The 57671-nt window shown below is 72.6% G+C and carries 42 protein-coding genes, 1 tRNA gene and 1 pseudogene (1 of these 44 cut by a window edge); 9 read left to right on the top strand and 35 right to left on the bottom strand.

All coding sequences use genetic code 11. The features are described from left to right. The 6 genes from KSNIM_RS22220 to KSNIM_RS22195 all read right to left on the bottom strand — a co-directional run. Positions 1-1755: the 5' portion of a hypothetical protein gene (locus tag KSNIM_RS22220; RefSeq protein ID WP_263104939.1), read on the bottom strand. It extends 141 nt beyond the left edge of the window; 1755 of the gene's 1896 nt are visible here — the first part of the coding sequence; it begins with the start codon at positions 1753-1755; its stop codon lies off the left edge, out of view. Between the two features lie 581 nt (positions 1756-2336). Next, positions 2337-3530 (bottom strand): elongation factor Tu, encoded by a 1194-nt coding sequence (gene tuf / locus KSNIM_RS22215; protein ID WP_030263551.1) that lies wholly within the window; start codon positions 3528-3530, stop codon positions 2337-2339. A gap of 223 nt (positions 3531-3753) precedes the next feature. Further along, entirely contained in the window at positions 3754-5859 is a 2106-nt protein-coding gene (gene fusA / locus KSNIM_RS22210) for an elongation factor G (protein ID WP_263104938.1), read from the bottom strand. A 39-nt stretch (positions 5860-5898) separates the two neighbouring features. Then, the gene (gene rpsG / locus KSNIM_RS22205) at positions 5899-6369 is read right to left on the bottom strand and encodes a 30S ribosomal protein S7 (protein ID WP_030263556.1); all 471 of its coding nucleotides are present in this window, start codon (positions 6367-6369) and stop codon (positions 5899-5901) included. Between the two features lie 2 nt (positions 6370-6371). Continuing rightward, positions 6372-6743, bottom strand: a complete 372-nt coding sequence (gene rpsL, locus KSNIM_RS22200; RefSeq protein ID WP_014144289.1) for a 30S ribosomal protein S12 — start codon at positions 6741-6743, stop codon at positions 6372-6374. Positions 6744-7151: 408 nt separating this feature from the next. Further along, positions 7152-7712, bottom strand: coding sequence for a DUF1707 and DUF4190 domain-containing protein (locus KSNIM_RS22195; RefSeq protein ID WP_263104937.1), 561 nt, complete (start codon positions 7710-7712; stop codon positions 7152-7154). A gap of 268 nt (positions 7713-7980) precedes the next feature. On the opposite strand from KSNIM_RS22195, the gene KSNIM_RS22190 reads away from it, so the two are divergent. Genes KSNIM_RS22190 through KSNIM_RS22180 form a run of 3 tightly spaced genes read left to right on the top strand, consistent with a single transcriptional unit; the run spans position 7981 to position 11232 of the window. After that, a complete protein-coding gene (locus KSNIM_RS22190; RefSeq protein WP_411543881.1) occupies positions 7981-9291 on the top strand; it encodes a DUF2786 domain-containing protein in 1311 nt (436 codons plus the stop codon). 32 nt (positions 9292-9323) lie between these two features. Further along, positions 9324-10508 carry an ADP-ribosylglycohydrolase family protein gene (locus KSNIM_RS22185; RefSeq protein WP_263104935.1) on the top strand — a complete coding sequence of 395 codons (1185 nt, stop codon included), beginning with the start codon at positions 9324-9326 and terminating at the stop codon, positions 10506-10508. 4 nt (positions 10509-10512) lie between these two features. Next, positions 10513-11232 (top strand): VWA domain-containing protein, encoded by a 720-nt coding sequence (locus tag KSNIM_RS22180; RefSeq protein WP_263104934.1) that lies wholly within the window; start codon positions 10513-10515, stop codon positions 11230-11232. A gap of 7 nt (positions 11233-11239) precedes the next feature. Here KSNIM_RS22180 and KSNIM_RS22175 read toward each other — a convergent pair whose 3' ends face one another. Further along, positions 11240-12190: an ADP-ribosylglycohydrolase family protein gene (locus tag KSNIM_RS22175; protein WP_411543880.1), complete on the bottom strand. Its 951-nt coding sequence runs from the start codon at positions 12188-12190 to the stop codon at positions 11240-11242. Between the two features lie 68 nt (positions 12191-12258). Further along, positions 12259-13470 (bottom strand): cytochrome P450, encoded by a 1212-nt coding sequence (locus tag KSNIM_RS22170; RefSeq protein ID WP_263104932.1) that lies wholly within the window; start codon positions 13468-13470, stop codon positions 12259-12261. Between the two features lie 1040 nt (positions 13471-14510). Between KSNIM_RS22170 and KSNIM_RS22165 the strand changes: the two genes are divergently transcribed. Beyond that, positions 14511-14864: a hypothetical protein gene (locus KSNIM_RS22165; RefSeq protein ID WP_263104931.1), complete on the top strand. Its 354-nt coding sequence runs from the start codon at positions 14511-14513 to the stop codon at positions 14862-14864. A 10-nt stretch (positions 14865-14874) separates the two neighbouring features. On the opposite strand, the gene KSNIM_RS22160 is transcribed toward KSNIM_RS22165, so the two are convergent. From KSNIM_RS22160 to KSNIM_RS22135, 6 genes are all read right to left on the bottom strand, one after another. After that, positions 14875-15618 (bottom strand): SIR2 family NAD-dependent protein deacylase, encoded by a 744-nt coding sequence (locus tag KSNIM_RS22160; RefSeq protein WP_263104930.1) that lies wholly within the window; start codon positions 15616-15618, stop codon positions 14875-14877. An 86-nt stretch (positions 15619-15704) separates the two neighbouring features. After that, positions 15705-16682: a hypothetical protein gene (locus tag KSNIM_RS22155; RefSeq protein WP_263104929.1), complete on the bottom strand. Its 978-nt coding sequence runs from the start codon at positions 16680-16682 to the stop codon at positions 15705-15707. Then, on the bottom strand, positions 16679-17962 hold the full coding sequence (locus tag KSNIM_RS22150; protein ID WP_263104928.1) for a PP2C family serine/threonine-protein phosphatase: 1284 nt from the start codon (positions 17960-17962) through the stop codon (positions 16679-16681). Before KSNIM_RS22150 ends, KSNIM_RS22155 begins: the two co-directional genes overlap by 4 nt. A 14-nt stretch (positions 17963-17976) precedes the next feature. Beyond that, positions 17977-18633 carry a vWA domain-containing protein gene (locus tag KSNIM_RS22145; protein WP_263104927.1) on the bottom strand — a complete coding sequence of 219 codons (657 nt, stop codon included), beginning with the start codon at positions 18631-18633 and terminating at the stop codon, positions 17977-17979. A gap of 46 nt (positions 18634-18679) precedes the next feature. Further along, positions 18680-19189, bottom strand: a complete 510-nt coding sequence (locus KSNIM_RS22140) for a hypothetical protein (protein ID WP_263104926.1) — start codon at positions 19187-19189, stop codon at positions 18680-18682. After that, positions 19186-20442, bottom strand: coding sequence for a hypothetical protein (locus tag KSNIM_RS22135; RefSeq protein ID WP_263104925.1), 1257 nt, complete (start codon positions 20440-20442; stop codon positions 19186-19188). The genes KSNIM_RS22140 and KSNIM_RS22135 overlap by 4 nt, the downstream gene beginning before the upstream one ends. 548 nt (positions 20443-20990) lie before the next feature. Between KSNIM_RS22135 and KSNIM_RS22130 the strand changes: the two genes are divergently transcribed. Together KSNIM_RS22130 and KSNIM_RS22125 are read left to right on the top strand one after the other, a co-directional pair. Further along, on the top strand, positions 20991-22055 hold the full coding sequence (locus tag KSNIM_RS22130; RefSeq protein WP_263104924.1) for an ATP-binding protein: 1065 nt from the start codon (positions 20991-20993) through the stop codon (positions 22053-22055). Continuing rightward, complete coding sequence (locus KSNIM_RS22125) at positions 22052-23860, top strand: DUF2201 family putative metallopeptidase (RefSeq protein ID WP_263104923.1); 1809 nt, start codon at positions 22052-22054, stop codon at positions 23858-23860. Before KSNIM_RS22130 ends, KSNIM_RS22125 begins: the two co-directional genes overlap by 4 nt. A gap of 34 nt (positions 23861-23894) precedes the next feature. On the opposite strand, the gene KSNIM_RS22120 is transcribed toward KSNIM_RS22125, so the two are convergent. The 11 genes from KSNIM_RS22120 to KSNIM_RS22070 all read right to left on the bottom strand — a co-directional run bounded on the left by KSNIM_RS22120 (position 23895) and on the right by KSNIM_RS22070 (position 38315). Next, the gene (locus KSNIM_RS22120) at positions 23895-24365 is read right to left on the bottom strand and encodes a hypothetical protein (RefSeq protein WP_263104922.1); all 471 of its coding nucleotides are present in this window, start codon (positions 24363-24365) and stop codon (positions 23895-23897) included. Between the two features lie 191 nt (positions 24366-24556). After that, positions 24557-28459, bottom strand: coding sequence for a DNA-directed RNA polymerase subunit beta' (locus KSNIM_RS22115; RefSeq protein ID WP_263104921.1), 3903 nt, complete (start codon positions 28457-28459; stop codon positions 24557-24559). Between the two features lie 98 nt (positions 28460-28557). Then, positions 28558-32034, bottom strand: coding sequence for a DNA-directed RNA polymerase subunit beta (rpoB, locus tag KSNIM_RS22110; RefSeq protein WP_263104920.1), 3477 nt, complete (start codon positions 32032-32034; stop codon positions 28558-28560). An 825-nt stretch (positions 32035-32859) separates the two neighbouring features. Continuing rightward, the gene (gene rplL, locus KSNIM_RS22105) at positions 32860-33246 is read right to left on the bottom strand and encodes a 50S ribosomal protein L7/L12 (protein WP_263104919.1); all 387 of its coding nucleotides are present in this window, start codon (positions 33244-33246) and stop codon (positions 32860-32862) included. Between the two features lie 87 nt (positions 33247-33333). After that, the gene (gene rplJ, locus KSNIM_RS22100; protein WP_095874414.1) at positions 33334-33888 is read right to left on the bottom strand and encodes a 50S ribosomal protein L10; all 555 of its coding nucleotides are present in this window, start codon (positions 33886-33888) and stop codon (positions 33334-33336) included. 333 nt (positions 33889-34221) lie between these two features. After that, entirely contained in the window at positions 34222-35049 is an 828-nt protein-coding gene (locus KSNIM_RS22095) for a hypothetical protein (protein ID WP_263104918.1), read from the bottom strand. A gap of 221 nt (positions 35050-35270) precedes the next feature. After that, on the bottom strand, positions 35271-35993 hold the full coding sequence (gene rplA / locus KSNIM_RS22090; RefSeq protein WP_263104917.1) for a 50S ribosomal protein L1: 723 nt from the start codon (positions 35991-35993) through the stop codon (positions 35271-35273). A gap of 76 nt (positions 35994-36069) precedes the next feature. Next, positions 36070-36504 carry a 50S ribosomal protein L11 gene (gene rplK / locus KSNIM_RS22085; protein ID WP_263104916.1) on the bottom strand — a complete coding sequence of 145 codons (435 nt, stop codon included), beginning with the start codon at positions 36502-36504 and terminating at the stop codon, positions 36070-36072. A gap of 163 nt (positions 36505-36667) precedes the next feature. After that, a complete protein-coding gene (gene nusG, locus KSNIM_RS22080) occupies positions 36668-37519 on the bottom strand; it encodes a transcription termination/antitermination protein NusG (protein WP_263104915.1) in 852 nt (283 codons plus the stop codon). 228 nt (positions 37520-37747) lie between these two features. After that, positions 37748-38098: a preprotein translocase subunit SecE gene (gene secE / locus KSNIM_RS22075; RefSeq protein WP_263104914.1), complete on the bottom strand. Its 351-nt coding sequence runs from the start codon at positions 38096-38098 to the stop codon at positions 37748-37750. Between the two features lie 144 nt (positions 38099-38242). Next, positions 38243-38315: transfer RNA gene (locus KSNIM_RS22070), tRNA-Trp, on the bottom strand. 290 nt (positions 38316-38605) lie between these two features. On the opposite strand from KSNIM_RS22070, the gene KSNIM_RS22065 reads away from it, so the two are divergent. Together KSNIM_RS22065 and KSNIM_RS22060 are read left to right on the top strand one after the other, a co-directional pair. Beyond that, positions 38606-39844: a pyridoxal phosphate-dependent aminotransferase gene (locus tag KSNIM_RS22065; RefSeq protein WP_263104913.1), complete on the top strand. Its 1239-nt coding sequence runs from the start codon at positions 38606-38608 to the stop codon at positions 39842-39844. Positions 39845-39954: 110 nt separating this feature from the next. After that, a complete protein-coding gene (locus KSNIM_RS22060) occupies positions 39955-41094 on the top strand; it encodes an adenosine deaminase (protein ID WP_263104912.1) in 1140 nt (379 codons plus the stop codon). Here the strand turns inward: KSNIM_RS22060 and KSNIM_RS22055 are convergent. Beyond that, on the bottom strand, positions 40999-42039 hold the full coding sequence (locus KSNIM_RS22055; RefSeq protein WP_263104911.1) for a UDP-N-acetylmuramate dehydrogenase: 1041 nt from the start codon (positions 42037-42039) through the stop codon (positions 40999-41001). The two genes, KSNIM_RS22060 and KSNIM_RS22055, sit on opposite strands and share 96 nt — an antisense overlap. Positions 42040-42184: 145 nt before the next feature. Here KSNIM_RS22055 and KSNIM_RS22050 point away from each other — a divergent pair, with 145 nt between their 5' ends. Continuing rightward, complete coding sequence (locus tag KSNIM_RS22050) at positions 42185-42820, top strand: MerR family transcriptional regulator (protein WP_263104910.1); 636 nt, start codon at positions 42185-42187, stop codon at positions 42818-42820. Between the two features lie 67 nt (positions 42821-42887). On the opposite strand, the gene KSNIM_RS22045 is transcribed toward KSNIM_RS22050, so the two are convergent. From KSNIM_RS22045 to KSNIM_RS22005, 9 genes and pseudogenes are all read right to left on the bottom strand, one after another. Further along, positions 42888-44363, bottom strand: coding sequence for an MFS transporter (locus tag KSNIM_RS22045; protein WP_263104909.1), 1476 nt, complete (start codon positions 44361-44363; stop codon positions 42888-42890). Between the two features lie 157 nt (positions 44364-44520). Then, a complete protein-coding gene (locus tag KSNIM_RS22040; RefSeq protein WP_263104908.1) occupies positions 44521-44943 on the bottom strand; it encodes a DUF3291 domain-containing protein in 423 nt (140 codons plus the stop codon). A 331-nt stretch (positions 44944-45274) separates the two neighbouring features. Continuing rightward, positions 45275-46570 carry an NAD(P)/FAD-dependent oxidoreductase gene (locus KSNIM_RS22035; protein WP_263104907.1) on the bottom strand — a complete coding sequence of 432 codons (1296 nt, stop codon included), beginning with the start codon at positions 46568-46570 and terminating at the stop codon, positions 45275-45277. Positions 46571-46587: 17 nt separating this feature from the next. Continuing rightward, entirely contained in the window at positions 46588-47292 is a 705-nt protein-coding gene (locus KSNIM_RS22030) for a 4'-phosphopantetheinyl transferase family protein (protein WP_263104906.1), read from the bottom strand. Then, complete coding sequence (locus KSNIM_RS22025) at positions 47279-47497, bottom strand: hypothetical protein (RefSeq protein WP_263104905.1); 219 nt, start codon at positions 47495-47497, stop codon at positions 47279-47281. Before KSNIM_RS22025 ends, KSNIM_RS22030 begins: the two co-directional genes overlap by 14 nt. 32 nt (positions 47498-47529) lie before the next feature. After that, a complete protein-coding gene (locus tag KSNIM_RS22020; protein ID WP_263104904.1) occupies positions 47530-49320 on the bottom strand; it encodes an acyl-CoA dehydrogenase family protein in 1791 nt (596 codons plus the stop codon). Positions 49321-49356: 36 nt separating this feature from the next. Then, positions 49357-51057, bottom strand: a complete 1701-nt coding sequence (locus KSNIM_RS22015) for an acyl-CoA dehydrogenase (RefSeq protein WP_263104903.1) — start codon at positions 51055-51057, stop codon at positions 49357-49359. Continuing rightward, positions 51054-52685, bottom strand: coding sequence for a PfaD family polyunsaturated fatty acid/polyketide biosynthesis protein (locus tag KSNIM_RS22010; RefSeq protein ID WP_263104902.1), 1632 nt, complete (start codon positions 52683-52685; stop codon positions 51054-51056). Before KSNIM_RS22010 ends, KSNIM_RS22015 begins: the two co-directional genes overlap by 4 nt. A 29-nt stretch (positions 52686-52714) precedes the next feature. Further along, a pseudogene (locus KSNIM_RS22005) lies at positions 52715-57671 on the bottom strand (hypothetical protein); the annotation flags it as partial.

Genomic DNA, 57671 nt, shown 5'->3' with positions numbered 1-57671 from the left:
GTGTACGAGCGAGTCCCGGTACTTCTGCTCGTCCTCCGGCCGGCCGCCGATCTGTACCTTGAGCATCTCGTCGAACTGCGGCACCACGCCCGCACGGTGCAGCAGGGTCTGGGCGAAGAAGGTCATCCGCCAGTTCGAGTAGCCGTCGTTGGTGTACAGGGTGAGAACCGGCGCGCTGACCCGCTGGATGTCCCTGGTCGCGAAGGCCGCTGCGGCCGGGCCGAGCTTTCCGATGTGCTCGCCACGACCCCACCGCGCCAGCTCGGACTCGTGCCAGGCCGAGGGCTTTCCCGCCACGGAGGGCACACCCCACTGGACCCCGCCGAAGAGACTGAGTGCGGCGGCCGCTGCCGCAACGGCGGCCACGGGCTCGGTCCAGCGCTGCGCCCTGCGCGAGACGAAGCCCTTCCGGGCGATCGGACGCAGCAGGTAGCCGGCGCCGCCGAGCGCGACCAGCGCGAGCATCAACCCGCCGACGGCCATCTTCTCGAAGTAGTAGGAGAGCTTGCCGGTTTCGTAGATCTGGAACGCGGCGAAGGCCAGCAGCAGGCCCCAGCCGGAGACCACTGTCAGCAGGAGGCTCTGAACGGCTCCGATCCGCCGGTTGCGCGGCATCAGACCGGCCACGAGGCCGAGCAGTCCGAGACCCACCAGGGTGGACCGGTCCATCGGGATCATCGCGCCGCCGGTGACGGCCTGCTTCTTCACGTCGAAGTCGGACAGCACCATGATGACGCTGGGCACCAGGGCGACGGCGCCTCCGACCACAAGACTCAGCCAGATCGCCAGCCGGCGAGCACGGAAGCGGCGCCGGTTGACCACCAGGGCCGCCAGCAGGGCTGCGCCGATGAACACCGCGTAGATGTTGTAGGTGTACGCGACCGTCACCATGCCGGCGACACCGACCAGCACGAACTCCGTCCGGCCCATCGCCGATCGGACAAGAAGGGCCACGGCCACCACGAGGAAGAGCAGCCCGATCAGCTCGGAGTCGAAGCCCGCCGGAATCATGATCGCGGCCGGGGTTGCGATCATGACGGCAGCGACCGTGCTGCAGACCACCGCCGCCCGCCATCCGCGCAACCGGGGCCCGCCGACCCAGCGGGCGGCCCACACCACCGCGGCGCACAGCAGGGCGTACGCGGCGAGGACGTACGTGAAGTACCGGTTGTCGGCCGCGACCATCGAGCCGAGCTCGGTGCTCGAAGTCCGGAACACGTCCAGCCAGGCGAGGATCAGGTGCGATCCCTCGGGATACACCGCCTCGGTCGGCGGCTGCAACGAGACCCGGGCAGCCTCCTGGTGGAGGAAGGCGTAACCACCGACCCGGTGGATGGTGTCGAAGATCGAGAGATGGGTCAGGCGGTCCTCGGCGGTGACCAGCGCACCCAAGCGCTCGACGGGGCTCTTCCCCGCAATCGGGTGGTGGACGTAGTGCCAGACCACTGCAGCGGTGCCGAGCACCACGGCGTCGGTGCCGCGCACCCGCCAGGGCAGGTTGGGCTGCCGCCCGCTCCACCAGGCGGCACCGCCTACCGCGGTCAACAGCACACCGGAGACGGGAACCGGTGACAGCCCCCACGGCCACACCGAGGCGAGAAGGCCGAGGACCAGCAGGGCACCACAGAGCAGCAGACCGGAAGCCACCAGTCGATCGAGCAGCACGCCGCCGATCCGGACGGTGGATGCGATGGAGAGGAGGAGGATCGGGAGGAGGACGAGATCGAGTCCCGCGGCGTTCAGTGCGAACGGCACTGCCCACGACGCCGCCAGCACCGCCACCAGGACCTGCCATCGGCGATCGTGCGCACTGCGGCCGGGCCGGATCCCAGCGGGTGCGGGCTCCTTCCCCCGGACTCTCCAGGCCAACATCTGGCTTGCCATTCCGGCCTCTCCTTGAAATCGACCCAGTGCGATGCGTGTCCGAGGCAGGAGCCCGGGCGTCGTCCATGACACAGGCACCGTTGCTCACCGCCACGACCTCAGCGTCGACCGCGTCGCGGCCCGTCGGCTTTCAGACGTCGAACGCCGACCGCTCTCCCCGGGTCGGCGGGCGGATCCCCCCGCAGGATTATGCCAGCCGCCCTCGAACGGATTTCCCAGGGCCGCCCCTCGGCCGGCGGGGAGGGGCCACCGCCCGGTCCGCCGCTGTCCTCGCTCCGCGGCCCCCATGCACGGGCCGTTCCCACGGTCGCGGGCTCCACACGGACGGGCGGCGCGGAGCCCGCGGCGCAACGGCGGAAGGGCCCGCCCCTCCCCGTCCTCGCGGACGGAGGGGGCGGGCCCTTCCGTTTGCCTTGCGGCGAGCCTGGCTACGACAGGCCGGGGTCAGATCGTCACTTGACGATCTTGGTGACCTGGCCGGCGCCGACGGTGCGGCCACCCTCACGGATGGCGAACTTCAGGCCCTCCTCCATGGCGACGGGCTGGATCAGCGCGACGGTCATGGCGGTGTTGTCGCCCGGCATGACCATCTCGGTGCCCTCGGGGAGGGTCACGACGCCGGTCACGTCCGTGGTACGGAAGTAGAACTGCGGGCGGTAGTTGTTGAAGAACGGGGTGTGACGGCCACCCTCGTCCTTCGACAGGATGTAGGCCTGGGCCTCGAAGTCGGTGTGCGGGGTGACCGAACCCGGCTTGATGATGACCTGGCCGCGCTCGACGTCCTCGCGCTTGATGCCACGGAGGAGCAGACCGACGTTCTCGCCGGCCTGGCCCTCGTCGAGCAGCTTGCGGAACATCTCGATACCGGTGACCGTGGTGGTGGTCTTGGTGGTCTTGATGCCGATGATGTCGACGGTCTCGTTGACCTTGAGGACACCGCGCTCGATGCGGCCGGTGACGACGGTGCCACGACCGGTGATCGTGAAGACGTCCTCGATCGGCATCAGGAACGGCAGCTCGGTGGCACGGGCCGGGGTCGGGATCGACTCGTCGACGGCGTGCATGAGGCCGAGGAGCTTCTCGCCCCACTCCTTGTCGCCCTCGAGCGCCTTCAGCGCCGAGACGCGGACGACCGGCAGGTCGTCGCCCGGGAACTCGTACTCGGAGAGGAGCTCACGGACCTCGAGCTCGACGAGCTCCAGGATCTCCTCGTCGTCCACCATGTCGGCCTTGTTCAGGGCGACGACGATGTAGGGGACGCCGACCTGGCGGGCCAGGAGGACGTGCTCCTTGGTCTGCGGCATCGGGCCGTCGGTGGCGGCGACGACGAGGATCGCACCGTCCATCTGGGCCGCACCGGTGATCATGTTCTTGATGTAGTCAGCGTGACCCGGGCAGTCAACGTGGGCGTAGTGACGCGCCTCGGTCTGGTACTCGACGTGCGCGATCGAGATGGTGATACCGCGCTGCCGCTCCTCCGGCGCCTTGTCGATCTGGTCGAACGGCGTGAAGGGGTTGATGTCCGGGTACGCGTCGTGCAGCACCTTGGTGATCGCCGCGGTCAGCGTGGTCTTACCGTGGTCGATGTGACCGATGGTGCCGATGTTGACGTGGGGCTTCGTCCGCTCGAACTTCGCCTTCGCCACTGCAGTCCTCCTGAGGACAGTTCTGTACGCCGTACGACGTCAGTTGGTCTTTGATCGGGATTGGGAACGGGGCGCTGGTAGCGCTCCATGCCGTCCCGCGGGGTGGGGTGCCGGGAGGGCCCGGGGGAATCCGTGGGGATTCGCCCCGGGTTACCTCCTTCTAGCCTAAGGGGTCGGATTCGTCCCGAATAACGGGCCGAACCCTTGACCGGCGGAGCCGGCCTTACTCGCCCTTGGCCTTGGCGATGATGTCGTCCGCCACGTTCCGCGGAACCTCGGCGTACGAGTCGAACTGCATCGAGTAGCTTGCGCGACCAGAGGTCTTGCTGCGCAGGTCACCGACGTAGCCGAACATCTCGGAGAGCGGCACGAGCGCCTTGACGACGCGCGCACCGTGACGCTCCTCCATGGCCCGGATCTGGCCACGGCGGGAGTTGATGTCGCCGATCACGTCGCCCATGTAGTCCTCGGGCGTGGTGACCTCGACGGCCATCATCGGCTCCAGGAGGGCCGGACCGGCCTTCTTGGCGCCTTCCTTGAAGGCCATCGAACCGGCGATCTTGAACGCGAGCTCGGACGAGTCGACGTCGTGCGACGCACCGTCGAGCAGGGTCACGCGAACGCCCTGGAGCGGGTAGCCGGCGAGGACACCGAACTCCATGGCCTCCTGGCAACCGGCGTCGACCGAGGGGATGTACTCCTTCGGCACGCGGCCACCGGTGACCTTGTTGACGAACTCGTAGCCCTCGCCGGACTCCAGCGGCTCGATCGCGATCTGGATCTTCGCGAACTGACCCGAACCACCGGTCTGCTTCTTGTGCGTGTAGTCGATGCGCTCGACGGCCTTGCGGATCGTCTCGCGGTACGCGACCTGCGGCTTGCCGACGTTGGCCTCGACCTTGAACTCACGGCGCATACGGTCGACGAGCACCTCGAGGTGCAGCTCGCCCATACCCGCGATGATGGTCTGGCCGGTCTCCTCGTCCGTGTTGACCTGGAAGGACGGGTCCTCCTCGGCGAGACGCTGGATGGCGACACCCAGCTTCTCCTGGTCACCCTTGGACTTGGGCTCGATCGCGACGCGGATGACCGGGGCCGGGAAGTCCATGGACTCCAGGATGACCGGCTGCTTCTCGTCGGACAGCGTCTCACCGGTGGTGGTCTGCTTCAGGCCCATGACGGCGATGATGTCGCCGGCGCCCACCGAGTCGATCTCCTCACGCTTGTTCGCGTGCATGCGGTAGATCTTGCCGATGCGCTCCTTCTTGCCCTTGACGGAGTTCAGCACCGAGGTGCCGGACTCCAGGCGGCCGGAGTACACGCGGACGAAGGTGAGCTTGCCCAGGTGCGGGTCGGACATGATCTTGAACGCCAGGGCGGCCAGCGGCTCGTCGTCCGAGGCCTGGCGGACGATCTTCTCTTCGGGGTTGTTCGGCTTGGTGCCCTCGATGCCCTCGATGTCGAGGGGCGACGGCAGGTACTTCACAACCGCGTCGAGCAGGGGCTGAACGCCCTTGTTCTTGAACGCCGAGCCGCAGAAGATCGGAGTGAAGTCCGAGTTCAGCGTGCCCTTGCGGATCGCGGCGACCAGCAGCTCCTCGGGGATGTCCTCGCCCTCCAGGGCGAGCTCCATCACCTCGTCGCTGACGTTCGACACGGTGTCGAGCAGGGCCTCGCGGTACTCCTCGGCCTTGTCGGCGAGGTCGGCCGGGATGTCGACGACGTCGTACATCTCGCCCTTGGTGGCCTCGGGCGACCAGACCAGGGCCTTCATCTTCACCAGGTCGACGACGCCGACGAAGTCGGACTCCGCGCCGATCGGGAGCTGCATGACCAGCGGGGTGGCGCCGAGGCGGTCCACGATGGTCTGCACGCAGAAGTAGAAGTCGGCGCCCGTGCGGTCCAGCTTGTTGATGAAGCAGATGCGCGGGACGCCGTAGCGGTCAGCCTGCCGCCACACGGTCTCGGACTGGGGCTCGACGCCGGCGACGCCGTCGAACACCGTCACGCCACCGTCGAGCACGCGCAGCGAGCGCTCCACCTCGACGGTGAAGTCGACGTGGCCCGGGGTGTCGATGATGTTGATGGTGTTGTCGACGCCGTCGAGCGTCCAGTGACAGGTCGTCGCGGCCGACGTGATGGTGATGCCGCGCTCCTGCTCCTGCTCCATCCAGTCCATGGTGGCAGCGCCATCGTGGACCTCACCGATCTTGTACGAGACACCGGTGTAGAACAGGATCCGCTCGGTGGTGGTGGTCTTGCCCGCGTCGATGTGCGCCATGATCCCGATGTTGCGGACCTTGGCGAGGTCAAGGGAGGTTGCAGCCATGGTGGCTCGTTCTCTCTCTGTCTAGTGACGGGGTTCGGACTACCAGCGGTAGTGCGCGAAGGCCTTGTTGGACTCGGCCATCTTGTGGGTGTCCTCGCGACGCTTCACGGACGCGCCGAGGCCGTTGCTGGCGTCGAGGATCTCGTTGAGCAGACGCTCGGTCATGGTCTTCTCGCGACGGGCGCGGGAGTAGCCGACGAGCCAGCGCAGCGCCAGGGTGTTGGCACGGCCGGGCTTGACCTCGACCGGCACCTGGTAGGTCGCGCCACCGACACGGCGGGACTTGACCTCGAGGGTCGGCTTGACGTTCTCCAGGGCGCGCTTGAGCGCGACCACCGGGTCGGCGCCGGTCTTCTCGCGGACGCCCTCGAGGGCGCCGTACACGATCCGCTCGGCGGTGGAGCGCTTGCCGTGCAGCAGGATCTTGTTGACCAGCGAGGTGACCAGCGGGGAGCCGTAAACCGGGTCGATGATGACCGGGCGCTTCGGGGCGGGGCCCTTACGAGGCATTCTTACTTCTCCTTCTTGGCGCCGTAGCGGCTGCGAGCCTGCTTGCGGTTCTTGACACCCTGGGTGTCGAGGGAGCCGCGGATGATCTTGTAGCGGACACCAGGAAGGTCCTTCACACGGCCACCGCGGACCAGCACGATGGAGTGCTCCTGCAGGTTGTGGCCCTCGCCCGGGATGTAGGCGGTGACCTCGATCCCGCTGGTGAGGCGCACACGGGCGACCTTACGCAGAGCCGAGTTCGGCTTCTTCGGGGTGGTCGTGTACACACGCGTGCAGACGCCGCGACGCTGGGGCGAACCCTTCAGAGCGGGCGTCTTGTTCTTCTCGACCTTGTCCTGCCGGCCCTTTCGGACCAGCTGCTGGATCGTAGGCACCGTTTCTCCGTTTTCTGTGTGCCAAGGCTGCGTAAAACTAACCTGCGGCGCCCCTCGACCCACCGACCCACGCGGTCGGGTGTGTCGAGTCTCCCGGCGGAGGAATCGCGGAATCCCATGAGCTGATGGACAGCGACGGCGCTCGCACGGCGAGAGCGGGATCAGCGCTCTGCTACGGCTGCCGGTCAACTGGCACGCACAAGGACCCGGGGACACCCCAGGCACGAATCAGAGCGTACCTAGCGCATCGGCGGCGGTCAAAACAAATGCAACGCCGCTGCTCACCCGGGCGAGCCTGGGACAACCGGAACGGTGCGGGAACGTCCGGCCGTCCTACCACACATCCGGCGGGGCCGCCACCCCGCCCGGCCGCCGTCCCGACCGGCGGGACGGAACGGACACGCCGCGTCAGGCCGAGGACACCACGGCCAGCAGCATCATCAGCGCCCAGCCCGCCACCGACAGCCAGCCGATCACCAGGCCGGCGGTCGCCATGCCGTCGCCCTCCTCGCGGCCGGCGCGCAGCTGCGACTTCGCGATGTGCCCGGTCACCACGGCCGGGATGCCCAGCGCGCCGAAGGTCGGCAGGCAGAGCAGGCCCAGCACCATCGAGGCGATCGCCATGCCGTTGGTGCGCGGCGGCGCGTACGGCACCGGCGGCGGCATGAAGGTCGGCGGGACGACCGGCACGGCCGCGCCCATCGGCGCCACCATCGGCCCGGACGGCAGGTCGGCGACCAGCTGCGCGAGCTGACCGTACGTCTGTGCGCGGTGCGCGTGGTCGAAGCGCTGCGAGTACTCCTCCGCCGTCAGCCGGCCCTCGGCGTAGGCCGCCTTCAGCACGTCGACCGTCCGCTCGCGGTCCGCGTGGGCGGCGCGCATCGCGGACTGCGGGCTGGCCGCCGGCTGCCAGGGCTGCGGCGGCGGGCCGTACGGCTGCTGCGGATGCCTCCACGGCTCTACGGCCATGCGGCCACCTCCCTGACACCCCGTCGCGCGTCGGCTGCGCGTGCTGCCCCTACAGAATGCAGGACGAGCGAGGGCCCCGAGTAGTTGCCCGGCGCGAACACCGATTCACGTGGCGGCGGCGGGCGCCCGCCCGCGGCCCGCCCGCCGGCCGGAGCCGCTCAGGCATCATGGACGGGTCCGGCCGGGTCCTCGCAGGCACCCGGCGGACCGGTGGACCCGGTGGACCGCGTGGCCCCGGCAGGTACGGACGAATACGGACGGAAGAGGCATCGTGGGCAGGCGCAGCGGCAGGGGCGGAGCGGACTCCGCCGTCGAGGGGCTGCTGGCCTCGGCGGTGCAGCAGGTGGTGGCGGCGCCCGCGGAGACCCTGGAGTACGCGCTGGACGGCGGCGCCTCGCTGCTGGCCGCGTCGCCGGAGCAGTGGCCTCAGGTGGGCCGGGCGCTGCTGGCGTTCGCGGAGCGGGCGGTCGGCCGGTGCTGGACGGCCGGCTGGCGGCCCGCCGACCTGGTGCGGGTGGTGCGGCGCGAGCTGGGGCCGGTGCACCTGGCGCTGGCGGTCGACCTGATCGCGGCGGAGGGCCGGCGGCACCCCGCGGCCTCACTGGACCGGCGCTGGCAGGAGCAGCTGCGCGAGCTGGCGGCCGAGGTGTGGTGGGCGTCGGACGAGGCGTACCTGCCGGAGTTCGCCGCCCGGCACCGGCAGGACCGGTTCGCGCTGGCGACGGCGGCCCTGGAGCTGCTGCGGACCTGGTCGCTGCTGCCGCCGGTCTCACCGGTCGGGCCGGTGCCGGGGCAGCAGGGCGGCGGCCGGGCGTTCGCGCCGGCCGGGGTGCGGCCGGCGGCGGGCGAGCCGCGGATGCTCGGGCGGATCCGGGCGCTGCTGGCGAAGGCCGAGTCGACGGAGTACCCGGACGAGGCGGAGGCGCTGACCGCCAAGGCGCAGCAGCTGATGGCGCAGCACTCGATCGACGAGGCGCTGCTGTCGGCGGGCGGCCCGGCGAAGGACGCGCCGGCCGCGCTGCGGATCGGGGTCGACCAGCCGTACGAGAGCCCGAAGGCGATGCTGCTGGACGCGGTGGCGGCGGCGAACCGGTGCCGGGTGGTGTGGGCGAAGGAGTTCGGCTTCTGCACGGTGATCGGCTTCGACGCCGACCTCGACGCGGTGGAGCTGCTGTACACCTCGCTGCTGGTGCAGGGCACCGCGGCGATGCACCGGGCGGGCAGCCGCCGGCACCAGGACGGCGCGCCGCGGACGAAGGCGTTCCGGCAGTCCTTCCTGATCTCCTATGCTGCGCGGATCCGGGAGCGGCTCACCGAGGCGACCGAGCGCGCGACGGCGGACGCCGCGGCCGGCCGACACCTGCGCGAGGACGGCACCTCGGAGCAGCTGGCGCCGGACGAGCGGCTGCTGCCGGTGCTGGCGGCCCGCGAGCAGGCGGTGGACGACACCGTGGGGCGGATGTTCCCGAAGCTGGTCTCGCAGCGGGTGCGGGTCAGCGACGGCGAGGGGTGGGCGGCCGGACGGGCCGCCGCGGACCGGGCTGCGCTGCACGGGCGCGCGGGGGCGATCGAGGACTGACGGCCGAGGCGGCCGCGGAGGGGGAGAGCACGATGGTGGAGTACCGGGACCGGGTACGCGGCGCGCTGGTGGGCGGGGCGCTCGGCGACGCGCTGGGCTGGCCGGTGGAGTTCCAGCGGTTGGAGGACATCCGGGACCGCTTCGGCCCGGACGGGCTGCGCTCGCCGGCGGCGGGCGGCCGGCACGGCGAGGTGACCGACGACACCCAGATGACGCTGTTCACCGCCGAGGGCCTGCTGCGCGGCGGCTCCCGCGAGGACGTCCACCGGGCGTACCGGCGCTGGATGCTGACCCAAAGACTGCCCGGGCCGGAGCGCCACCCGGACGGCTGGCTGCTCGCCCAGGAGTTCCTGTACGCCTCGCGGGCGCCGGGGACGGCCTGCACCAGCGGGCTCGCCGGGTACGGCTACCTGCCGCCGGTCGCGTACGGGCTGCACGGCGAGGTGAACGCGCAGTCGAAGGGCTGCGGCACGGTGATGCGCTCGGCGCCGTTCGGCCTGGCGCGCCTGGGCGTCCGGCGGGCGTTCGAACTGGCGGCGGACTGCGCGCAGCTGACGCACGGGCACCCGACGGGGTACCTGGCGGCGGGCGCGTTCGCGGCGCTCGTCGAGCGGCTGGTGCACGGGGCGGAGCTGCGGCGGGCGGTCGAGGAGACGATCGATCAGACCGGGGCGTACCGCGGCAGCGAGGAGACGGTGGCGGCCCTGCGGCGCGCGGTGCGGGTGGCCGGGCTCGGCCCGGCGTGCCCCGAGCGGGTGGAGCAGGTGGGCCTCGGCTGGATCGCCGAGGAGTGCCTGGCGATCGCGGTGTACGCGGCGCTGGTGGGGGCGGACGCCCGGGAGGCACTGGTGCTGGCGGCGAACCACTCCGGGGACAGTGACTCCACCGGCGCGGTCTGCGGCAACCTGGTCGGCGCGCTGTACGGGACGGCCGGGCTGCCGGCGGACTGGGCGGCCGAAGTGGAGGGCCTGGACGTGGTGCTGCAGGTGGCGGACGACCTGGTGGCGGCCTTCGCGGACGGCGACCGGGCCGGGCTGGCGGACCGGTACCCGCTGCTGCCTCCGCCGGAGGAGCCGGCCGCTCCCGCTGCCCCGACTGCTCCGCCGGCGCCCGCTTCCCCGGTTCCGCCGGTTCCCGTGGCCCCCGCGGCTCCCCCGGTTCCCGTGGCTCCCGCGGCTCCCCCGGCGGGCCGGCAGCGGTTCCGGACCAGGGGCTGACACGGTGGGCCTGAGCCTGGAGAAGGTGGCGGCGGCCGCACCGGGGCTGGTCGGCCACTACGCGTCGGCACGGGTCAGCCTGGAGAAGTCCGGGCTGCGCGGGGTGCGGGTCGCGGTCTACCTGGTGCTGGACCGGTCCGGGTCGATGCGGCCGTTCTACCGGTCCGGTGTCGTCCAGCGCTTCGCCGAGCAGGTGCTGGCGCTCTCCGCGCACCTGGACGACGACGGGCGGGTGCCGGTGGTCTTCTTCTCCACCGAGGTGGACGGGGTGGCCGAGCTCGCGCTCGACGACCACCGCGACCGGATCGCCGCCCTGCACGCGGAGCTCGGGCACATGGGCCGCACCAACTACCACCTGGCGATGAAGGCGGTGATCCGGCACCACCAGCTGTCCGGGGCGGACGCGCCGGCGCTGGTGGTGTTCCAGACCGACGGCGGCCCGACCTCCCGCGGCGCGGCCCGGGAACTGCTCTGCCTGGCCGCCGAACTGCCGTTCTACTGGCAGTTCGTGGGCTTCGGCGACCCGGCCGACCAGGAGTTCGCCTTCCTGCACCGGCTGGACGAGCTCCCGGTGCCGGCGGCCCGGCCGGTCGACAACGCGGGCTTCTTCCCGGCCGGCCGTGACCCGGGGGCGCTCTCCGACGCCGAGCTGTACGACCGGCTGCTGGACGGCTTCCCCGAGTGGCTGGCGGCGGCCCGGGCCGCGGGCGTCCTGCCGGACTGAGCGGGCGTCAGTCCCAGAGCGCGCCGAGCGCGAGGAGCTCGTCGCGGTACTCGATGCGCTCGGCCCACTCGGCGGGCCAGGCGGACTCGCCGTACCGGGCGCCGGCGAAGGCGCCGGTGAGGCAGGCGATGGAGTCGGAGTCGCCGGAGGAGAAGGCGGCTCGCCGGACGGCGGCGACCGGGTCGTCGGGCAGCAGCAGGAAGCACAGCAGGCCGGTGGCGAAGGCCTCTTCGGCGATCCAGCCGGCGCCGGTGACCTCGCACGGGTCGGTGTCGACGGAGGGCCGGGCCAGTGCCGCGTCGAGGCGGTCGAGGACGAAGAGGCACTCGTCCCAGCCGCGGGTGGCGAAGGTCTCCGGCGACGGGTCCTGCGCGTGCGCGGCGAGGTCGCCGAGCCAGAACGCGTCGTAGCGGCCGCGCTGCCCGGTGGCGAACGCGCGGAGCAGTCGCGGGAGTTCGGCGGGCGCGGCGCCGTCGGCGAGCAGCCGCACGGTGTACGCGGTGAGCACGCTGGCGGCGAGCGCGGTGGGGTGGCCGTGGGTGAGGCCGGACTGCAGCTGGGCGGCGCCGGAGAGCTGGGCCGGCGTCAGCTCGCGGACGAGGCCGAGCGGGGCCACCCGCATGTTGGCGCCGCAGCCCTTGGAGCCGACGTCGCTCGCCTCCTGCCAGCGCTTGCCGTCCTGGCTGAGCCGCCAGCAGGAGCGCATGCAGGTGCGGCCGGGGGCGCGGTTGTTCTCCGGGGAGCGCCACCAGTCGACGAACTCCTCGCGCAGCGGCCGCTCCAGGCGCAGCGGGGTGAGCGGGCCGCGTTCCAGGGCGGTGCGCAGGGCGCGGCCGAGGGCGAGGGTCATCTGGGTGTCGTCGGTGACCTTGGCCGGGTCGGGCAGCGGGAGCCGGCGCCAGTCGGGGCAGCCGGCGGTGATGCCCGCCATGGTGTCGAACTCGGTGGGGCGTCCCATGGCGTCGCCGATCGCCAGACCCAGCAGTGCCCCCGTTGCCGCTCCCACGGCTGCCTCCAGTGGTGTTGTCAGACCTCGACCAGCAGTTCTTCGAGTCCGCGGATCACGTAGCCGGCGCGCCAGGCCGGCTCGCGGACGAGGCGCAGGCCGGGTGCCCGGCGGAGGAGTGCGCCGAAGGACTCGTTGAGCTCCAGTCTGGCGAGCGGGGCGCCGAGACAGAAATGGATTCCGGCGCCGAAGGTGATGTGCGGGTTGTCGATGCGGCCGAGGTCGAGCCGGTCGGGGTCGGCGAAGCGCTCGGGGTCGCGGTTCGCGGAGCCGAAGAGCAGGGCGACCTCGGAGCCGCGCGGGATCCGCACCCCGCCGACCTCGATGTCCTCCAGCACCCAGCGCTCGAACATCTGCAGCGGGGTGTCCCAGCGCATCAGTTCCTCGACGGCGGTGGGCAGCAGTTCGTCCACCGAGGCGCGGAGCCGGGCGAGTTCGCCGGGGTTGCGGAAGAGTGCCCACCAGCCGTTGCCGGTGGTGTTGACGGTGGCCTCGTGCCCGGCGTTGAGCAGCAGCACGCAGGTGGAGACGACCTCCTGTTCGCTGAGCACCTCGCCCTCGTCGGCGACCAGGGCGAGGGCGCTGATCAGGTCCTCGCCGGGGTCGGTGCGGCGCCGCCGGATCAGGGCGCGCAGGTAGTCGGAGAACTCGGTGCTGGCGCGGACGGCGCGCCGCGCGGTCTCCTCGCCCGGGTTGAGCTCGAACATGCCGGTGATGTCGGCGGACCACGGCCGCAGCAGGTGCCGGTCGCTCTCCGGCACGCCGAGCATCTCGGCGATGACCGCGACCGGCAGCGGCTCGGCGACCTCGGCGATCAGGTCGCCGCCGCCGTCGGCGAGCAGGCCGGTGACGAGGTCGTCGGCCAGCCGGGCGACGGTCGGGCGCAGCGACTCGACCCGGCGCGGGGTGAAGGCCTTGGAGACCAGGCGGCGGATGCGGGTGTGGTCGGGGGCCTCCAGGTCGAGCAGGCCGTTGTCGTTGAGGGTGTGGAAGGGCTCGTGCGCGGGGTCGGGCTCGGGCCGGCCGAATTCGGCGTGGGTGTAGCGGTGGGTGTAGGTGCGGCCGAGCCGGCGGTCGCGCAGCAGGGCGGAGACGTCGGCGTAGCGGGCGACCAGCCACTGGTTGCTGGGCTCGTACCGGGTGACCGGCGCCTTCGCGCGGAGTTCCGCGTACGCGTCGTAGGGGTGGGCGACGAATGCCGCCGACCACGGGTCGAATCCGCCGGTTGCCATCGTCCGACTCCCTCTTCCTCGGGGACGGCCCATGCTACGTCCGTCGCCCGGCCGGGGCCGGGGCGCGGTCGCGGGGAGGGCGGGCCGACTGCCGGGCGGGACTGGCAGCGTGCCGCCGGCCACGGAACGGGCACGTCCGGGTGGGGACCGTCGGGCGGCCAGGGAGGTGAGGAGGGGGACTTGATGCATGGTCGACTCCGAGGCCGCGGCCTCGCCGTCCTGCCGGTCGCCGTCCTGGTGGCGGCCGTCCTGGTGGCGGCCGTCCTGGTGGCGGCCGGACGGCGGGGCGGCACCGGCGGCCGCGAGCAGCGCACCGGCGCCGGTGGCGCCCGGTGTCGGCGGTTCGATCGCCGCGCCGGGCCGGCTGGTGGTCGCCTGGTGCGACCGGTGCGGTGTCGCATCGCCGACCACGGCCGAGGGCAAGGCGGACCCGGTGACCGTCGAGACCGTCGCGGTGGCCGACGGCAAGGTGGCCGGCGAGCGGGCCGCCGTGCTGCCCGGCGGTGCGACCGTGCCGGGCCCGTGCCGGCCGACGCGCTGCACCGCGGCCGCCGCGGACCGGCAGGTGGTCAACGCGGACTTCACCCTGCTGGCGGGGACGGTGCCGGGGCCGGGCGGCTCCGGGCGGGCGGCGGCCGCGTTCGCCGTGCTGGACGGCCGGGCCACGCCCGCCGAGCCGGGTACCGTGCCGGACGGGCGTCGGCGGCTCCGCGCTCTGGTACGCGACCGCCGACGGCGGGGCCGCCTCGCACGACCTGGCGGCCGGCCCCGCCCGGCCGGCCGACCGACCGGGGCGCCGTACCCGGCCCCGACTTCGCGCTGGACGGCGACCGGATCTGGCTCGCCCGACCGCTGGAGACCAAGGCCGACGAGGTGGTCGTCGCACCGGGCGGCGCGGTCGCCGCCGGGTTCGCCGACGGCGGCGCCGTGCTCTGGCGCCGGGACGCGCCCGCCTCCCCGTACCGGCCCCGGTACGTCGAGCCCGTCCGGGCCGGTGCGGGCGACCGGGGGGCTGCCCTGCCCGGGTCCGAGGACGCGCCGTGGTGCACCCCCGGCTCTGGCTGGAGGGGCGTTCCCTGCTCTGCGCCTGCGAGGACAACCTCCTCCGGGTGGTGTTCACGGCGGACTTCGCCGCCGACGAACGGACGGAGCAACTGCTGTCCGCCGGCGGCCCGCGGCCGACCGGTGCCGTCCTCTCCCTCGACGGGCGGGCACTCGCCTACCTGGGCACCGGGCTCGGCGAGGCGGTGCTGTACCGGTTGGACCTCGCCCCGGGCGCCCGTCCCGTCGCGGTCACCGGGGTCCCGGTTCAGGCGCCGGTCCGCCCGGAGACCGGCCGCACGGTGCTGCCGGGGACGGACCGGGGCACGCCCGTGCTGACCGCCTGGCTGTGACGGCCGCCGGTCAGGCCCGGCTGTCGGCGACGATTCGGCGGACCAGCTGCGGGAGCGCCTGCGAGATGGGTTCGCGGATCACTTCGGCGGCGGCGTCGTCGTAGGGCGTGGGTTCGGCGTTGACGACGATCAGCCGGGCGCCGTGCTCCACCGCCACCTGGGCCAGGCCGGCCGCCGGATGGACCTGCAGCAGGGTGCCGACGGCGAGGAACAGGTCGCAGGCCTTCGCGATGGCCGCGGCGTCGGCGAGCACCCGTTCGTCGAGCATCTCGCCGAACATCACCGTGCAGGGCTTGAGCACGCCGCCGCAGGCGAGGCAGGCCGGGTCCGGCTCGCTGGCCTCGACCCGGGCGAGCGCCTCCGCCATCGGGGTGCGCACCCGGCAGCGGACGCACTGCACCTGGTCCGCGGTGCCGTGGAGTTCGAGCACCTTGCGCTCCGGCAGGCCCGAACGCCGGTGCAGGCCGTCGACGTTCTGCGTGAGGACGCGCATCGGCAGCCCGGAGCGCTCCAGTTCGACGAGGGCGAGGTGGCCGGCGTTGGGTTCGGCGCCGACGGCGCCGACCTCCCGCCGCATCTGCCAGGAACGCCGGCGGACGTCCGGATCGGCGAGGTACGGGCCGATGGTGACCATCTCCTGCGCCTTCGGGTCGCGCTGCCACAGGCCCTGCGGGCCGCGGTAGTCGGGGATGCCGGAGTCGGTGGAGATGCCCGCGCCGGTGAGGACGGCGATCAGGGGCCGCTTGGCGTTCATGGCCGGGACGGTACGCGGCGGCCGGGCCCGGCCGCCACCGATTAGCGGTCGGCCCGGCCGTGCCGCGCGCGGTCCCCGGGTGCGCCTCAGGGCGTGGGAGGGAGGCGGACGCTGCCGCGGGGAGCGCGCCGGTCGTCGAACAGCGAGGTGTCGACGGGCCTGGGCGGCGGCGGTCGCAGCCTCGGCACCGGGATGACGTCCCGGGCGTCCAGGGCCGCCGACCAGGCGGGCAGCTCGGGGCGGGAACCGAAGGGCCCGGCGGCCTGTTCCCAGAGCCGGCGCACGGCGGCGTCCTGCCGGTCGTTCAGCACGCCGGGCAGCGGCACCAGCGGATCCCCCGGGGCGAGGTAGGCCTGCTGCGCCAGCACCCGGCCGACGACCAGCGCCGCCTTGTAGCGGTCGCTGTCCACCGTGGCGTCGCTGCCGAACGGCGAGAGCGGGTCGCCCCAGTCCGGGGTCTCGGCCTGTTCCAGTACCGGCCGCGCACCGGACCGCCGGATGCCGTCGCAGTCGATCAGGAAGACCGCGGGCTCGGGCACCACCGTCCACAGGACGTTGGCCTGCGAGAGGTCCCCGACGACCAGGCCGTGGCGGTGGAGTCCGGCGAGCAGGTCCACGACCGCCCGGACGAGGACGAGGCGCTGCTTGGGTGTCGGCCGCACCACGCCGGCGGTCGCCGGCCGCTCGGGGTGCAGCAGGTACTGCAGTTCGGTCGGCTTCCGGCTGCCCGCCCCGGTCTCCCAGAGCATGTTGTCCGGGGCGGTGCGCATCAGGAAGCCGGTGCACCGGCCGGCCGCCAGCACCCGGGCGAGCGGCCAGGCGGAGCGGGCGTCCAGTGCCCCGCGTGCCGTCCCGTCGAGGCCGCGGCGCAGCTGCACCAGCTCGGTCAGGGCGGCCGCCTGCACCCGGGCCGGTTCGAGGTACTCCTTGTACAGCAGGTCGGAGCCGCCGCGGAGCCGGTGGATCCGGCCCTGGCCGCCGGCGCCGACGATGCCGTCGAGGGCGAGGTCCGCCAGGTCGACGTCCCGCCCGTCGGCGACGGCGGTGGCGACCGGCCCGCTCACCGCGCGCCCTCCCAGAGGCAGACCACGCTGCGGTCGTCGTCGTAGCTGCGGGCCCTGATCTGGGTCTGCCAGAGGAAGTCGGTGAGTCCGGGCACCTGACCGGCGCCCCACTGCCGGGCCAGGAACTCCGCCACGTCCGGCTCCTTGACGAGCGGGTTGGACAGGCCGTCGGTGCACATCACCAGGAGGTCGCCGGGCAGGCCGTCGGTGATCAGTTCGGCGACCGGGGCCCCGAAGTTCACCGGGAGCGCGTCGGTGCCGGTGTCGAACACGGCGCCCTCGTCGGCGGACCGCTCCAGCGAGGTCCAGTGGCCGGCGCGCAGGCGGAACAGGCCGCCGTCGCCGACGGCGAGGAAGCCGCGGACGGGGTGCTGCGGGTCGGTGGGCACCAGCAGTGCCCGGAGCGTGGTGGCGTAGTCGGCCGGGGCGTGGTCCTGCTTGTCGGCTTCCTCCTGCAACCGTGCGGCCACCCGGCCCATGACGACGCCGGCGCAGCTGGCGAAGGCGTTGCGGTCCCCGGCGAGCAGCGCCGCGGTCAGCCGGTCGGCCTGGCTGATCAGGCAACTCACGAGCAGCCGGCACGCGCCGGCCGAGCCGCGGTGCGAGTACCGGGCCGAGCCGACGCCGTCGGCGACCGCCAGCACGGCGAGTCCGCCCACCCGGACGAGCAGCACCGAGTCCTGCCGGCACTCCTTGGCGTAGCGGTGGGAGTCCCCGCGGACCGAGACCGCCCGGACGGCGGCGGCACCGACGGTACCGCCGTCGACCACGGTGTCCGGGACCATGGCGGCGAACAGGTCCGAGCCCACCTCGGTCAGTTCGCCCGGCTCCGCGGGGTAAGCGGGCGGACGGGCGCCCGTGTGCGCGGCAGGACCGGGAGCGGGTTGCCGCCCGGGGCGGTCGGCGTCCGGCGGCAGCACGGCGATGGGCACGGTCTCCTCCACCGCTGCCGACTGCCGTCGGCCGGGCGCCGGCGGCGCGTACCCGGCATCGGGCACCGCCGGGGCCCCGGCCGGTTCCCAGAGCGGCGCCGCGGGTTCGGCGCGGTAGCCGCCCGTGTAGTCCACGTAGTCGCCGTAGTCGCCGTAGTTGCCGTACTGCGGGGGCTGCTGGGCCGGCTGGGCCTGCGGGGCCCGGTGCGGCCAGGACGGCGGGGCCGGCTCCGACTGCTCCGTCCACTGCACCGCGCGCGGCTGCACGAACGGCCACTCCCCCACGGGGCCGGCGCCGTGCTCGGCCAGGTGGACGGCATCGGCCCGCCCGCCGTGCTCCTCGTTCAACTGCCCGTCCCCGTTCACAGCTTGTCGAGGGAGACGCTGGTGAAACCGGGCACGTGGTCGTCGACCTGCAGGCTCATGCCTTCGCCCGCCCGGCCGCCGCTCGCGGAGCGGACGATCGAGCGGGTGAGGCTCCCGGCGAACTCCTTGAGCGCCTCGGCGGGCTTCACGTTGTCTCCCTGCTGCATGAAGGCCTTGAAGGTGGCGACGTGGCCGATCACCGACCGGTCCGCCGTCCCGATGCCGAAGGCGATGATGTGCGGCCGGTACGCCGAGCCGAGCAGCGCCTCGTGGGCGGCCTCCCAGCCGCCGTCGGTCGGGACGCCGTCGGAGAGGAAGAACACCACCGGGCGGTAGACGTCGTGGCCCTCCGCCTTGAGTGCCGGGACGTCCCGCTCGATCGCCGAGCGGAGCACCCGGAAGGCGCTCCCGAACGAGGTGAACCCGCCCGCCTCCAGTTTCGGCAGCTGGCTCACCTCTCCGAGGTCGACGAGCTGCTGCAGCTCTGCGGCGTCGTCGGAGAAGCCGATCAGCGCGAAGCGCGTCTTGTCGGAGATCGTCGGGTTGGTGCTGATCTCGTTGTGCAGCGCGAGGAGAGCCTCGTTGAGCACGTCGATGTCGCCGGACATCGAGCCGGACTCGTCGCACACCAGGTAGAAGGGCAGGATCTGCACTGCGCTGTGTCTCCAGGGTCGAGGGACGGGGCGGGAGCCGGAGGGCTCACCGGGTGTAGAAGTAGATCTCCAGGGACGCGTGCCGGGGGTTGTCCTCCAGCGAGATGAAGTCCCTGGTGGTGGTCGCCGCGAACATCTCCGGACGGGCCTTCGGCAGCAGTCCGTTGACGGTGTGCGCGTACGCCTGGCCGAGCCCGGGGTCGCGATTGCTGCCGAAGGTGAGGACGACGGCGGCCTGCCGGCCGCGGTACGCCTCGGTGGCCTCCCGGATCTGGGCGGTGGCCGCCGACTCGTCGCCGGACACCCGGACGGTCACCGGGTCGTGCTCCACACCGCGCGGCCCGTTGCCGGTCGGGGACGGGCTCGCCGGGCCGCCCGTGCTCGCGCCCGGCCGCGGGCTCGCCGGGAGGGACGGGTGGACGGCGCGCTCGGCGGCGACCGGATCGCCCTGGTCGCCCATCGCCACCAGGGCCAGGACCAGGAGCATGTCGGCGAACAGCCAGCCCGCCATGGCCAGGCCGGTGCGGGCGCGTCCGGGGCGGGGCCGGCGGGTCACCGGGCCGCCTTGCGGAGCGTCAGCGGTTCCACGTCGAGCAGTGAGGTGCCCGTGCCGTCCGGTGCGGCGGAGTGCTCCCCGGCGCCGGCCGCGGTGACGGCCTCGGCGGACGGCGGGGCCGCGGAAGGTCCGGCCGGCTGTTCCCGGAGCCGCTCGGCGGCCCGGCGGGCGGTGTCGTCGGCATGCCGGGCTGCCGCGAGGGCCGCCGTGGACGCGTGGACGACCTGTTCCTGGAGGTCGGCGACGCGGCGGGCGAGGCCGTCGAGGCGTTCCAGCACCCGCCCGCTCACGTCGGCGGCGATCTCGGCCCCGGTGGCGAACCCCCGCTGCGCCGCCGCCAGGTCGCGGACGGCCTCCTCGACCCGGGCGCCGGCGCCGGCCAGTTCCGCGCCCACCGCGTCGGTGGAGTCCCGGACGGCATCGGCCGCCTCGGCCATCCGCCGGCCGCCGCGGTCCACCAGAGCGTCGGTGGCGGCGGCGCCGTCGCGGACGGTCTCCGCCAGCTTCTCCGCCCCGGCGGCCACCGCCTGCTCGACCCGGCCGGCCGCCCGCTCCACCCCGCCGACCGCGGCCCGTAGCGGGGACACCGACGCTCCCACGTCCGCGAGCTGGTCCCGGGCGGCGGCGACGGCGTCCCGCACGGCGTCCGTGGCGCTGCCGAGCTCCTGCTGGGCCCGCACCGCCTGCTCGCCGAGGCGCTCCAGGGTCTGTGCGGCGCCGGTGAGTTCGGCGGCGAAGCGCTGCGGCGAGGCCCGCCGGTACTCGTACAGGGCCACCTGGGCCCGGGTCAGCAGCGGGGTGAGGTCGCCGAGGAGCGCGTCCGCCGCACGGGCGGACTCGGCCTCGCGCCGTTCGGCGCCGCTGCGCTTGAGGCCGTGTACCACCGAGAGCACCAGCAGCAGCCCGATGACCGCGCTGGCGCCGCCTGCGACGTGCCCGAACGTGGCCCAGGAGCCGAGCCGCCCGTCGAAGCCGGTCTGCCACAGCTGGAGGAAGGGCCGGCCCGCCTGCCGCGGGTCGCTGCCGATCAGGGCCTGGTACGCGCTGGTGGCACGCATCAGGCCGAACCAGGTCACCAGCAGCGGCACGAACACCAGCGCGCCGATGCCCACCTCGACCAGCGACCAAAACCTGGCCTCCCGGCGGCCGTCGGGCAGGATGCTCTCCGGCCGGACGAAGGAGTGCAGCAGGTCCAGTTCGGCCCACGGCGCGGGATCGCCACGGCCGTCCAGCGCCTCGGCAAGCTCGCCCAACTCGGCCTTCCTGCTGGCGAGTCGAGGCTCACCGGCGAGCACGCGCAATGCGGACGCGATCGCGGCGTGATCAAGGAGCCCGCGCGGGGCCATGGCACCGTTCCCTCTCGCTGCTGCCGTCGTGCGCGCAGCCCGGGGCGGAGCCCGGGCCGGCTGCGGCAGGAGTCATGGCGGCAGGGAGACACGCACTGGACCGCTCGTCGATTCGGCGCCCCCACCTCGCGCCGCGAGCGTAGCGCAGCCGACCCGACGGCAAGCCCAACTCCGAACAATTGCAATGCAGTTCGACACCCGGCCCTGACACGGCCCGGTCAATCCTCGACGAACCGCACCACCGCCTACTCCTGCCCGTCGCGCCCGACCGCGCAGGCGAGGTGCTCGCCGACCTCGCTCCGGCCCGCCTCCGCCTGGGACCGGGTCGACGTCCGCCCGGCTGCGCCGAACCCGGTTGCGCCGAAAGCGGGTGCGCCGCGGAAAAACCGGGTGCGCGGCGCGGCGGCGGGTGCGCACACTGGCCCGGAATCCCAACACCCGTCGTGAGGAGTCCTGTGCAGGGTGCCGTCACCGTCTCGCCGTCCCAGGTGCCCGAGTTGCTGCTGGGTCTGGCGACCGTCCGCCCGGTCTTTCTGTGGGGTGCACCCGGTATCGGAAAGTCCTCTCTGGTGCGGGAGTTCGCCGACTCGCTGGGGCTGGAGTGCGTGAGCCTGATCGGCACCCAGCTGGCGCCGGAGGACCTGGTCGGCGTGCCGCAGCTGACCGCGGACGGCAGGTCCCGCTTCTGCCCGCCGGAGTCGATCGCCCGCGACGAGCCGTACTGCCTGTTCCTCGACGAGCTCAACGCGGCCTCGCCTGACGTGCAGAAGGCCTTCTACTCACTGATCCTGGACCGCCGGATCGGCTCGTACGAGCTGCCGCCGGGCTCGATCGTGATCGGCGCGGGCAACCGCGCGACCGACGGTGCGCTGGCCCGGCCGATGGCCTCGGCGCTGGTCAACCGGCTGGTCCACGTACACCTGCGGGCCAGCGCCACCGACTGGCTGGCCTGGGCGGCGGGCGCGGGCATCCACCCGTGGGTGCTGGACCACCTCACCGACCGGCCGGACCACCTGTGGTCGGCGCCGCCGAAGACCGAGGAGCCCTTCTCCACCCCGCGCTCCTGGCACATGCTCTCCGACGCGCTGCACTCCTTCGGCCCCGCGCTGGACGACGCCGCCCTGCAGGTGGTCGCGCACGGCCTGCTCACCCCGCAGCACGCGGTGGCCTTCTGCGGCTATGCCAAGATCGTCCGCAACGCGTACGGGCTGGACGCCATCCTCAAGGGCGACGCCCGCTGGCCGGCCCGGCCGGAGGACCGCGACCTGCTGTACTACCTCGCCGACGCCTTCCGCGGCCGCCTGGTGAAGGAGCTCCCGGCCCGCAAGGAGCACGCCTCCGAGCAGTTGCGGCGCACCGCGTACCGGGCGAAGTCGCTGCTCGTCCAGCTCGCCGAGATCTCCGTCGAGGTCGCCCAGACCGTCATCGCCGACGGCGAGGACGGCAACCCGGTGCTGCCGTCGTGGTTCCTGGTCGAGGCCGCCCGGGACATGCCGCGGCTGGTCGAGGCCCGCCGGTGAGCCGCGCCGCCGCGAAGCGCCGGGCAGCCGGCCTGAACACCGCGCAGCGTCCGGACCCGGCCGCCGAGGCCTTCGCGGCGGGCCTCGCCCTGGTGACCGGCAACCACGCGCTGACCGCGATCGGCGCCCGGATCTGCACCGACCCCGACTGTGAGGCCGTCCCGCCCGGCGGCTGGGCGGTCGTCGACTCCAACGGCGCCGTGCACGCCGACATCCGGCGGCGCGCCGAACCCGCCGAGTGGGCCTGGGTGCTGACGCACTGCCTGCTGCACCTCGGCTTCGGCCACGTGCCCGCCGCGAACGGCCGGCGCAGGCCTGCCGACGAGGCGCTGCAGGCCGCCCGCTGCGCCGCCGTCCACCGCTTCCAGGCCACCTTCCAGGTCGGCCGCTGTCCGTTCGACCTGCCGCCGCTCCTGCCCGCCGGCGACGAGGACGAACTCGCCGAGCGGTGGCGCCGCGACGGCGTGCCGGACGTCCCGAGCGCCTGCGGGCCCGGCCTCACCGACCAGCTGCTGGTGCCCTGGCAGGGGTGCCGGGACCCGGAGGACTGGACGGCCGCGTTCGCAGCCGCCCTCACCCGGACGGTCTCCGCCGCGATGGACGTCGCCGGCGGCCGCCGGGCCGGCCTCACCGACGCCCGCGAACCGCAGCGGCCCTGGGTGCGGGCGCTGAACTGGTTCGTCTCCTCCTACCCGCTGCTCGGCGGCATCGCCGCCGGCATGACGGTGGTCGCCGACGCCGAACTCGCCCGCGCCCACGGGATCTCCGTCGCCGCGGTGAACGCCGCGGCCGGCGAGGTCTACGTCAACCCGCTGCTGCACCTGACCGACGAGGAGTGGCGGTTCGTCCTCGGCCACGAGATGCTGCACGCCGCCCTGCGGCACGGCGACCGGACGGGACCCCGCGACCCGTACCTCTTCAACGTCGCCTGCGACTTCGTGGTGAACGGCTGGCTGGTCGAGATGGGCGTCGGCGACATGCCGGAGGGCCTGCTGCACGACCCGCAGCTCAAGGGACTCTCCGCCGAGGAGGTGTACGACCGGATCGTCCGCGACCAGCGGCGGATCCGCCGCCTCGCCACCCTCGCCGGGAAGGGCCGGCCGGACGTGCTCGGCGAGTCCCTCGCCGGCCCGCGCGACTACGTCGACCTGGACGGGTTCTACCGGCGCGGCCTGCAGCAGGGCTTCGAACTCCACACCCGGCAGCGCGGCACCCTCCCGGCCGGACTGGTCGAGGAGATCCGCGCGCTCGCCCACCCGCCGCTGCCCTGGGACGCGCAGCTCGCCCGCTGGTTCGACGAGTTCGTGCCGTCACCGGAGACGGTGCGCAGCTACGCCCGGCCCTCGCGCCGGCAGTCGGCCACCCCGGACATCCCGCGGGCCGGGCGGTGGCGGCCCGAGGAGGAGGTCGCCCGGTGCACCTTCGGCGTGGTGCTCGACACCTCCGGTTCGATGAGCCGGCCACTGCTCGGCAAGGCCCTCGGCGCGATCGCCTCCTACGCGGCGGCCCGCGACGTGGCGGCCGCCCGGGTGGTGTTCTGCGACGCCGCCCCGCACGACGCCGGCTACCTGCCGCCGGAGGAGATCGCCGGGCGGGTCCGCGTCCGCGGCCGGGGAGGCACCGTGCTGCAGCCCGGCATCGACCTGCTGGAACGCGCCGATGACTTCCCGCCGGGGGCGCCGCTGCTGGTGATCACCGACGCCGAGTGCGACGTCCTGCGGATCCGCCGCGAGCACGCCTACCTCGTCCCGCGCGGCGCCACGCTTCCCTTCACGCCGCGCGGCCCGGTCTTCCGCATGCGCTAGGCCGCCTCTCCTGTCGGCGCGTCGGGGCGGGCCGTCACGGCTCTCCCGCGACCACCGCCACGGTGCCGGTCCGGGCCTCCGCCTCGCCGCTCAGGCCGGTCAGGCCGGTCAGGCCGGTCAGGCCGGTCAGGCCGGTCAGCCGGATGCTGCCGGTGGAGTCGTGCACCTTCACCACGGTGCCGGCCGGCACCCGGACCTTGGAGCCGACCCCGCAGTCGCCGTCCGGGCAGCGGTAGGAGAGGGTCGGCGTGCCGTCGGCCACGCTGTGGCTCGCCTCGGGTGCGGTCTCCCGGTAGGTCTGCTGCTCGGTCACCGCGATCCCGGCGGCGCCGCCGGTGACCTCGACGTCCCCGGTCTCCCCCTCGATCACCAGGGTGCGCACCTGCTCGGTGACGCGGTAGCCCACGTCCCACCGGTGGTCCTCCACGAGGCAGCCGACCAGGGCGGCCCCGGCCAGCGCGGTCACAGCCGTGTACGGCAGCACCTTGGCCCGTGGACGGTTCATGCGGTCCTCCCCCTCGGCCGCCCGGACCGTCCGGACCGCCGCGGGACCACACTGCCCGCCCGACCTGCCCCTCCGGATCCTCCGCCGGAGCGGTCCTGCCGCCTCCCCCGTGCGGGGAGGGCCCCGGGAACGCCGCAGGGCGGCCGCCCCTCTCGGGGTGACCGCCCTGCGGCGTTTCAGGACCTGCGGACTCAGCCGGTGTACGGGCCGTAGTCGTAGTCGTCCAGCGGGACCGCCTGGCCGGAGCCGGCGCCGAAGGGCGACAGGTCGTAGTCGTCGTAGCCGACGGCCGAGTACATCGCGGCCTTGGCCTCCTCGGTCGGCTCGACCCGGATGTTGCGGTAGCGGGGCAGACCCGTACCGGCCGGGATGAGCTTACCGAGGATGACGTTCTCCTTGAGGCCCAGCAGCGGGTCCGACTTGGCGTGGATCGCCGCGTCGGTGAGCACCCGGGTCGTCTCCTGGAAGGAGGCGGCCGACAGCCAGGACTCGGTGGCCAGCGAGGCCTTGGTGATACCCATGAGCTGCGGACGGCCGGAGGCGGGGTGACCGCCCTCGGACACCACGCGGCGGTTCTCCTGCTCGAAGCGGCCGCGCTCGACGAGCTCGCCCGGGAGCAGCTCGGCGTCGCCCGACTCGATGATCGTCACGCGGCGGAGCATCTGCCGGATGATGATCTCGATGTGCTTGTCGTGGATCGACACACCCTGCGAGTTGTAGACCTTCTGGACCTCGGCGACCAGGTGGACCTGGACGGCGCGCTGGCCCATGATGCGCAGGACGTCGTGCGGGTTGGTGGCACCGACGGTCAGCTTCTGGCCGACCTCGACCGCCTCGCCCTCGCTCACCAGGAGCTTGACGCGCTTGGAGACCGGGTAGGCGATCTCGTCGCTGCCGTCGTCCGGGGTGACGACGATCTTGCGGGTCTTCTCGGTGTCCTCGATGCGGACCCGGCCCTGCGCCTCCGAGATCGGGGCCACACCCTTGGGGGTACGGGCCTCGAAGAGCTCGACGACACGCGGCAGACCCTGGGTGATGTCGTCACCCGCCACACCACCGGTGTGGAAGGTACGCATCGTCAGCTGGGTACCGGGCTCACCGATGGACTGGGCGGCGATGATGCCGACCGCCTCACCGATGTCGACCAGCTTGCCGGTGGCCAGCGAGCGGCCGTAGCACATGGCGCAGGTACCGACCGCCGACTCACAGGTGAGGATCGAGCGGGTCTTGACCTCGCTGATGCCGTGCCGGATCAGCTCGTCGATCAGCACGTCACCGAGGTCGGTGTTGGCCGTGGCGAGCAGCTTGCCGTCGACCGTGATGTCCTCGGCGAGCATGCGGGCGTAGACGCTGGTCTCGACGTCGTCGGCCTTGCGCAGCACGCCGTCGGCGCCCACGGAACCGATCGACAGCTTGAGGCCGCGCTCGGTGCCGCAGTCCTCCTCGCGAATGATGACGTCCTGGGAGACGTCGACCAGACGACGGGTGAGGTAGCCGGAGTCGGCGGTGCGCAGGGCGGTGTCGGCGAGACCCTTACGGGCACCGTGGGTGGAGATGAAGTACTCCAGCACGGACAGGCCCTCGCGGAAGGACGCCTTGATGGGACGCGGGATCGTCTCGTTCTTGGCGTTCGACACCAGACCACGCATACCGGCGATCTGACGCATCTGCATCATGTTTCCACGAGCACCCGAGTCGACCATCATGAAGATGGGGTTCGTCTTCGGGAAGTTCGCGGCCATGGCCTCGGCGACCTCGTTGGTCGCGCGGGTCCAGATGCCGACCAGCTCGCTCTTGCGCTCGTCGTTGGTGATCAGACCGCGCTCGTACTGCTTCTGGACCTTCTCCGCCTGCGCCTCGTAGCCCTCGAGGATCTGGGGCTTGCTCGGCGGGACGATGACGTCCGAGATCGAGACGGTGACACCGGAACGGGTCGACCAGTGGAAGCCGGCCGCCTTCAGGTTGTCGAGCGTCGCGGCGACGACGACCTTCGGGTAGCGCTCGGCCAGGTCGTTGACGATGGCCGACAGCTGCTTCTTGCCGACCTCGTAGTCGACGAAGGGGTAGTCCTCGGGCAGCAGCTCGTTGAAGAGCGCGCGGCCCAGGGTGGTGGTGATGCGGAACGGCTCGCCCTCGGTCCAGGCGGTCTGGCCGTCGGTCCACTCCGGGTCCACCGGCGCTTCCCAGCCGCGCGGCGGAACCGTGCCGGCGGGCATGCGCAGGTCGATCGGGGCCTGGACGTCCAGCTCGCGGGCGTCGAAGGCCATGATCGCCTCGGCGGTCGACGAGAAGGAGCGGCCGGCGCCCTTCACGTTCTCGCGGTCCGAGGTGAGGAAGAACAGACCGAGCACCATGTCCTGGGTCGGCATGGTGACCGGGCGGCCGTCGGCCGGCTTGAGGATGTTGTTCGAGGACAGCATCAGGATGCGGGCCTCGGCCTGCGCCTCCGCGGAGAGCGGCAGGTGGACGGCCATCTGGTCACCGTCGAAGTCCGCGTTGAACGCGGTGCAGACGAGCGGGTGGATCTGGATGGCCTTGCCCTCGACCAGCTGCGGCTCGAAGGCCTGGATGCCGAGGCGGTGCAGGGTGGGTGCACGGTTCAGCAGGACGGGGTGCTCGGCGATGACCTCTTCGAGGACGTCCCACACGACCGGGCGGGCGCGCTCGACCATGCGCTTGGCCGACTTGATGTTCTGCGCGTGGTTCAGGTCGACCAGGCGCTTCATCACGAACGGCTTGAAGAGCTCCAGCGCCATGGCCTTGGGCAGACCGCACTGGTGCAGCTTGAGCTGCGGGCCGACGACGATGACCGAACGGGCCGAGTAGTCGACGCGCTTGCCGAGCAGGTTCTGACGGAAACGACCCTGCTTGCCCTTGAGCATGTCGGACAGCGACTTCAGCGGACGGTTGCCGGGGCCCGTGACCGGGCGGCCGCGGCGGCCGTTGTCGAAGAGCGCGTCGACGGCCTCCTGGAGCATGCGCTTCTCGTTGTTCACGATGATCTCGGGGGCACCGAGGTCGAGGAGGCGCTTCAGGCGGTTGTTGCGGTTGATGACGCGGCGGTACAGGTCGTTCAGGTCGGAGGTCGCGAAGCGGCCACCGTCCAGCTGCACCATCGGACGCAGGTCCGGCGGGATGACCGGCACGCAGTCCAGCACCATGCCCTTGGGCTTGTTGGTGGTCTGCAGGAACGCGGAGACGACCTTGAGGCGCTTGAGCGCACGGGTCTTCTTCTGGCCCTTGCCGGTGCGGATGATCTCGCGCAGGCGCTCGGACTCCTCCGCCAGGTCGAACGACTCCAGGCGGTCCTTGAGGGCCGCGGCGCCCATCGAGCCGGAGAAGTACGTGCCGAAGCGGTCGCGCAGCTCGCGGTAGAGCAGCTCGTCGCCCTCGAGGTCCTGGACCTTGAGGTTCTTGAAGCGGGTCCACACCTCGTCGAGGCGGTCCAGCTCGCGCTGGGCGCGGTCGCGCAGCTGCTTCATCTCGCGCTCGGCGCCCTCGCGCACCTTGCGGCGCACGTCGGCCTTGGCGCCCTCGGCCTCCAGCTCGGCCAGGTCGGTCTCGGCCTTCTTGGCACGGCCTTCGAGGTCGGCGTCGCGGCGGTTCTCGATCTGCTGGCGCTCGACCGAGACGTGCGCCTCCAGGGACGGCAGGTCGCGCTGGCGGCGCTCGTCGTCGACCCAGGTGATCATGTAGGCGGCGAAGTAGATGACCTTCTCGAGGTCCTTCGGCGCCAGGTCCAGCAGGTAGCCCAGGCGGGACGGGACGCCCTTGAAGTACCAGATGTGGGTGACCGGGGCGGCCAGCTCGATGTGGCCCATCCGCTCGCGGCGCACCTTGGCGCGGGTCACCTCGACGCCGCAGCGCTCGCAGATGATGCCCTTGAAGCGGACGCGCTTGTACTTACCGCAGTAGCACTCCCAGTCCCGGGTGGGGCCGAAGATCTTCTCGCAGAAGAGGCCGTCCTTTTCGGGCTTCAGGGTGCGGTAGTTGATGGTCTCCGGCTTCTTGACCTCGCCGTGGGACCACTGGCGGATGTCGTCGGCGGTGGCCAGGCCGATACGGAGCTCGTCGAAGAAGTTGACGTCAAGCACTGGTCGTCAAGCCCTCTTTCGTGAATCGAGAGTTTGTCTGTGGTCTGAGGGGGGCCTGGGGGCGGGCCGGCTGCGCGTGGCAGCCGGCCCGGCCTCCGTCAGACCTCTTCGACGCTGCTCGGCTCGCGCCGGGACAGGTCAATGCCGAGCTCCTCGGCCGCACGGAAGACGTCCTCGTCGGAGTCCCGCATCTCGATGGACTGGCCGTCCGAGGACAGCACCTCCACGTTGAGGCAGAGCGACTGCATTTCCTTGATGAGCACCTTGAAGGACTCGGGAATGCCGGGCTCGGGGATGTTCTCGCCCTTGACGATGGCCTCGTAGACCTTCACGCGGCCGAGGACGTCGTCGGACTTGATGGTGAGCAGCTCCTGCAGTGCGTACGCGGCTCCGTACGCCTCGAGGGCCCACACCTCCATCTCACCGAATCGCTGACCACCGAACTGCGCCTTACCACCGAGCGGCTGCTGGGTGATCATCGAGTACGGGCCGGTCGAGCGGGCGTGCAGCTTGTCGTCGACCAGGTGGTGCAGCTTCAGGATGTACATGTAGCCGACCGAGATCGGCATCGGGAACGGCTCGCCGGAGCGGCCGTCGAACAGCCGGGCCTTGCCGGTGGAGTTCACCAGGCGCTCGCCGTCGCGGGTGAGCGTGGTGTTGTCCAGCAGGCCGGTGATCTCGTCCTCGCGGGCGCCGTCGAAGACCGGGGTGGCGAGGTTGGTGCCACCGACGACCTGGTCGGCGCCGATCTCCTGGAGGCGCTGAGCCCACTCGTCGGCGAGACCGGAGACGTCCCAGCCCTGCTGGGCGAGCCAGCCGAGGTGGATCTCCAGGACCTGTCCCGGGTTCATTCGGGACGGGACACCCAGCGGGTTGAGGATGATGTCGACCGGGGTGCCGTCCTCCAGGAACGGCATGTCCTCGACCGGCAGGATCTTGGAGATGACGCCCTTGTTGCCGTGGCGGCCGGCGAGCTTGTCACCGTTGGTGATCTTGCGCTTCTGGGCGACGTAGACGCGGACCAGCTGGTTCACGCCCGGGGGAAGCTCGTCGCCCTCCTCACGGTCGAAGACGCGGACGCCGATGACCTTGCCGGACTCGCCGTGCGGCACCTTCAGCGAGGTGTCGCGGACCTCGCGCGCCTTCTCACCGAAGATCGCGCGGAGCAGGCGCTCCTCCGGGGTCAGCTCGGTCTCGCCCTTGGGCGTGACCTTGCCGACCAGGATGTCGCCGGTGACGACGTCGGCGCCGATGCGGATGATGCCGCGCTCGTCGAGGTCGGCGAGGACCTCCTCGGAGACGTTCGGGATGTCCCGGGTGATCTCCTCGGGGCCGAGCTTGGTGTCACGGGCGTCGACCTCGTGCTCCTCGATGTGGATCGAGGAGAGGACGTCGTCCTGGACGAGGCGCTGCGACAGGATGATCGCGTCCTCGTAGTTGTGGCCCTCCCACGACATGAACGCCACGAGGAGGTTCTTGCCGAGCGCCATCTCGCCCTGGTCGGTGCACGGGCCGTCGGCCAGCACCTGGCCGGCCTCGACGCGGGCGCCCTCGTCCACGAGCACCTTCTGGTTGAAGGAGGTGCCCTGGTTCGAGCGGGTGAACTTGGCGGCGCGGTACGTGGTGTACGTGCCGTCGTCGTTGGCCACGGTGACGTAGTCGGCCGAGACCTCCTGCACCACACCGGCCTTCTCGGCGGTGATGACGTCGGCGGCGTCGACGGCGCAGCGGTACTCCATGCCGGTGCCGACCAGCGGGGCCTCGCTCTTCAGCAGCGGCACCGCCTGGCGCATCATGTTCGATCCCATGAGCGCGCGGTTGGCGTCGTCGTGCTCGAGGAAGGGGATCATGGCGGTCGCGACCGACACCATCTGGCGCGGCGAGACGTCCATGTAGTCGATCTCGGTGCCCGGGATGTAGTCGATCTCGCCGCCGCGGCGGCGGACCAGGACGCGGGGCTCCGCGAAGTGCAGGTCGTTCGTCAGCGGGGCGTTGGCCTGCGCGATGACGTAACGGTCCTCCTCGTCGGCGGTGAGGTAGTCCACCTGCTCGGTGACCACACCGTCGACGACCTTGCGGTACGGCGTCTCGATGAAGCCGAACGCGTTGACCCGGCCGTACGAGGCGAGCGAGCCGATCAGACCGATGTTCGGGCCTTCCGGCGTCTCGATCGGACACATGCGGCCGTAGTGCGAGGGGTGCACGTCACGGACCTCGAAGCCGGCCCGCTCACGGGACAGACCACCGGGGCCGAGGGCGGACAGACGGCGCTTGTGGGTCAGGCCCGACAGCGGGTTCGTCTGGTCCATGAACTGCGACAGCTGGCTGGTGCCGAAGAACTCCTTGATGGAGGCGACGACCGGCCGGATGTTGATCAGGGTCTGCGGCGTGATGGCCTCGACGTCCTGGGTGGTCATGCGCTCGCGCACGACGCGCTCCATACGGGCGAGACCCGTGCGGACCTGGTTCTGGATGAGCTCGCCGACGTTGCGCAGGCGCCGGTTGCCGAAGTGGTCGATGTCGTCGACCTCGATGACGATGTCGCGGCCCTCGTCGTCGCGCCACTCGGTCTCGCCGGCGTGCAGCTTCACCAGGTACTTGATGGTGTTGATGATGTCCGGCTCGGTGAGCACGCCGGAGTCCAGGGACTCGCCGTTGCCGAGCTTGCGGTTGACCTTGTAGCGGCCGACCTTGGCCAGGTCGTAGCGCTTCGGGTTGAAGTAGAGGTTCTCGAGCAGGGTCTGCGCGGCCTCACGCGTCGGCGGCTCGCCCGGACGCAGCTTGCGGTAGATGTCGAGCAGCGCGTCGTCCTGGCCCTGGGTGTGGTCCTTCTCCAGGGTGGCGCGCATCGACTCGTACTCGCCGAACTCCTCGAGGATCATCTCGTTGGTCCAGCCGAGGGCCTTCAGCAGCACGGTGACCGACTGCTTGCGCTTACGGTCGATGCGGACACCGACCATGTCGCGCTTGTCGATCTCCATCTCCAGCCAGGCACCGCGGGAGGGGATGATCTTGGCGGAGTAGATGTCCTTGTCGGACACCTTGTCCAGGGAGGAGTCGAAGTAGACGCCCGGGGAACGGACCAGCTGCGACACGACGACGCGCTCGGTGCCGTTGATCACGAACGTGCCCTTGTGGGTCATGAGCGGGAAGTCGCCCATGAAGACCGTCTGGGACTTGATCTCACCGGTCTCGTTGTTGGTGAATTCGGCGGTGACGAAGAGCGGGGCCGCGTACGTGAAGTCGCGGTCCTTGCACTCGTCAATGGAGTTCTTCGGCGGCTCGAAACGGTGGTCGCGGAAGGTCAGCGACATCGACCCGGAAAAGTCCTCGATCGGCGAGATCTCCTCGAAGATCTCCTCCAGACCGGACTTGGTGGGGACGTCCTGACCGTTGTCCAGCGCCTCCTCGACCCGGGACTTCCAGGCCGCATTGCCGAGCAGCCAGTCAAAGCTCTCGGTCTGCAGGGCCAGGAGGTTCGGGACCTCGAGGGGCTCCTTGATCTTCGCGAACGAAACGCGGAGCGGGGCGGTGGATGCGGCGGAATTGTTCGAGGCGTTGCGCGGCGCGGCCAAGAGGGGGGTCCTTCCGAGGGCTCGGAGCTCACTACGCGCGTACCGGCCGGGCCGAGACGGGACCGGTGCCACCCACCGGGGACCACCGCCGACCGGGGAGAAGAATCCCCAGGTCAGTGCCGGTTCACGGAGGCGGAGCCAGACCCCTTCAGGGCAGCGCAGACTCCGGGCGACGAGTCACGGAGCAGCTAACAGGCAGCGCAAAGGGACAGTGTAGCCAAAGGCGACACTGCTGACAAGCCCTGATTCGGAGACCGAATCGGACACTCCCTCCGGTCGCATCCCGTGCGCCCCGGCCCCCGCCGGGGAGCCGTGCCGCAGGGGTGCCCTGCCCTCGTACAACCGACGGCCCGGGCACTCCCGGGCCACCGCACCTCTACCCGGAGTCACTTCCCGCTGGGGCCACCGAATATGCATCCGGAGCCGCTCCAACCGGGGCGGACGTGCCGAGCGCGGCGCGCGCCTTGAGAATCGCGCGCCTGCTGCCGTTCGTCAAGGCCCCCACCGGAGTGCGGACCTCGCCTGCCTCATCGTCGGCGGCCACGGGAGCGTTACAGATCCCGTGGTCCGAGCCGCGTGCCACGACGGTGATCACCCTACCGGCCGCCACCGACAGTGGCCGAGCGCACAACGCGCGGGCCCTGTGCAGGTGTCCGGAAGGTGTCCGGCAGGGGTGCGCGGCGGAGTGCGGCAGGGGTGCGGCAGGCGCGGGAACGCGAAAAGGCCGGGCCGGCCATCCTTGCGGATGGCCGGCCCGGCCCGTGTCCCTGCGCCCCCTCCGCGGGGGCGTGGAGGCACCTCCCGGCCCTCAGGGCCGGGGAGGGGTCACTTGACGGTGACCTTGGCGCCCGCGCCCTCGAGCTGGGCCTTGGCCTTCTCGGCGGTCTCCTTGTTGACCTTCTCGAGAACCTTGGCACCGGCGGTGTCGACGAGGTCCTTGGCCTCCTTCAGGCCGAGGGAGGTCAGGGCGCGCACCTCCTTGATGACCTGGATCTTCTTGTCGCCCGCACCGTCGAGGATGACGTCGAACTCGTCCTGCTCCTCGACAGCGGCCTCGGCGCCAGCGCCAGCGCCGGCAACGGCGGCAACGGCGACCGGGGCGGCAGCGGTGACGTCGAACTTCTCCTCGAAGGCCTTCACGAACTCGGAGAGCTCGATGAGGGTCATCTCCTCGAACTGCGCGAGCAGCTCGTCCTGGGTCAGCTTCGCCATGATTGGCGTCCTTCCACTAAATCGGCAGGTGGTGCCGGATGTACGGATTGGCGGGCGTACTACGGGCCCGCTAGAGGGCGGGAGTGATTACTCCGCGTCCTCGGCGGGAGCCGGCGTACCGGCACCGCCCTGCTCGACCTTGTCGCGCAGCGCGTCCACGGTGCGGACGAGCTTCGACGGCAGGGCCTGGAAGACCGCGGCAGCCTGGGAGGGCTTGGCCTTCAGGGCACCCGCGAGCTTGGCGAGCAGCACCTCGCGGGACTCGAGGTCCGCGAGCTTCTTGATCTCATCGGCAGACAGCGCCTTGCCGTCAAGGACACCGCCCTTGATGATGAGAGCGGGGTTCTCCTTGGCGAAGTCACGCAGAGCCTTCGCCGACTCCACCGGGTCACCGGTGACGAAGGCGACAGCCGTCGGACCGGCGAACAGGTCGTCCAGCTCGGAGATCCCGGCCTCGTTGGCCGCGATCTTGGTCAGCGTGTTCTTCACCACGGCGTACTCGGCGTTCTCACCCAGCGAGCGACGCAGGGTCTTGACCTGCTTCACCGTGAGACCGCGGTACTCGGTCAGCAGCGCCGCAGAGGAGCCACGGAACTTGTCCGTGATCTCGGCGACGGCAGCAGCCTTGTCGGGCCTTGCCATAGGCGTACGCCTCCTTCCGTGATGTCGAAGTCGGGCCGACCTTGGAGCAGTCGACCATTCAACGCCTCGACACGCCGGTTCGAAGGAAGCCTCAGCAGAAACGATGAGAGCCCCGGTGCGCAGGCGCACGGGGCTCTGAAAGACCTCGACGACCGGCGCGACGAATCACGGCGGGCGGAAGTCCAAGCTCCAAACACTCCTGCGCGGGCTGCCTGCGACGAATCGCAGATCCTTCGGCCGCCTCGCTTCCGAAAGGAAGCAGACGACAACCAGCGGTCTTCGGCAGCCACCACCGTACTGGACGCCCGGCAGTTCGACCAAATCCGGACACCGCTACAGCGGCGGCAGGCTCCGTCCGCCCGCATCGGCGGTGTCCGACTCGGCCGGCGCCTGCACCGACAGCGGTCCGCCGAACTCCTCGAAGCGCAGCGTGTCGGAGACCCGCTCGGCCGCGCCGGAGCCGGTCCGCTGCAGCTGGACGGGCTGGTCGCGGTCGTTCAGCCACACGTCGAGGGTGACCACGCCGCCGTCCCCGAGCGCGGCGCGCAGGGCGGCCCGCCGGGCGGGCGGGAGCTGGGCCTGCGCCTCGGCGTAGTCGGCGACCGTGGTGGTGACCCGGTAGTGCTCGACGGCGGTGTCGTCGATCTTCTCCTCGCCGATCCGCTCGGGCGCGGGGGCGGCCACCGCCGCGGTCAGCGCCACCACCGGGTTGAGCCGGTCGACGGTGTCGGCGTACGGCACGGCGCGCTGGCCGTCGGCACCGGGCACCCCGGTGAACTTCTCCCAGTGCCGTCCGCCGAGCCGGCCCGCGGTGGCGGCGTCCCCGCCGCGGTAGGCGGTGGTGTCCAGCACCACGACCTCCTCGGTGGTGCCGGGGCGCTTGAGCTGGAGCACCGTCTTGGGCGCCCAGAACAGCAGGCCCGCGACCGTGTCCGAGCCCAGGTTGCCGCTGAAGCGGGCCCTCCGGGCACTGTGCACGGCCAGCTGGGCGGAGAGCAGCACGCCGTGCGGCGAGCGGTCGGTGGGGGTGGCGAGCACCGTCGGGTCCGCGGAGGCGCTCGGCGAGGCCGTGGGGGCGCCCCCGGAACCGCTGCCGCAGGCGGTGAGCACCGCGGCCAGTGCCGCGGCCGCCGCCGCCCGGCGCACCGCCCGTCCTGCCATCCCCGCCTCCTCGCCCGTCCCGTGCCCCGTCCGCTGTCCTTCACCCTGCCATGCCCGCCGCCGCGGCGTCCGGCCGCCCCTGACCCCGGCCGAACGGGTCCGGGCGCGTCCGTGCACCGCGCGCAAGCCGACGGGCCCGCACCCCGGTGAGGGGGTGCGGGCCCGTCGGTCGCGGACTGCGCGGTGCGCCCAGGACGCGGCTACTGCCGGAGCACGGTGGCTCAGACGGCGGCCGGGTCCTCCTCGACGAGGAGGTTGCGGGTGCGGTTCGGGTCCACCTGGACGCCCGGGCCCATGGTGGTCGAGAACGCGATCTTCTTGATGTAGCGGCCCTTGGCGGCGGCCGGCTTGGCCCGGAGGACCTCCTCGAGCGCGGCGCCGTAGTTCTCGACCAGCTGCTCGTCGGTGAAGGAGGCCTTACCGATGATCAGGTGCAGGTTCGAGTGCTTGTCGACGCGGAACTCGATCTTGCCGCCCTTGATGTCGTTGACGGCCTTGGCGACGTCCGGGGTGACGGTGCCGGTCTTCGGGTTCGGCATCAGGCCACGGGGGCCGAGCACGCGGCCGAGGCGGCCGACCTTGCCCATGAGGTCCGGGGTGGCGACGACGGCGTCGAAGTCCAGGCGACCCTTGGCAACCTCGTCGATCAGCTCGTCGGAGCCGACGATGTCGGCGCCGGCAGCACGCGCGGCCTCGGCACGGTCACCGGTCGCGAAGACCAGGACCCGAGCGGTCTTACCCGTGCCGTGCGGGAGGATGACGGTGCTGCGGACCATCTGGTCGGCCTTGCGCGGGTCGACACCCAGGCGCATGGCAACCTCGACGGTCGCGTCGAACTTGGTGGTGGAGGTCTCCCGGGCGAGGCGGACGGCCTCGAGCGGGGCGTAGATCCGGCTGCGGTCGACCTTGGCGTCCGCGGCCTTGAGGGCCTTGCTGCGCTTCACTGCTTCTCCTGAAATCGATGGAGTTCGTGGTGGGAACGGGCCGCGCTCGGCCCTACCACGGGGACGACTGGGGCTGTCAGCCCTCGACGGTGATGCCCATCGACCGGGCGGTGCCGGCGATGATCTTCGCCGCGGCGTCCAGGTCGTTGGCGTTCAGGTCGGGGAGCTTGACGGTGGCGATCTCGCGGACCTGGGCGCTGGTGAGCTTGGCGACCTTGGTCTTGTGCGGCTCGCTGGAGCCCTTGTCGATGCCGGCGGCCTTCAGGATGAGGCGCGCGGCCGGCGGCGTCTTCGTGATGAAGGTGAAGGTGCGGTCCTCGTAGACCGTGATCTCCACCGGCACGATCATGCCGCGCTGCGACTCGGTCGCAGCGTTGTAGGCCTTGCAGAACTCCATGATGTTGACGCCGTGCTGGCCCAGCGCGGGGCCGACCGGCGGAGCCGGGTTGGCCGCGCCGGCGTTGATCTGGAGCTTGATAAGCCCCGTGACCTTCTTCTTCTTGGGAGGCATGTCTCTCCGGGTCCTTCCGAGAGGTGATTGCTGGTGTGTGCGGAACCGGGGCGACACCCGGCCGCCAGCACACACATCGAACCAGGCTAACCGCTGATGCGGTCCTGGACCAAAACGGTTCCGGGGCGGGGCCTGCGCCCCGCCCCGGAACCGAAGGTCTGGGTCAGTTCTTCTGGATCTGGTCGAACGACAGCTCGACCGGGGTCTCGCGGCCGAAGATCTCGACCAGGCCCTTGACCTTCTTCGAGTCGGGGTTGATCTCGTTGATGGTCGCCTGCAGGGTCGCGAACGGGCCGTCGGTGACGGTGACCGAGTCGCCGACCTCGAAGTCGAGCACCTGGACCTCGACCGGGCGGACCGGCGAGGCCTTGCCGGCCTCCTTGGCCGCGGCGCGCTCGACGTCGGGCGCGAGCATCTTGACGACCTCGTCCAGCGTCAGCGGGTACGGGTCGTAGGCGTTGCCGACGAAGCCGGTGACACCCGGGGTGTTGCGGACGACGCCCCAGGACTCGGCGTCCAGCTCCATGCGGACCAGGACGTAGCCGGGGAGCTTGTTCTGACGGATGGTCTTGCGGTCGCCGTTCTTGATCTGGACGACCTCTTCCTGCGGCACGGCCGACTCGAAGATGCGGTCCTCGACGTTCAGCGAGACGGAGCGCTGCTCCAGGTTCTGCTTCACGCGGTTCTCGTACCCGGCGTAGGTGTGGATGACGTACCACTCGCCGGGCGCGATGCGGAGCTTCTCGCGGAACTCGGCGACCGGGTCGCTCTCCTCCGCCTCCTCCGCCTCGGCGGTGAACGCCTCCTCGGCGGCGGCCTCGGCCTCGGCGACCTCGTGCAGCGCGGCGGCCTCGGCCGGCACGTCCGCCTCCGCCTCGTCCGCAGCCTCGACCTCGTCCTCGTCGGCGTCCGCGGCGTCGAGGATCTGCTCCGCAGCCTCGGCGTCGGCAGCCTCGGCCGCGACGTCCGCGTCGCGGACGGTCTCGTCGGCGTCGTACAGGGGGGACTCAGACACGGGCGCTGCTTCTTTCCTGGGATGTGTAACGGATACCTCAACAGTACCGAGTCAACGGTAGCTGGCCCGCCCGGTCGGCGCCGAAAGCCCGAACCGGTCTCCCGTCCCGGAGGGGCGGGGACACCGGCATCAGGTGCGCGGGACGGGTCGGGCGGGTGTCCGGACGTCGCTCACCGGCCGGTCGGGCCGGAGGCGTCCGCGGAGGAAAGTCGCGCCGGGTAGGGCGGGTCAGCCGAAGATCAGCAGGCTGAGCTTGGCGAAGGCGGTGTCGAGGCCGTAGACCACGAGCATGATCGTGACGACGAAGACGACGACCACGGTGGTGTACTGGATCAGCTCGCCGCGGCTCGGCCAGACGACCTTGCGGAGCTCGGCGATGATCTGGCGGTAGAAGACCGCCATGCGGGCGAAAAGGCCCTTCTTGGCACGCTTGCCCGACTTGCGGTCGCCGCCCTGCGCCTTGCGGGCGCGCTTGCGGTCGCGGCGGGAGAGCGCCTCGTCAGGCGTGGCGGCAGCGCCGTCGGCACCCTCGGGGTTGCCGCTCTCAGGCGTTGCGGTGGAGCCCGTGGTCTCCGTCACTCGTCCTCACCTGAATCCGGGTCCTGCCGAGGGGCGTGCCCGGTGTGGGCGCGCCGGTCCGGCGAAGTGCATTGCTGACGGGGCCCTCTCCGCATCAAGCCCGCTCGCTCTGTGGAGCGAACGGGCTCGGTACGAAAAAAGCAGCAGGGCACGAGGGACTCGAACCCCCAACCGCCGGTTTTGGAGACCGGTGCTCTACCAATTGAGCTAGTGCCCTACGGTGCCTCGCGGCCCCGGAGTCGACCCCCAACCTACCGCATCGGGATCGGTGCGTGGTGTACGCATCGGCGTTGCGGTCCGCGGGGGCCATCGGTCGTCGAGCATACGGGTTCCGAGGCGTTTGGTCGAACCTCATTTCCCGACGATTCGTCGGCGCCCCCGTCGCCGGCCCGCCGCGGGCCTGCGGGGACACGTCCGCGGACACCTCGGCGGACACATCGTGGGACGGCCGGTACGCATGCTGGAACCGCCCTGCCCGGCAGCTGCCCACTCTGCGACGATGCAGGCATGAGCGCTTCCACCCCCGCCAACGTCCGTCCCGCCGACCGCCGGGTGTCCGCCCGGATCGGCGCCATCGCGGAGTCCGCCACCCTCGCCGTGGACGCCAAGGCCAAGGCCCTCAAGGCGGCCGGCCGCCCCGTCATCGGCTTCGGCGCGGGCGAGCCCGACTTCCCGACGCCGGGTTACATCGTCGACGCCGCCGTCGCCGCCTGCCAGGACCCGAAGAACCACCGCTACACCCCGGCCGGCGGCCTGCCCGAGCTCAAGGCCGCGATCGCCGCCAAGACGCTGCGCGACTCCGGCTACCAGGTGGACGCCTCCCAGGTGCTCGTGACCAACGGCGGCAAGCAGGCCATCTACGAGGCCTTCGCCGCGATCCTCGACCCGGGCGACGAGGTCATCGTCCCGGCGCCGTACTGGACCACCTACCCGGAGTCGATCCAGCTCGCGGGCGGTGTGCCGGTCGAGGTCGTCACCGACGAGACCACCGGCTACAAGGCCTCGGTCGAGCAGCTGGAGGCGGCCCGCACCGAGAACACCAAGGTGGTGCTGTTCGTCTCGCCGTCCAACCCGACCGGCGCGGTCTACACCCGCGACGAGGCCGAGGCGATCGGCCGCTGGGCGCTGGAGCACGGCCTGTGGGTGCTCACCGACGAGATCTACGAGCACCTGGTCTACGGGGATGCCGAGTTCACCTCGCTGCCGGCCCTGCTGCCGGAGCTGCGCGACAAGTGCATCGTGGTCAACGGCGTGGCCAAGACCTACGCGATGACCGGCTGGCGGGTGGGCTGGCTGATCGGCCCGCAGGACGTCGTGAAGGCCGCGACCAACCTGCAGTCGCACGCCACCTCCAACGTCTCCAACGTCGCCCAGGTGGCCGCGCTGGCCGCGGTGGCCGGCGACCTGTCGGCCGTCGACGAGATGAAGACCGCCTTCGACCGCCGCCGCCGCACCATCGTGAAGATGCTCAACGAGATCGACGGCGTGCTCTGCCCCGAGCCCGAGGGCGCGTTCTACGTCTACCCCTCGGTCAAGGCCCTGCTCGGCAAGGAGATCCGCGGGAAGCGCCCGGCCAGCTCCTCCGAGCTCGCCGCGCTGATCCTGGACGAGGCCGAGGTCGCGGTCGTCCCCGGTGAGGCCTTCGGCACCCCCGGCTACCTGCGGCTGTCGTACGCGCTCGGCGACGCGGACCTGGTCGAGGGCGTGACCCGGATCCAGCAGCTGCTGGCCGAGGCCCGCGACTGACGCTCCCCCGCCCCGCGGGCCGCCCCCTGACACCTCGTTGAAACTCATTCTTTCGAGGGATGTTCAGGGGGCGGTTCCCGTTTGCTTCCCGAATGCGGCAGGATCAGTGGATGGATCGCCTTCCCGCCCCGCGCGACGTCGCCGCCCTGCCCAAGGCCCACCTCCACCTGCACTTCACCGGGTCGATGCGCCCGGCCACGCTGCTGGAGCTGGCGGACAAGCACGGCGTGCGGCTGCCGGAGGCACTGAGCTCGGGCGAGCCGCCCAGGCTGCGGGCGACCGACGAGCGCGGCTGGTTCCGCTTCCAGCGTCTGTACGACACCGCCCGCTCGGTGCTGCGCGACGAGTCCGACATCCGGCGTCTGGTCCGCGAGACCGCCGAGGACGAGCGGCGGGACGGCTCCCGCTGGCTGGAGATCCAGGTCGACCCGACCTCGTACGCACCGCGGCTGGGCGGGCTGATCCCCGCGCTGGAGCTGATCCTCGACGCCGTGCGGGAGGCCTCGGAGGCGACCGGCGTGGGGATGCGGGTGGTGGTCGCGGCCAACCGGATGAAGTCGCCGATGGACGCGCGCACCCTCGCGCGGCTGGCCGTCCGCTACACCGACCGCGGCGTGGTCGGCTTCGGCCTCTCCAACGACGAGCGCCGCGGCTTCGCCCGGGACTTCGACCGCGCCTTCGAGATCGCCCGCAACGGCGGCCTGCTGGCCGCCCCGCACGGCGGCGAACTGGCCGGGCCGGAGTCCGTCCGGGACTGCCTGGACGACCTGGGGGCCGGCCGGATCGGGCACGGCGTGCGCTCCGCGGAGGACGCGCGGCTGCTGGAGCGGCTCGCCGCGAGGGGCGTCACCTGCGAGGTGTGCCCGTCGTCCAACGTCTCGCTCGGCGTCTACGAGCGCGCCGAGGACGTACCGCTGCGCGCCCTCTTCGACGCCGGGGTGCCGATGGCGCTGGGCGCGGACGACCCGCTGCTCTTCGGCTCCCGGCTGGCCGCCCAGTACGACCTCGTCCGGACGGTGCACGGCTTCACCGACGCCGAGCTCGCCGAGCTCGCGCGGCAGTCGGTGCGCGGCTCGACGGCACCGGAGTCGGTGCGCAAGGAGCTGCTGGCCGACATCGACGGCTGGCTGGACGGTGCGGCGGGCCCGGCCGGGCTAGAGCGCGACGCCGACCATCACGGGCTCGTTCACCAGCTCCACGCCGAAGGCGGCGCGCACGCCGTCGCGGACCTCGCGGGCCAGCGCCAGTAGGTCCTCGGTGGTGGCCGAACCCCGGTTGGTGAGCGCCAGGGTGTGCTTGGTGGAGAGGGTGGCCGGGCCGGTGCCGTAGCCCTTGGTGAAGCCGGCCTTGTCGATCAGCCAGGCGGCGGAGGTCTTGGTGCAGCCGTCGGGCGCGGGGAAGGCGGGGGCGGTCAGGCCTTCGAGCCGGGCGGCGAACGCCGCGTACTGCTCGGCGCTGAGCACCGGGTTGGTGAAGAAGGAGCCGGCCGACCAGGTGTCGTGGTCCTCCGGGTCCAGCACCATGCCCTTGCCGGCCCGCAGCGCGAGCACGGTGTCGGCGGCGGTGGCGAGGTCGACCCGCTCGCCGGCCACGACGCCGAGCGTGCGGGCGACCTCGGCGTACTTGACCGGGGAGGACTGCCCGGCGGCGTCCTCCAGGGCGAAGCGCACCCGCAGCACGACGTAGCGGTGCGGGTCCGCCTTGAAGCGGCTGTGCCGGTAGGAGAAGGCGCACTCGGCGTTGGTGAGGACGACCGTCTCGCCGGCCCGCCGGTCGTAGGCGACGACCTCGGTGATCGTCTCGGCGACCTCCTGGCCGTAGGCGCCGACGTTCTGCACCGGGGTGGCGCCGGCCGAGCCGGGGATGCCGGCCAGGAACTCGACGCCCGCCAGGCCCGCCCCGACGGTGCGGGCGACCGCGTCGGCCCAGACCTCGCCGGCGGCCAGCTCCAGGCGGGTGCCGTCCAGGTCGAAGCCGCGGGTGGCGATCCGCAGCGCGGTGCCGTCGAAGCCGGCGTCGCCGATCACCAGGTTGGAGCCGCCGCCGAGCAGGAGCAGCGGCTCGCCGGCCGCGTCGGCCTCGCGGACGGCCGCGACGACCTCGTCGTCGGTGGTGGCCGTGACGAGGCGGCGGGCGGGTCCGCCGAGCCGGAGCGTGGTCAGCGGGGCGAGCGGGGCGTTCTGAAGTACCTGCACGCCCACCACGGTATACGGGGCCGCGACCTCTCCGGCGGGGGCGCCCGGCGTTCCCGGGCGGACACCGATAGTGGAGACGTATGCTATCCATATTGGTCCGCCGCCCGCCGCGCGGACCGTCCGACCCTCGAACAGACGGGACGCCATGCGCATCGGAGAGCTGAGCCGGCGGACCGGGGTGCCGGTCCCGACCATCAAGTACTACCTGCGGGAGGGGCTGCTGCCCGGCGGCGAGCTGACCAGCCCGAACCAGGCCCAGTACGGCGAGGCCCATGTGCACCGGCTGAAGCTGGTGCGGGCGATGGTCGAGGTCGGCAAGCTCTCGGTGGCCGCGACCCGTGACGTGCTGCAGGCGATCGACGAGCCCGGCAACAGCCTGCACCGGGTGCTGGGCATCGCCCAGGCCGCCGTCACCCCGGCGGTGACCGCGGCCGATCCGGAGGTGTGGGAGGGCGCGGAGAAGCTGGTCGACGAACTGGTGGAGCGGCACGGCTGGCAGGTGAAGCCGGGCAATCCGGCCCGGCAGGCGCTGGCCCAGCTGGTGGTGACCTTCCGCGACCTCGGCCAGGACGACCTGCTCGACATCTTCGACGACTACGCCGTCGCCGCCGAGCGGCTCTCCACGGCGGAGCTGGCGCTGATCGGCCGACGCGAGGGCCTGGACAGCAAGGTGGAGGGGGCGGTGCTGGGCACCGTCCTCGGCGACGCCCTGATCGGGGCGATGCGCCGGCTGGCGCAGGCGGACGCCTCGCACCGCGCCTTCGAGGCCGCCCGCGGCTGACCCGCGGCGACAGAACGGACGCCGGAGGCCCCCGGGGGGACCGGGGGCCTCCGGCGTGTTCGACGGGTCAGGCGTTGGCGGGGGCGGGCTCGTCCGCGGGGACGTCCTCCACCTGCTCGGCGGCCGGCCGGGGCGGACGCGGGATGAAGAGGGCGCAGATGCCGCCGAACACCACCACCGCGACGCCGACCCAGACCGCCGGGTGCAGGCCCTTGACGAACTCCTGGGCGTTCACCGGGCTGCCGTACTCCAGGAAGACGCTGCTGAGCACCGCGATGCCGAGCGCGCCGCCGATCTCCCGGACGGTGGTGTTGGCGCCGGAGGCCTTGCCGCGGTGCTCCGGGCCGACCGCGCCGAGCACCACGGCCGCCGTCGGGGCGATGGCGAAGCCCATGCCCGCGCCGGCCACCAGCATGGCGCCGACCAGCCGGGAGTAAGGGGTGTCGTCGGTGGCCGCAAGGTTGATCCAGGCGAGGCCGGCGGCCTGCAGGAAGAGGCCGAGGGCCATCAGCCGGCCGCCGCCGACCCGGTCGGTCAGCGCGCCGGCCACCGGGGCGATGAACATCGGCATCAGCGTCCAGGCGAGGGTGAGCACACCGGCGTGCAGCGGGGTGCGGTAGGGCGCGATCTGCAGGTACTGGGAGAGGAAGAAGATCGAGCCGAAGACGCCGAAGTACATCGAGGCGGACACGATGTTGGTCAGGCTGAAGGCGCGGATGCGGTAGAAGCCGAGCGGGAGCAGCGGGTGCTCGACGCGGCGCTCCCAGAGCACGAAGGCGGTCAGCAGGACGACGGCGGCGGCGAAGGCGCCGAGGATGCGGCCGTCGGTCCAGCCGTCCTCGCTGCCGTTGACGATGCCCCAGACCAGGGCGAGCAGGCCGGCCGAGGCGAGCAGCATGCCGACCAGGTCGAGGCCGGCGCGCTCACCGCGGCTCTCCTTCAGCACCTTGAGGACGAGCGGGACGGCGAGCAGGCCGACCGGCACGTTGATCCAGAAGATCCACTCCCAGGCCAGGCCGTCGACGACGGCGCCGCCGACCACCGGGCCGAGGGCGATGGCGAGGCCGCTGACCGCGCCCCACAGGCCGAGGGCGAGGCTGCGCAGCCGCTCGGGGACGGCCTGCGAGAGCAGGGTCAGCGAGAGCGGCATGACCGCGGCGGCGCCGAAGCCCTGGACGGTGCGGGCGGTGATGAGCTCGGCGCTGGTGTCGGCGAGGCCGCAGGCGACCGAGGAGAGGGTGAAGATCGCGATGCCGAGGACGAAGACCTTCCGGCGTCCGAAGCGGTCGCCGAGCGCGGCGCCGATCAGCAGCAGGCAGGAGAAGCTGAGGACGTAGGCGTTGACGAACCATTGGAGGTCGCGGGTGTCGGCCTTGAGGTCGACGGCCAGGGTGTGCAGGGCGGTGGAGACCACCAGGTTGTCGAGCGCGACCATGAACATCGGCACGCTGCAGGCGACGATCGACAGCCAGAGCGGCACGGTGCGGCCGCCGTCGGCGGGGAGGTCCCCGGCCGGGACGGACCGCAATCCTGTCGAGGACATGACAGCTTTCTCCTTCGGTCGTGGTGCAGCGGGTCTGTCGTGGCGCAACGGCTGCAGCGCGGCGGTCGCGGCCGGCAGCCGGGGCACGACGGTCGCGGTTCGGCGGTCGGGGTGGAGCAGGCCCGGGCGGGCCGGGGTGCGGCCCGCCCGGAGGCGGCTAGACGGCGTCCTCGGCCGAGGCGGCGTCGGCCTGCCGCTGCTCGGCGAGCCGGCGCTTGGCGTCGGACCAGGCGATCGGGAGCTCCTCCACCGGCACCTCCCAGAAGGTGAAGGTGGAGTTGTCCATGGTCGACCGCAGCGAGGTCATGATCGAGTAGTGCGGCTCGGCCTTGGCGTAGGTGTAGAGCGCCTCCCTGGTCTCCCAGGCGGAGAGCGTCCAGAAGGTGCGCTTGAGCGGCTGGGCGATGAGCGAGGCGCCGACGGCGCCCGGCGCGGTGCGGACCTGTCGCCAGGCCGCCAGCGACTTCCAGAAGAAGCGCGGCACGTCGGCGAGCGAGCGGACCTCCAGGCGGGAGGCCATCACCACGGCCCGGGTCTGCGGCCGAGGGGCGTTGGGTGTGGTCCAGGGGAGCGTAGGCATGGGGTCAGCCTTCCTCGGCCGCCGATCGGCGAACCCCCGGACGAGGGTCCGCCGAAACCGATAGTGGAACCTTGCGCTATCCACTATAGAGAGTGGCGCTTTCCAATGCCAGCTTTTTCCGGAACGCCTACGGCGTGCCCTCAAAGGCGATGGGGCACACAGGGGCGCGGGGGCCTGCGCGACTCGGATGTGGACCGCCGTACGAATCCGGGCTCGGCACAGGTCACTACGGTGCCCGCCCCGAGCCGCGCAGTTCCGCCCCCAGCCTCCGGCCGGGAGGTGCCCCCGGCGCCCCTGAATCGACCACCCGACTGCCCTCCGACGACATGCCCTAGCGCCCGAGCTCCCGCAGCAGCTGCTCCGCCGCCTCCAGGCCGGAGGAGAACGCCGCCTCGTGCGAGCCGATCTGGTCCCAGTGCAGCTGCTTGGAGTGGAAGTAGGAGCCGCAGAGCTTGACCCGGGTGCCCTCGTTGACCCGGTAGATGGTCTTCTGCAGGGTGCGCAGGTCCAGGTCGATCACCGGGTGCTCGTAGTGCAGCTCGCGGATCACCGCCTCCTCGCGCACCGGCAGCGGGCAGTCCAGGGTGACGAAGTAGTCCTTCGCGGACTCGAAGCCGTGCAGCCGGTTCATGTAGTAGGCGACGTACGGGCGGACCTCGCCGTCCACCGCGACCTTGCCGTAGTTCCAGTTGTCCCAGCGGGACCGGTCGGCGGGCAGCACCGACGGGTCGGTGTGCAGCACCGCGACGGAGGAGTTGTAACGGATCCGGGCGAGCGTCTCGCGCTGCAGCGGGCTCGGCTCGGTGAGCAGGGCGCGGGCCTGGTCGCCGTGCGCCGCGACCACCACGTGGTCGAAGCGCTCGGCGCCGGCCGCGGTGGTGACGGTGGCCCCGTCCGGCTGCTCGGTGACCGACAGCACCGGCTCGCCGAGCCGCAGCTTGGGGTCGATCACGGCCAGCGCCTTGCGCACGTAGTGGACCGAACCGCCCTCCACCGTCTGCCAGTCGACCCGCTGCCCGCCGAGGCCGCCCTCGTCGTGCGCCATGAAGAAGGCGATCACCGTGGTGGCCGGCATCTCCCAGATCAGCTCGGCCGGCACCGACCAGACCGCGGTGCACAGCAGGATCACGTAGCCGTACCGGAATTCGGCGCTGTAGCCGCCGCGGTCCAGGTACTCCCCCAGCGGCAGGTCGGTGCGCTTGCGCAGGAAGTCCTTGCGGCCCTCCTGGTGGAAGCGCCGGGCCTCGCTCCAGATGGTGCGGAACCCGGCCGGGTAGCGGGCCAGCACCTCCTCCTCGGGCAGCGCCATCTCGGCGGTGCCGTACTGCAGGCCCGTGTCCAGGTCGAAGAAGTTGAAGCCGCCCTCGTGCCGGCGGGTGGCGACGCCCAGTTCGCCGAAGAAGCGGCTGAGGTTGGGGTAGCTGGGCTCGTTGAAGACCACGAAGGCGGTGTCGATGCCGAGGACGCGGCCCTCGTCCTCGACCTCGATCGTGTTGGCGTGCCCGCCGGCGCGGTCGTCCTGCTCGAAGAGGGTGATCTCGGCGTGCTCGCGGAGCCGGTACGCGGCGGACAGGCCGGCCACGCCGGCGCCGACGACCGCGACCCGGGGCTTGGCGGTTGCAGACATGAGGGGTCCTTCACTGGCTAGGGGGCGATCAGGGTGCGGTGGATACGGCCGCCCCGGCCGTCCTGCACGGCGGCGGCGAGGACGAATCCCGGTGCGGGGTGGATCAGTTCGAAGTGCCAGGCGGCGTTCTCGGCGGCCGGCCGGGCCGGGTCGGTGAGCCGGATCGGCCGACCGTCCGGCGGGGTGAAGGAGAAGTCGGCGAGCTCCCGCCGCAGCCCGGTACCGACGGCCTTGAGGTAGGCCTCCTTGAGCACCCAGTAGGCGGCGACCCGGGCCGGCCGCTCGGCCGCGGGGACGGCGTCCACGGCGGCCCGCTCGTCCGCGGCGAACCAGCGCGGCAGGTGGCGCACGGCGTCCGCGCCGGCTGCCGCGGCCTCCACGTCCACCCCGCAGTCGCGGCCCGTGGCCACCAGGCAGGCGACCATCCCGTCGGTGTGCGAGAGGTTGAACCGCAGGCCGTCCGCGGGCGGTTCGGGCTCCGGACGGCCGTCCGGGGCGGTGCGCACCCGCCAGCCGCCGAGCGGCCGGCCGGAGCGGGCGCTCAGCGCGTACCGGGCGAGCACCCGGCCGCCGAGGAAGCGCCGCCGGGCGCCCTCGCCGCGCAGCCGGGCCAGCCGGGCCCGTTCCTCGGCGCCGAGCAGGGCGGGCCCGCCGTGCCGGGCGGCGAAGGCCTCGGCGGCGGCCTCCGGGAGCAGCCAGAGGTGGCCGTCACGCGCGGGCATCGCGCCTCCGGCCGGGGTGCTCGCAGGGCTCCGGGACGGTGCCGAGGACGCCCATGCCGACCAGCTGCTTGAGCCACTCGGACATCTCCCAGCGCAGCCGTTCCCGGCACGGCGGGCAGACCTTGAGGTCGGGGTCGAGGCGGTCGGGCCGGCCGCTTCGCCGGCAGGACGGGCAGAGGGCGCGGGCGCCCGGGTGCGGTGGCATGGGGCACTCCTTCCGCTGCGGTCGGTCGGGGGTCACCGGGCGCCGGGGCGGGGCCCGGTGCGCGCGGCCAGCCGGAACTGCCAGTGCGAGAACAGCCGGTCGCCCTGGTGCAGCCGGCGCAGCACGGCCATCACCTCGTCGACGTCGGCGGCGTCGGTGACGGCCTCGTGCGGGTGCCAGTGCCGGCGCAGCCGCTCCAGTTGGAGCAGCAGCAGGGCGCCGCTGGGCAGCGGGTCCTCCATGGCGTCGGCGGAGTGCAGGTGGGTGTGCACGCAGGCGGCGACGGCGTGCAGCAGGCAGTACTCCTTGGCGAGGTCGAAGAGTTCGGCGGACTGGCCGTACTCGCGGCCGAGGTCGGCCTTCAGGGTGCGGCTGCGCCCGCGCAGGGCGGCGGCGCGGCCGAGGAGTTCGGCGGCGGTGTCGGCGGCGCGCCGCAGCCGGTCGCCCTCCTCGCCCGGGGTGCCCTCGGCGAGGCGGCGCAGGGCGGCGAGCGAGGCGGGGGCGGCGAGCAGGGCGTCGTCGCGGCCTCGGCTGAACAGCTCCTGGTCCCAGGGGCGGTAGAGCGGCAGCGGCCGGTCCATGCCGTACAGGGTGGTCACCCGCTCCTCCGCCCCGGTGGCGGCGCCGGCGGGCGGCTCGACGACGGCGGCGAGCAGGCCGTCCAGCTGCAGGGCGAGGTTCTTCAGGTTGACCACGGTGTTGCCGTCGGCGAAGTTGGCCACCAGCAGGTCGCGGAGCATCTTCTGGTGGATGCCGTGGTGCGGGTCGTCGCGGAGGTAGAAACGCGCGCCCAGCACCACGTTGAGCTGGGACATGGTGCGTTCCAGCATGGTCGGGACGAGGTACTTGGCGACCGAGGACCAGACGCTGGCCTGTTCCGGGACGAGCTGGAGGCTGCGGACGGCGCCGAGGCTGACCGCGTCGGCGACCATCAGGTCGGCGAAGCACTCCGCCAACTGCCGCCGGGAGTAGGGGATGTCGCTGACGGTGCGGCCGAAGATGACCCGGTGCTCGGTGAAGTCGAGGGTGCCCCGCAGTGCGGTGTCCACGGCGGAGAGCGCGATGGAGCCGATCAGGGTACGGGCGACCTGGGAGGTCTGCAGGGCGATCTCCAGGCCTGCGCCCTCCGCGCCGAGCCGGGCGGAGTCGGGGACGAACACCCCGTCCACCCGGATGCCGCTCATGTCGATGGCGCGCAGGCCGTGCAGCCGCTCGTTGGGCAGTTCCTCGACGGAGCCGGCCGGGGTGCGGCGCTTCTCCAGCAGCAGGATCGAGTAGCCGGCGGGGCCGCCGGACTCCTTGGTGCGGGCGAAGACGGTGAGGCCGTCGGCGACGCGGGCGTTGCCGATCAGCCACTTCTCGCCGGTGAGCAGGTAGCCGCCGTCGACCTTGTCGGCGCGCAGTTCGTTGCCGAGCACGTCGCTGCCGTGGTTGCGCTCGGACAGGCCCCAGGCGTAGCGGCTGCCCTGCTTCATCGTGTCGACCAGGTACTGCTTCTGCTCGTCGGTGCCGGCGATCCAGGCGGGCAGGAAGGCCAGGCTGGTGATGATCAGGGCGGTGGCGGTGGTCGGGTCGCGGCGGGCGATGAGGCGCAGCAGGTTGAAGCCGGTCTCCACGTCCCCGGCCCGGCCGCCCTGGGCGGCGGGGATGTTGTACTCGTGCACCCCCCAGCGCTGCAGCAGGTTGACGAAGGGGTAGGGGTACTCCTCGCGTTCGTCGTGGTCGAGGATCCGCTCGAACGGCATCCGGCTCGCCGGGTCGTGCGGGTCGCCCAGGTGGACTTCCAACTCGGCGGCGAGCTTGTCGAGTTCTGGCTTCGGCACCGGTCTCCTCCGGGTCGCGTGGGTGCGGGGTGTCGGTCAGGCCAGCGGGACGGGGACGGCCGAGAACATCCGGTGATCCCGGTGCAGCGCGAGCACGGCGTCGAGGGCGGGTGCGAGCAGGTCGGCCTGCCGGCGCGGGTCGGTGCCGTCGGCGCGGGCCAGCAGGTAGCCGAGGCAGGCGCCGAGCCAGCCGGCCGAGCCGGGCGGCTGCCCGTGCAGCGGCAGGTGGCGGCCGGCCCACCACAGCTGGAGGCAGCAGGCGGCGGCGTGCAGCCAGGCGAACCGTTCGGCGAGGTCGACCAGGGCGAGGCCGGCTCCGGCCCGCTCGACCTCCTTGGGGAGGTTCTGCAGGGTGTCCCGGAGGCGTTCGGCGAGGGCGGCCGTCTCCGGGGCGCCGCTCTCCGTGAGGGCCGCGGCGGCGGGTCCGGCGATCGCGGTGAGGGTCCCGGTCGGCAGGTCGCGACCGCGGGCGTTGAGGTCGAGCCGGGCAGGGTCGTACGGCGGCAGCGGTGCGTCCAGGGCGAAGACGGTCGCGGCGTCCTCGGCCGGGGCCTTGGCGAGGGCGGGCAGTTGGCCGGCGAAGGAGCGGAGGTTGGCCAGGGTGCTGGTGTCGACCACCCGGACGAGGGCGGCGTCCCGCTGGAGCTTCTGGAAGAGGCCGCCGCCCGGGCCTTCGGTGCGCAGCACGGCGCGGGTGGCGAGGGTGGCGCCGCAGCGGGCGACGGCGTCCTCGACGGCCTCGGCGACCACGTGTTTGGCGGCGCAGCCCCAGACGCTGAACTGCTCGGGGGCGAGGTGGATGCCGCGGGCGGCGGTCAGGGCGACGGCGTCGGCGGCGAGCAGCGCGGCCGCGGCGATCGCGGACTCCCGTCGCTGGTAGGGGGTGTCGAGGAGGCGGCTGCGGCCGGTGCGGCGCTCGGCGGCGAAGCCGAGGGTGAGCCGCAGGGCGGTGTCGGCGCAGCCGAGGCTGCCGGCGGTGGACATCAGCCGGACGACCTGCTGGGCCTTGACCGCGGTCTCCAGGGCCTCGCCGGGTCGGCCGACCACGCGGCTCCCGGCGACCGGGAGGCCGTCGAAGCGCAGGTGGGCGAAGTCGATGCCGCGCATGCCGCCGGTGGGGACGGCCGGGCCGCGGTCGAGTTCGGGCCCGGCGGCGGCGAGGTCGAGCAGGACGGCGGTGAAGGAGCCCGGTCCGCGCTCCCCGGTGCGGGCGACCACGTACGCGGCCTCGCAGCGCTGCCCGAGGCCGACCATCCACTTCTCGCCGGTGAGCCGCAGGCCCGGGCCGTCCGGGTCGCGTTCCAGGCGGGCGGTGTTGGCGAGCAGGTCGCTGCCGTGCTCGGCCTCGGACAGGGCGAAGGCCACCGCTCCGCCGCCGCGCAGGAGTTCGGCGACCTCCTGCTGCTGGGCGGGCGAGCCGTGCAGCCGGACGCAGGTGGCGGCGGTGATGGAGAACATGGTGGCCGGCATGGCGTTGAGGTCGCGCCGGGCGGCGGTGCGGACGAGCAGCAGGCTGCGGTCGAAGGAGCGGAAGGTACCGCCCCAGTCGGGGGGCAGGTAGTCGAGGTGGAAGCCGGCGGCGCGCAGTGCGGCGGCCAGCGCCTCGGGGTACTCCCCCGCTTCGTCACGGCGGGCGGCGGCGGCGAAACCGTACGGGTTGGCCGGGTCCTCGGCGGGGCCGAGCGACTGCTCCAACTGCGCGGCGGCGGAGCCGAGTCCGTCGAGCGGGCCGGTCATCTGGCGCCCTCCAGGGTGGTGACCGCGGACTCCAGCGGGACGGGCCGGTAGTCGGCGGCGGCGGCCGGGACGTGAACGCCGGCGGTGCGGAGCTGGGCGATCCGGGTGTGGAAGGCCGCGCCGCGCATCAGGTGGTGGGCGACCTCGGCGACCCGGCGGTTGCCGGGTGCCTTGAGGTAGCTGGCGGTCACCCAGTCGTTGAAGCTGCCCATCGCCGGGCCGCACCAGATCTGGTAGTCGAGGGTGCGGTCGGGGTCGCCGGTGACGGCCCAGCGCGAGGACATCCCGAGGTACCAGCGGAAGACCAGGGCCATCCGCCGCTTGGGGCTGCCGGCGGCGCGGGCGAGCTGTTCGGGGTCGCGGCGTTCGAAGTAGCCCACGCACTCCTGCCAGACGTCGGCGAGCGGGCGGCGGAAGACCTGGGCCTCCAACCGGGCGCGCTCCGCCTCGGGGAGGGCCTCCAGGCCGTCGTGCGCCTGGTACAGCTCGTAGAGCTTCTTGGCGCGCATCGGGAAGAGCGTGCCCTTCTTCAGTACCTGCAGCTCGACGCCGAGTTCGAACATGTCTGCCGCGGGGGCCATCTCGCAGTCGGCGATGCCGGCTTCGGCGAGCAGCGCCCGGGTCGCCTTGGAGGCGCCGGACTCCACGCAGGACTGGTTGACCGAGCCGGTGACCACGTAGGCGGCGCCCATGGCGAAGGCGGCGGCGACGGCGGACGGGGTGCCGAGCCCGCCGGCCGCGCCGACCCGGACGGGCGCGGGGTAGCGGTGCTCGCGCTGCACGGCGTCGCGCAGCCGCAGGATGCTGGGCAGCAGGGCGGGCAGCGGCCGCCGGTCGGTGTGGCCGCCGGAGTCGGCCTCGACGGTGATGTCGTCAGCCATCGGCACGTACTTGGCGAGGTCGGCCTGGTCTGGGGTGATCAGGCCTTGCTCCAGCAGGGCGCTGACGGTGGCGGCCGGGGCGGGGCGCATGAACCGCTCGGCGGTCTCGGTGCGGGAGATCTTGGCGATCACCCGGTGTTCGGCGACCGGGCGGCCGTCCGGACCGGGGCGCAACCCGGCGAGCCGGTAGCGGACGATGTGCGGGCTGAGCGCCATGAAGGCGGAGGCCTCGACGCAGCGGACGCCGTGCCGCAGGAACAGTTCGACGGCCTCGCGTTCCAGCCGCTCCTCGCTGGGGCTGTGGATCAGGTTGACGGCGTAGGGCAGGCCTGGGATCTCGGCGGCGAACCGGGCAAGCGCCTTCGCGATGCTCTCCGGCAGCAGGCCCGCGGCGCCGAAGGAGCCGAGGAAGCCCTGCCGGGCGAGGGCGATCACCAGGTCGGCCGAGGCGATGCCGCCGGCCATCGCGCCGGCCAGGTACGGCTGGCGGACGCCGTGCGCGGCGAGGAAGGCGGCCGAGCCGAGCCGCTGTGGGGGCAGCGGTGCGGCGGCGGCGAGCAGCGGCAGGCCGGTCTCGCGGCCGCCGGACGGGACGGCGCGGCCGCCCGCGGCGGCGCCGATGCCCTGCGGGGTGCGGACGACGAAGCAGGGGCGTTCCAGGTCGGCGAGGGCCTGGTAGATCCCGGCCGCGTCGGTGCTCGGGTACTGCTCGCCCTGCCAGAGCAGTGGTGTCTGGGGGTGGTTCATGATGGGCTTCCGTCTCCTCGGGCGGGCGGTCAGGGGGTGGCCGACTGGGACCGGACCTCGACGGCCACGCCGGTGAGCTCGTAGATCCGCAGTCCGGGCTTCCACAGGTCGGCGTCGGCGACCACCACGAGCCGGCCGTCCTCGCGGCGGACCTCGCGGACGTGCACGTCGAAGCGGAGCTCCTCGTCGTGGCGGAGGATCTGGCCGCGGTACTTCCAGCCGAGTTCGACGTCGGTGGCGAGGGCGAAGTGCGGCCGTTCGATGCCCTCGGCGAGGCCCTCCTCCAGGACGTACAGCCGCAGGGCCTGCAGCACGGCCTCGACGCCGAGCGAGCCGGGCATCACCGGGTCGCGGTGGAAGTGGCAGTCGAAGTACCACTCGTCGGGGCGGACGGCGCGGTGGCCGTGCAGGTAGCCCCGGCCGTGCCGGCCGCCGTCGCGGACCAGGTCGACCCGGTCGACGAGGTGGAAGTGGCCGCCGGGCAGGTGCAGCCGGCCGCCCGCCGGGTCGGTGAACGCGGGTGCGCCGTCGCTGAGTTCGATCCGCCGGACGCGGTCGGCGGCGGGCTTCTCCTGCTCGATCCAGGGGGCGGCGTACTGCCCGGCGTCCAGGCCGGCCTGGTTGGCGAGGGCTGCGTCGCTGAAGTACCCGAAGAGCGACTCGCCGGTGTAGAAGACCTCGCCGTCGGCGGAGAGCTCGTAGCTGAACTTCTGCAGCACGGCGCCCTGGACGGCGCTGGTCATCAGCAGCTTGGAGTGGTGCCGGACGGTCCGCCCGCGCAGGTCGAGGTCCTTGACCAGGGTGGCGCGCCCGTCCAGGTTGCGGATGGCGTACTCGGTCTCCGGCTGCTTGAGGGTGGCGCCGAGGTAGTAGCCGAGCAGGATGGCGGCCTGCAGGGAGGTCTCCATGTGGACGCAGTTCGGCATGTGGGGGTGCGCGTTCTGCGTGTAGTACCAGGCGTCGGCCGGGGAGTCGTACTCGGTGACCATCTCGGAGCCCGGGCCGAGGTCGCCGCGGACGCCCTTGAGGGACATGATCCGGTCGACGAACTGGAAGTCCCCGTTGGGGATGTAGGGCGCGCGGCTGTTCCGGTAGACGTCGAACTCGGGTCCCATCGCGGTGCCGAGGTCGCCCTTGGCCGCGTGTGCCAGGTGCAGTTCGTTGATCATCGCGGGTTCGCCGGAGCGGTTGCGCCGGCCGAGGAAGGCCGGCACGCCGCCGGTCTCCGGCCGGTACGGGGTGCCCTCCTTCTCGCGGATCTGGATGCCGAAGTTGCGCATCCGGATGACCGGCTTGTCGCCCAGGTACACCAGGACGTCGGCGATCACCGAGGGCCGCGGGAGCAGGGTGAGCTCCATGACCTCGATCTCGTAGCGGATCTCCCGGTGCTGCGGGGTGATCTGGCCGCGGACCTGCACCTCGGTCTGCAGGCCGACGATGGTCTGGAAGCGGGCGTCCGGCAGGACGAGGTGCATGCCCTGGTGCAGCAGGTAGGTCTGCAGGGCCTGCACGGCGCCCTCGGCGACCATCGAGCCGGCCAGAACCGGGTCGTCGGGGAAGTGGCACTCGAAGTACCAGGCGTCGGGCTGCAGTTGCTTGGTGGCGGTGAGGGCGCCGAGGCCGCGCGGGCCGCCGGTGCGGTCGATCCGCAGGTCGTCGATCATTCGCAGCCGGGCGTCGGGGAGGCGCAGCGCGGGGTTGAGGCCCTCGTCCTGGGCGTGTTCGGGGCCGAAGACCTCGCCGGGGCGGCCCTGGGCGAGCAGTTCGAGGTCGGCGGCGGTGAGGTGGTTCTTCTCCGTGCGGGCGAGCGGCTTGAACCAGGTCCTGGTCAGGGCCGCGCGGGCGGCCTTCTCCTTGGCGGTGACGACCACGCCGAGCGGGGTGTCGAGCTCCGCCTTGCTGAAGAACCCGGCGGAGGCGTCCTTGAGTTCGAGGATCAGCTCGCCGTCGGCGTAGCAGAGGTAGCTGAAGAAGAAGAGCGTGGTGTCGCCCTGGGTGACGAAGCGGTTGATCGAGATGTCGTAGCGCAGGGTCTGCCCGGCCCGCGGCAGGTCGCCGTGGAAGACCAGGGTGGAGTCGAGCAGGCGGTAGACCCGCTCGCCCTTGTTGCGGAAGTCGATGCCGAGGTAGCTGATCAGCAGCAGGTCGCATTGACCGGCCTCGATGGCGACCGCCGGCGGCACCCCGCCGTCGACGGCGTACCAGGCGTCCTTCGGCACGTCGTACTCGGTGCGGATGAAGGACGGCCGGTAGACGCCGGTCTCGGCGCGCAGTTCGGTGACCCGGGTGACGAAGTGGTACGGCGGGGCGGGCAGCCGGACGCGCTTGGCGTAGCCGTCGATCTCGGCGAAGGCGGGGCCGAAGACGTCGGCGATCCGGCCGGTGGCGAAGGCGAGCAGGTCGTCCTCGTTCCAGATGACGCCGGGCTCCTTGGCCGGGACGACCGCGGTGGGCTCCAGCACGGCCGGCACCGGCGCGGGCGGGAGTGCGAGCCGGGGTGCGAGCTCGATGGCCTGCGGCTCGGGCTCCGGCAGCGGTGCGGGGTCGGCGGGCGGGGCTTCGAGCAGCGCCTCGGTGCGGGCGAGGGTGCTGTCCTGCAGGACGCGCTGGGTCTCCATCACCACCGAGTGGGTGGCCATCAGCTGGTCGCGCAGTTCACGGACGAGGTCCTGGGCGCCGTAGCTGCCGTTCGCCGCGGCCGGGGCCGGTGCGGGGGCCGTGGTCCGTGCGGCCTCCGGGGCCGCCGGGGTCAGTGGCGCGGCCGGGGCCGGCGCGGGCGGCTCGCTCCACGGCAGGAAGGAGATCGGCTCGCCGTCGAAGGCGATGACCTCGGGGTCGGCGAGGGTCGGATCGGCGGGCATCTGCTCCTCCGGCGAGAAGGGGGACGGTCCGGGCGGGCCGGGCGGCACGGCCGGCAGCGGGCAGCGGGGATCTCCACCACCCGCCGGACGGGCGGGGGACGCGGCGGGGACGGCGTGACGGGCGGCACGTCCGGCCGCGGCGGTGTCGGCGGCGACCGCGACGAGCACGGGCTCCTCCGCCGCGGCGGACACGGGTGCCGCGGCGGGCTCGGCCAGCAGCTCGGCGGCCTCGGCCGCGATCCGGGCGGGGACGGACGCACCGCCGCCGACCGGGAAGAGCACCCGGCGCCGGGCGGGCACCGCAGGCGCGGGCCCGAGCAGTCCGGCGAGGTCGAGCGGCACGCCGTGCGCGACCAGCCGGGCGGCCAGTTGGGCGACGGTGCGCGCCGTGGGCACACCGCGCCGGTCCACACAGACCGCGACGTGCGGGGTGTCGCCGAGCGTCTCGCGCACCCAGCGGGTGCAGGTGGCGCCCGGGCCGACCTCGACGAAGTAGCGGAAGCCGCGGTCGTACGCGGAACGCACCAGCCGCGGGAAGTCGATCGTGGAGCGCAGGGTGTGGGCGATCCGGCGGGCCGTCTCCGCGCTGTCGAGGGCGGGGACGGGCCCGTAGTCGTAGGCGCTGAGCAGGTCCAGGCCGCCGGCTGAGCCCATCGGGTGGTCGTTGAGTTCGGCGAGGCCGTCGAGGTCGGGGTCGACGACCGGGCAGTGCATCACCCCGTTGACGGGGGACCTGGCCGCGGGGCAGCCCAACTCCTCGATCAGCGCCCGGCACTGCGCCGGGTCGCCGGCGATCACCAGCTCGCCCGGGGTGTTGACGTGGGTGAGGAACACCCGGTCGTACCGGGCGAGCGCGGCGCGGACGCGCTCCGCGTCGGTGAGCAGGACGTGGCCGGCCCAGACCGCGGAGTCGGGTACGGAGTCGGCCAGGCCCCACTGCTCGCGGACGGCGGTGCGACGCCCGTTCAGCCGGTGCCGGAAGATCGGCGTGGCGCTGATCCGGTCGTCGCGGCGGGCGCCGCGCTGCCAGCCGCCGGTGGCGAACAGCATGCTGGACTCGCCGAGGCTGTAGCCGAACGCGCCGTCGGCGCGGACGCCCAGCAGGTCCCGCACCAGGTCGGTGTACAGGATCGCGAAGGTGGTGCCGGTGGCCAGCATGAACGGCAGGTCGTCGCCCAGCTCGGCTTCCAGTGCCATGAGTTCGCGACGGCCCGGGTTGATCTGGGTGCGCGGGTGCAGCCGGGCGGCACGGAAGGTGTCGTCGGGCCGCTCGACCTCGGCCTCGAAGCGCTCCAGCAGGCCGGGGAAGGCCCGGAAGAGGTCCCGGCCGAGCCCCGGGTAGGAGTTGACCGCGCCGGGGTAGACCAGCGCGACCTTGCCCTCCGGGCCGGTCGGGCGCGGGGTGAAGCAGCTGCCGGCCGGGGTGGCCCACTCCTCGCCGCGCTCCCAGGCGCCCGGCAGGTCCTTGGCGGCGGCGGCGAGCTGCCGGCCGAGCTCGTCGGCGTCCCGGCCGACCAGCACCACCCTCGGCGTGCCGGGGGGCAGCGCCTCGGCGGCGGCCCGGGCGAGCGCGTACGGGTCGGCGCCGCCGGCGAGCAGGCCGCGGTGGCGTTCGACGGCGGCCAGCAGGTCGGCCGGGTCGGCGGCGCCGAGGGCGAGCAGCACGGGGCCGCCAGCCCGCTGCCAGGCCCGTTCCTCGACTGCGCCGCTGGTGGCCGCCGCGGAGACCACCAGCCGGCCGTGCGCACCGCCCTCGGCGATGAACGAGACCGCGGCGTGCCGCCGTCCGGTCCGCTCGGTGCGCAGCCAGGGACGGGAGGTGTCGGCGAGGTGGCAGCCGGTGGCGGCGAGCCGGTCGGCGAGATCGGGGGCGGGCCGCTGCCAGCCGGGGACGCCCGGCAGGTAGCCGTGGTGGACGGCGAGCAAGGCCCGCAGCAGGCCGGCCATCGCGGCGGCGCCCTGGGCGTCGCCGATGTGGGCCCGGGCACTGCCGAGCGCCGGGCCTGGGGTGCCGGCGGGGTGGACGGCCGCCAGTGCGGCCAGTTCGGCGGCGTCCTCGGCGGCGGTGCCGGCCGCGTGGGCCTCCAGGTAGCCGATGTCGGCGGCGGTGATGCCCGCGGCCTGG

It is taken from the genome of Kitasatospora sp. DSM 101779 (assembly GCF_025655475.1).
Lineage (GTDB): Bacteria > Actinomycetota > Actinomycetes > Streptomycetales > Streptomycetaceae > Kitasatospora.
The sequence above is the reverse complement of the archived record's forward strand: the minus strand, read 5'-3'. Positions and strand labels throughout refer to the sequence as shown.

Coding starts and splice junctions, on each gene's coding strand:
- KSNIM_RS22185 (WP_263104935.1), top strand. CDS start 9,324: ATGGTGGAGTACCGGGACCGGGTACGCGGCGCGCTGGTGGGCGGGGCG.
- KSNIM_RS22065 (WP_263104913.1), top strand. CDS start 38,606: ATGAGCGCTTCCACCCCCGCCAACGTCCGTCCCGCCGACCGCCGGGTG.
- rplL (WP_263104919.1), bottom strand. CDS start 33,246: ATGGCGAAGCTGACCCAGGACGAGCTGCTCGCGCAGTTCGAGGAGATG.
- rplJ (WP_095874414.1), bottom strand. CDS start 33,888: ATGGCAAGGCCCGACAAGGCTGCTGCCGTCGCCGAGATCACGGACAAG.
- KSNIM_RS22195 (WP_263104937.1), bottom strand. CDS start 7,712: ATGGCCGTAGAGCCGTGGAGGCATCCGCAGCAGCCGTACGGCCCGCCG.
- KSNIM_RS22035 (WP_263104907.1), bottom strand. CDS start 46,570: ATGTCTGCAACCGCCAAGCCCCGGGTCGCGGTCGTCGGCGCCGGCGTG.
- KSNIM_RS22040 (WP_263104908.1), bottom strand. CDS start 44,943: ATGCCTACGCTCCCCTGGACCACACCCAACGCCCCTCGGCCGCAGACC.
- KSNIM_RS22060 (WP_263104912.1), top strand. CDS start 39,955: ATGGATCGCCTTCCCGCCCCGCGCGACGTCGCCGCCCTGCCCAAGGCC.
- KSNIM_RS22025 (WP_263104905.1), bottom strand. CDS start 47,497: ATGCCACCGCACCCGGGCGCCCGCGCCCTCTGCCCGTCCTGCCGGCGA.
- rpsG (WP_030263556.1), bottom strand. CDS start 6,369: ATGCCTCGTAAGGGCCCCGCCCCGAAGCGCCCGGTCATCATCGACCCG.
- KSNIM_RS22170 (WP_263104932.1), bottom strand. CDS start 13,470: ATGGCAACCGGCGGATTCGACCCGTGGTCGGCGGCATTCGTCGCCCAC.
- KSNIM_RS22050 (WP_263104910.1), top strand. CDS start 42,185: ATGCGCATCGGAGAGCTGAGCCGGCGGACCGGGGTGCCGGTCCCGACC.
- KSNIM_RS22095 (WP_263104918.1), bottom strand. CDS start 35,049: ATGGCAGGACGGGCGGTGCGCCGGGCGGCGGCGGCCGCGGCACTGGCC.
- rplK (WP_263104916.1), bottom strand. CDS start 36,504: ATGCCTCCCAAGAAGAAGAAGGTCACGGGGCTTATCAAGCTCCAGATC.
- KSNIM_RS22030 (WP_263104906.1), bottom strand. CDS start 47,292: ATGCCCGCGCGTGACGGCCACCTCTGGCTGCTCCCGGAGGCCGCCGCC.
- KSNIM_RS22160 (WP_263104930.1), bottom strand. CDS start 15,618: ATGAACGCCAAGCGGCCCCTGATCGCCGTCCTCACCGGCGCGGGCATC.
- fusA (WP_263104938.1), bottom strand. CDS start 5,859: ATGGCTGCAACCTCCCTTGACCTCGCCAAGGTCCGCAACATCGGGATC.
- KSNIM_RS22015 (WP_263104903.1), bottom strand. CDS start 51,057: ATGACCGGCCCGCTCGACGGACTCGGCTCCGCCGCCGCGCAGTTGGAG.
- KSNIM_RS22175 (WP_411543880.1), bottom strand. CDS start 12,190: ATGGGACGCCCCACCGAGTTCGACACCATGGCGGGCATCACCGCCGGC.
- KSNIM_RS22045 (WP_263104909.1), bottom strand. CDS start 44,363: ATGTCCTCGACAGGATTGCGGTCCGTCCCGGCCGGGGACCTCCCCGCC.
- KSNIM_RS22120 (WP_263104922.1), bottom strand. CDS start 24,365: ATGAACCGTCCACGGGCCAAGGTGCTGCCGTACACGGCTGTGACCGCG.
- KSNIM_RS22010 (WP_263104902.1), bottom strand. CDS start 52,685: ATGAACCACCCCCAGACACCACTGCTCTGGCAGGGCGAGCAGTACCCG.